This window comes from Kitasatospora sp. NPDC114501, assembly GCF_055633695.1.
On record NZ_JBVKDS010000017.1, the window covers coordinates 167,202 to 224,056 of the forward strand.

Genomic DNA, 56,855 nt, shown 5'->3' on the forward strand with positions numbered 1-56,855 from the left:
GTCCGGCTCACCTCTCGGACCCGTCGGCGCGGCGCGGGCAGCGACAACCTGGTGGTCCCTCCGTGGCGGTCTTCCTCCTCGCTCTCAGTGCGGCCTGCTGTCTGGGGCTCGGCTTCGTCCTCCAGCAGCACGCGGCGCAGCAAGCCCCGCGCTCCGATCTGCTGCGCTGGCGGCTGCTGCTGGACCTGTTGCGGATGCCGCAGTGGCTGCTCGGCACCGGGTTCATGGTCAGCGGGCTGATCCTCTCCGCGTTCGCGCTCAACCAGGGCGAGGTGTCGCTGGTCGAGCCGCTGCTGGCCACCAATCTGCTCTTCGCCATGGCCCTGGCCCGGGTGTTGACCCGTCAGACCCTGGGCCGCTCCGGCTGGGCCGGGGTGCTGCTGCTGGCCCTCGGGGTGACGGCCTTCATCGTGGCCGGGCAGCCGACCGGCGGCGGGCCGCCCGCCGGGGAGTTCCGGCACTGGCTGGTGGTCGGCACCGTGATGGGGCTGGTCGTGCTGCTGGTCTCGCTGGCCCGGCGGCTGCCGCTGTTCGAGGAGGCGACCCTGCTGGCGCTCGCCGCCGGACTGCTCTACGGCCTCCAGGACGCACTGACCCGGACCACCACCCAGCGCCTCGACCACGACGGGCTGGCGGCGGTGTTGCGCAGCTGGCAGCCGTACGCGGTGGTGGTGGCGGGTGTGGTCGGGCTGCTGCTGGTGCAGAGCGCCTTCGAGGCCGCACCGCTGCGGATGTCCCTGCCGGCGCTGACCGCCGCCCAGCCGCTGTCCGGGATCGCCTGCGCGGTGGGCTTCCTCGGCGACCGGCTGCGGGTGACCCCGGGGGCGTTGGCCTGGCAGTCGGCCGGGCTGTTGGCGATCGTGATCGGGGTGATCGTGATCGGACGCCATCCGGCGATGCCGGGGACCGTCGGCGACACCCTGGAGAGCATCGGGGCGTCGCCCGAGGACGGAGCGGAGGAGAAGTCCGAGGATGAGTCCGAGGACGAGCCGGAGGAGAAGCCGCCGGGCGGGTCCGCGGAGAACGACCGCCCCGGGAGCACCGGTTAGGTCGCGATGTGCTGGAGCACGCAGGCGGACGCCGTGGCCGGTGGACTGGTCGCGGGCGTCGGGGTGGCGTGCCTGGTCCGCGCCCGTCGGGCCGGCCGGCCCGAGCGCCTGCCGCTCGCCTCGCTCCCCGTGGTGCTGGGCGCGCACCAGTTGATCGAGGCGCTGGTCTGGCTCGGTACGGACGGCGGGCTGCCGGACGGCCTCGCCGGGGCGGCCCGCACCGCCTGGGCGGTGGTCGCCCTGCCGTTGCTGCCCGTTATGGTGCCGGCCGCCGTGTGGTGCGCGACCAGCGGGCCACGCCGACGGGTTCTCACCGCGCTCGCCCTGCTCGGGGCGGTGGTCGCCGTTCCCCTGGCCGTGGCCGTCGGGTCCCACCCGGTGACGGCCACCGTGCGCGGTCACACCCTCCACTACGCCATCGGGATCCCGTACCCGGCGCTCCTACTGGCCGGCTATCTCCTTGCCACCGTCGGCTCCCTCCTGGTGAGCGGCGACCGCCTGCTCCGCCGTCTCGGTTTCCTCATCGGCGCCGGCGCCGTCGCCTGCGCCCTGCTCTGGGGCCTCGCCTTCGTCTCCACCTGGTGCGCGCTCGCCGCCCTGGCCAGCCTGCTGCTGCTCCGCTGGGCGGGCCGGCGGCAGGTGGGCGCGCCTGCCCCTGCCGCCGGTCGGGCCCGCTAGCCGACCCGAGGGCCTGCCGACCCGCCGTGCGCCTGATCCGGATCGACGGCCGTGCCGCCCGTACGGCCCGCGCGCCCCCGGAGGCGGTCCATCTCGCGCCACTCGGGGCGCAGCCCGGCCAGGCTCGTGGTGGCGAAGTACAGGGCTCCGGCCGCGATCAGGCTGGGTATCAGCCCGACCAGGGCGACCGCCGCACCGGCGACCAGCCCGCCGAGCGGGATGCCGGCCCAGGCGAGGGAGTCGCTCAGGGCGTGGACGCGGCCCAGCAGATGGCGGGGCACCCGCTCGAAGAGGACCGCGCCGAGGATCGGGTTGAGGAAGCCGGAGCCGAAACCGCCGATCGCGAAGACCGTCAGCACCAGCCACATCGGCGCGCCCAGGGCGAGCACCAGGAAGCGCGGTGCGCCGCACAGGAGGAAGCCGGTGAAGAAGACCGTCCGCCGGGGCAGGCGGGCGGCGACGGCCGCCGCTATCAGACTGCCGACGACGGCGGTGGCGCCCATGACGGCGGCGGTCAGGCCGATGGCGGCCGGGCCGTTGCCGGACTCCCGTGCCCAGACCGGGACGAGGACGGTGATGAACCCGGCGTCGATCAGGTTGGTGATGCCGACCATCACGATCACGGTGAGCAGCAGCGGCTCCGAGCGCAGGAAGGTGAAGCCCTCCCGGAACATCCGCCAGTAGCCCGCGGGCTGCTCCCCCTCGGACGGACCGGCGGGCGTGGCGGGCACCGCCGAGCGCCCCATGCCGCGTGGGAGCGCGGCAGCGATGATCAGCGACCCGAGCGCGAAGGTGCCCGCGTTGACCGCGAGGCCGGCCAGCGGCCCCATCGCGGCGACCAGCCCTCCACCGACCGCCGGGCCGACGGTGGAGGCCAGCCGCTCGGTGACGCCGGACAGGCCGGTGGCGCGCTCCATCGGCACCCGCGCGTGGTCGGCCGCCTCGGGGACCATGACGGACTTGGCCAAGTCCCCCGGGCCGCGCATCGCCCCGATCACCGCGACCATCACCAGCAGCACCCAGAAGGGCAGCAGCCCCCGCGCGTGCAGCAGCGGGACCAGCCCGGCCGCTACGGCGCTGACCGCGTCCGTCGTCCAGGACACCGTCCGTGGCCCGAGCCGGTCCACCACCGGCCCGGTCAGCGCCTTGACCGCCACGTAGGGCGCCATCTCGGCGAAGGCGACCAGGCCCGTCATGGTGGCGCTGCCGGTGGTGGCCAGGACGAACCAGGGCAGGGCGATGGCCGAGACGCGGGTGCCGGTCACCGAGACGGCCGTGGCGGTCAGCACGCCGGCCAGCGGCCGGTAGCTGCGCCCGGGTTCGTCGACGGCGGCTCCCGCGGTGGTCCCCCCGGCGGTTCTCGTGCTGGTGGTCGTGCTGCCGGTCATGTGGCTCCCCCCTCGTCGGTGTCGTCGCGCAGGTCCGGCAGGACGTGGACGACGACGGACACCTGCTCCGATCCCTCCGGGACCGGTCCCTCGGCGCCCACCCAGCGGTAGCGCCGGATCACCTCGCCCAGTTCCTCGGACAGCCGCTCGGCCTCACCGGGCGTCAACTGGAGTACGAGGTCGCTCAGGTTCACCGCCTTGCGCCAGTCCCTCGGCATCGCCTCGAAGGCGTCCAGCGAGCGCTGGGCCGCCAGGGTGTGCGAGGCGAGGACGGACCGCAGGTAGCCGGCGGCGTCCCCCAGCTGGTCGTCGGCCATGTCGTCCACCGTCCAGACCGTGACCCGGTGGGCCGAACGCCACCAGCGCTCGCGGGCGTTGCCGCGCGCCTCGTCCTCCTCGACGAAGCCCGCGGCGGCGAGCTGGCGCAGGTGGTAGCTGGTCGCGCCGGAGTTGATCCCCAGCTCCGCGGCGAGCCGCGTCGCCGTGGAGGGGCCATGCTTGCGCAGCAGCCCCACCACCTGCAGACGCACCGGGTGGGCCATCGCCCGCATGCTCTCGGCGGTGAGGGCGATGGCGCGCCGGTCGTCACTGTGCTTCCAGCCGTGCTCTTCGGTCATGGCACGAGGCTAGACCGCAAAGGGTTCTTTGCAAAGGGATTTTTGCGAAGAAGCCTTTGCGGTTCATCGCCAGGGACTACGCCGCGGCTCCCCGGCCCCGCCGCTCGGCGGGGGCCCGGACGGCCGCTCGGCGGGGGCCCCGGAACGGACCGCGGCCCGGAGCGGGATTGTCACCCGGGCGGCCGAGGCGCAGGCTGTCAGAGAGGGCCCGGAAGTCGGCCCGCCACGGTCGGCCGCGGATTCGATGACGGCCGCCGGGGAGCACGAGGGGCAGGCGATGGCACACCGGAGGCTCTGGGGCTACGTCGCGTCGGGGGCCCGGGCGCTCGGCGCGCTCAGCGCGTACGGCGGCGCGGGCGGCGCCGGACGCCGGAGCGGGTCGGCGCACCGGAGCGGGTCCGGGCGCACGGCCACGTCGGCGACCGCCGAGCCCGAGGAGGGTACCGGCCCGTTCTCGCCCGGCGCGATGGCCGCGCCCAGGGCGCTCACCCGCACGGAGCTGGAGCGCCTGCGGTGGACCGGCCGGCAGGCCGGCTGCGAGCCGACGGCCCGGCACGTCCAGGTGGCCGACGTGGTCCGCCGGGTGGTCCGCGGCGGCGGCCGGGCGGCGGCCGTCACGGTCCGGGTGGCGCCCGGGCTCCCGGTGGTGGCCGGGGACGCCCGACGGCTGGAGGCCGCCCTCGCCGGGCTGGTCGACCACGCGATCCGACGCAGCCCGCTCGGCGGCCGGGTGCTGGTCCGGGCCGACGTGGCGGGCGGAACGTCCGCACTGCGGGCGTCCGTCCGGGCGCCCGGACGGACGGTGGCGGCCCGCGGCCGGGTGGAGATCCGGGTCTCCGACCAGGGCTCCCAGGAGCTGCCCGAAGCACGCGAGTGGCTGGTCGCGGGCGCGCGGGCGGACGGCCCGGCAGGGCCCGCCCTGCACAGCCTGGTGGTGGCCGCGGGCGGTCGGCTCGCGGTGGAGACCACCCCCGGCGGCGGCCTGACCGTGGTCCTGCTGCTGACCGTCGCGTCCGACTGAGCGCCTACGGGTGACGTACGGCTAGAACGCGCACGACTGACCGCATACGACGGTAGGAGTACCCCCGGCTCCGGGCGCACACCCGGCGGCCCCGCCCCGGCGAACCTAGACTTGCCCCATGCCCCGGCTCAACGACCAGGTCAGGGAACTGCTCCAGGAGTACGCCGACCTGATCAACATCACCGGCGGGGACGCCTTCCGGGCCCGCGCCTACGAGAAGGCCGCCCGCGCGGTCGGCGGCCACCCCGAGGACCTGGCCGGCCTGGACGTCAAGGGTCTCCAGCAGATCCCCGGCGTCGGCAGGTCCACCGCCGAGAAGATCGCCGAGTACCTCGCCACCGGGACCGTCCCGGCCCTGGAGGCGCTGCGCGCCGAGATCCCGTCCGGCGTGCGGGAGATGATGGCCGTCCCCAGCGTCGGCCCCAAGCGCGCCCTGGCCCTCTACCGGGACCTCGGGATCTCCTCGGTGGAGGAACTCGCCGCGGCCGCCCGTGCCGAGAAGCTCACCGACCTGCCCGGCTTCGGCGAGCGCAGCGGCGAGAAGATCCTGCACGGCATCGAGCTGATGCGGCAGTCCGGCGGCCGCACCCTGCTGGACACCGCCACCGAGCTGGCCGAGCAGCTGGTCGCCGCGCTCTCCGCCGTCCCCGGCTGCACCCGCTGCGCGTACGCGGGCTCGCTGCGCCGGATGCGCGAGACGGTGGGCGACATCGACGTGCTCGCGACCGCCGACGACTCCGCCCCGCTGATGGCCGCGCTCACCGAACTCCCCTACGTCGCCGAGGTGATCGGCAGTGGGAGCACCAAGACCTCGGTCCGTACCACCCAGGGCGTACAGGTGGATCTGCGGGTCCTACCGGAGGAGGACTGGGGAGCGGCGCTGGTCTACTTCACCGGTTCGAAGGCGCACAACATCAAGCTGCGCACGATGGCCGTCCGGGCCGGGCTGAAGCTCTCCGAGTACGGGCTGTTCGAGGTCGACGGCGGCGCCAAGGTGGTCTCGGAGACCGAGGAGGAGGTGTACGCGGCGCTCGGCCTGCCGTGGATCCCGCCGCCGCTGCGCGAGGACCGGGGCGAGATCGAGGCCGCGCTGGACGGCGGGCTCCCCGACCTGGTCCAGGAGTCCGACCTGCGCGGCGACCTGCACACCCACACCGACCTGACCGACGGGCTGGCCACCCTGGAGGAGATGATCGACACCGCCGCCGCCCGCGGCTACTCCTACTTCGCCGTCACCGACCACGCCCCGGACCTGGTGATGCAGCGGATGACGGACGAGAAGATGCTCGCCCAGCGCGAGCAGCTGCGCCGACTCGCCGACCGGCACAAGCGGTTGCGCCTGCTGCACGGCACCGAGCTGAACATCGGCCCGGACGGCGGGGTGGACTGGCCGCCCGAGTTCCTGGCCGGCTTCGACGTCTGCGTGGCCTCCGTGCACTCGCACTTCGCCCTGGACCGGGCCGCCCAGACCCGTCGGCTGATCCGCGCCTGCGAGAACCCGTACGTGCACGTCATCGGCCACCTCACCACCCGCCGGATCGGCCGGCGCGGGCCGATCGACGTCGACCTGGACGCGGTGTTCGAGGCCGCCGCGCGCACCGGCACCGCGATCGAGATCAACAGCTCCCCGCAGCGGCTCGACCTGCGCGACGAGGACGTCCTGCGGGCCAGGCGGCACGGCGTGCGCTTCGCGATCGACAGCGACGCGCACGCCACCGGCCACCTCGCCTACCCGCGCTACGGCATCGGCACGGCGCAGCGCGGCTGGCTCACCGCCGAGGACGTGGTCAACACCTGGACCTGGCAGAAGCTGAAGCGCTTCCTCCGCAAGGACGCGGTGCCGAAGTAGGCCCGGGCCCTCAGTGCCGCCGGTACCCGCCGAAACGTCACTCCCCGTGGCAGGACGCCCCGGGCGAGGCCAGCACCCGGGCCGCAGTGCGGTGCCCCACCCCGGCCGCGTGCCGGAGGTCCCCGGTGTCCAGGAACCCGGCCAGGAAGCCCGCCGCGAAGGCGTCCCCGGCCCCGGTGAGGTCGCGCACCTCGGCCACCGGCGGCACCGGCACCATGACCAGCGGCTCACCCGGCACGTCGACGGCGGTCGCCTCGGCACCCGCCTTGGTGACCACCGTGGTGGCCGCCAGCCGGGCCCGTTCCGGCCCGGGCAGGCCGGCCACCAGCAGCCCGAGGTACTCCGACTCGGAGCGGTTGGCGAACACGAACGTCGGCGCCAACCCGGCCAGCAGGGCGAGGAAGCGCTCCCGGCCGAACCTCTCCAGCATGCCGGTCGAGGAGGCGTCCACCGAGGTGGTGCCGCCCGCCCGCCGCACCCGGGCGAGCGCGTCCACCGCCGTGCTGCCGACCGGCTCGCCGTCGAAGGAGTAGGCCGGGACGTGCAGATGGGTCAGTCCGGTCAGCCACGCGTCCGGCACGCGCTCCAGCAGCGTGGCGGCGCCCCGGTCGGGCAGCATGCTCCGCTCGCCGTCCTGGTCGATCAGCACCACCACGCTGCCGGTGCGGCCGCGCCGGGAGACCCGTACGTCGACGCCGTGGCCGGTCAGTTCGGCGACCACGCCGTCCCCCACCGCGTCCTCGCCGACGCAGCCGAGGAAGCGGGCCGGGTGCTGCCCCGCGGCGAAGCAGGCGACGTTGGCCGCGCTGCCGCCGCGCCGCCGGAACACCCGGGCGCCGGAGTCGGTGCCGTGCCGCAGCGGGCCGTCGGCCCAGACCACGATGTCCTCGACGAGGTCGCCGAGCACCCCCAGCACGGGTCAGGCCCCGGTCTCGGCGGCGACGGCCGGGGCCGCGCCGGAGGCACCCGCCGAGGCCCCCGACGCGACGTCCGAGACCGCCCCCGCGGCCCTCGCAGCCAGTGCGGTCGCGATCTCCCCGCCCAGCCGGACGTTCCCCCGGTACACCTCGACGTTGACCTCCAGGCTGCGCCCGCCGGTGTCCCGCTGGATGAAGTCGAGCAGGAACGGCGTCGAGGCGTTGCCGGTGACGCCCTGGCGCTCGGCCTCGGCCCGGGCGCGGGCCAGGATGCCGTCCAGCTCCTCCGGCGGCAGTTGCTTGGCCGGGTCGACCGGGTTGGCGATCAGTACGGCCTGCGGCAGCGCGAGCCGGTCACGGGACTCGATGACCCTGGCGGCCTGCTCGGGCGACTCGACGCTGAAGTTGATCTCGTGGCCGGAGTCGGTGACGTAGAAGCCGGGGTACTTGCGCGTGCGGTAGCCGATGACCGGGACGTTGTACGTCTCGAAGCGCTCCAGGGTGGCCCGGATGTCGAGGATGGACTTCACGCCCGCGCTGATCACGGTGACCGGGGTGGCGGCCAGGGCGGTCAGGTCGGCCGACTCGTCGAAGCTCTCCGAGGCGCCGAAGTGCACCCCGCCGAGGCCGCCGGTGGAGAAGACCCGGATGCCCGCGCGGTGGGCGAGGAAGGCGGTGGCGGCGACGGTGGTACCGCCGTGCCGGCCGAACGCGGCGACCACCGGCAGGTCGCGCAGGCTCACCTTGTCCAGGCCGTCGGTGGTGGACAGTTCGGCGATCTGCCCGGTGCTCAGCCCGACCGTGGGCACCCCGGCGTGCACCCCGATCGTGGCCGGGACGACGCCCGCCGCCCGCAGCCGCTGTTCCGCCTCCAGCGCGACGTCCAGGTTGCGGGGCCGCGGCAGTCCGTGGGTGAAGATGGTCGACTCCAGGGCGACCACCGGCCGGCCGTCGGCGACGGCCCGGGCGACCTCCTCGGAGACCTGGACGGCGGGAGCGGTGCTGGGCTGAAGTCCGGTCATGATGCGAACTCTCTGTGAGGGTGCCACTGCGGAGGGGCAACGGGCTCAGCGTAGGGAGGGTTCACACCGGAATCCAGAGGCCGACGAGCTGACCCCGGAATCCTTGACGCCAACATGCCACCCCCGGAAGGATTCCCGGATCATCCGCCCGGCCCGCGGCACCGTCCGCGGGCCGCCCGACCCCGGGAACCCGCCTTGGCCCTGCGCCCGTTGCTCCGCCGCGCCGCCGGTCTGATCGGCGCCGCCGTCCTCACCCTGGCCGGCACCCTCACCGCCGCCGGCCCGGCCCGTGCCGACTACGGCACCGACTACCACGACCCGGTCACCGCCACCAAGCCGCTAACCCGCCCCGACACCCGCTCCTGCACCGTCGAGGTGATGCACGAGCGCGCGTTCCGCAACGGGTACGGCAACCCGCCGGACACCCCGTACAACGCCACCCTCACCCCGCCCGCCGACTGCGCCGGGGCCTGGTCGGCGGTGGTCCTGGACCTCCACGGACAGGTCGCCGGGCGGCAGTTCGACCGGATCTTCAGCGTCCGCGTCGGCGGCGTCCAGGTGCTCCTGTCCTCCACCCCGGAGCCGTCCAAGGACGGCATCGCCTGGAGCGTCGAGCACGACGTGACCCGCTACGCCCCGCTGTTCGCGGGCGGCCCGCAGGAGTTCTCCTTCGACCTCGCCAACGTCACCGACGCCACCTACACCGGCGTCTTCACGATCAGCGCGAGCCTGACCTTCTACACCGCGGACGACCACTGGCCGGCCGCCCGCACCGCCGACCGGCTGCTCACCACCGGACCCTTCGGGCTCACCCAGGCCGCCCCCGCCGCCGGGCGCGAACTCACCTTCCCGCAGAACCTCGAACGCCTCACCGCCGAGGTCTACGCCCGGGGCGGCGGCGCCTGCGAGGAGTTCGCGTACGCCTCCGCACCGGACGCCTTCGCCGCCGCCAACCCGGGCAGCGGCATCTGCGGCAAGGGCCCGTTCCGCGAGCTCCGGCTGACCGTCGACGGCCGGGTGGCCGGCGCGGTCTGGCCGTACCCGGTGATCTACACCGGCGGCTGGGACCCGCTGCTCTGGCGACCCGTACCCGGCGTATTCGCCTTCGACCTGCCCGCCTACCGGCTCGACCTCACGCCGTACGTCGGGCTGCTGCTGGACGGCCGGCCGCACACCGTGGGCGTCGTCGTGAACACCGCCGAGGCGCAGAGCAACGACGTCTGGACCGGCCAGGTCAACCTGTTCGCCGAGACCGACCACGGCGCCGCCCGCACCACCGGACAGCTCACCGAGCACCGGGTCGCCCCGGAGGCCGCCGTCGCCACCGACCTCGCCGACCACGGCGGCGGCAGCGGCGACTGGACGGTCACCGCCGCCCGGAACGACCTCGCCCGGGGCTGGGTGCAGACCTCGCACGGCCGGATCACCACCGAGGTCCGCGACGAACTGGCCTTCCGCTCCGGCCAGCAACTGCGCGACGGCGGCAACGACGTGACCCTGCACAACGGCACCGACCTCACCCGCACCACCGCCACCTGGGGCGACGGCCCGCACCGCACCACCACCGTGCACGAGGGCGAACCGCTGGACGTCAGCTACCGGGTGAGCCGCGACGCGGCCGGCAACACCGACCAGACCACCGCCATGGTCCTCGGCTACCACCGCCAGGCCACCGCGGCGACCGGCGGCCACGTCACCGAGAGCTCCACCGTCGACCACACCCTGCGCCCCACCGCGCGGCGGCACGACGGAGACCGCACCGTACGGACCGGCAGCAGCACCGAGGAGTACCGCAGCACCGGTCCCGAGGGGCCGTACCAGCGGACGCTGAGCTTCGTGGACGGCTGGCCGAGCCCCTGACGGCGAGCGCCATGACAGCACCATGGCCCGAGTTGCGAAAATTGTTCCGATTCGTGCCGCTCACCTCTGGTGCACGACCCGTAGGAGGCGCATCATGGGAGATGGACCTGCGAGGTAGCTGAAGGAAGTTCGACCGCAGGAGGCAGTGGCGACGGATCGAGACGGATCAGGGTCTGCCGCTGGAACTACCTCGGTCGACGATCGAACTACCGGCCGGAGGACGTCACGTCCGGAGGCCACCCCCACCTCGCAGGTTCCGCGCGTCCACGGAGCATCCCCTCGGCCCCGTGGGCGCGCGCTTCCGCGTCCGCGCCCCGGCACCGCCGGGCTAGCGCGCCCCCGCCCAGCCCATCTCCCAGGCGTGCACCGCGATCCCGACCCGGTTCGCCACCCCGAGCTTGCGCTGGATGCTGGCGACGTGGGTCTTCACCGTCCCCGGCGAGATGAACAGTTCCGCGGCGATGTCCGCGTTGGTGCGGCCCGCCGCGACGTGCCCGGCGATCTCCACCTCCCGCTCGGTCAGCGGTACCACCGGCGCCGGCCGCCGGCGCTCCGGGCGGCGCGGCGCCGTCACGTGCCGCAGCAGCCTGACGGTGACCGACGGGCTGATCAGGCTCTCCCCGTCCGCCGCCGCCCGCACCGCCTCGGCCAGCAGGGACGGGCCGGAACGCTTCAGCAGGAAGCCGGACGCCCCGTGCCGCAGCGCCGGGTACACGTACTCGTCCAGGTCGAAGGTGGTCAGCACCACCACCCGCACCGGCTCCGCCACCTCCGGCCCGGCCAGCCGCCGGGTCAGCTCCAGCCCGTCCATCCGCGGCATCCGGATGTCCACCAGCGCGACGTCCGGCCGCAGTCGGGCCGCCAGCTCCAGCGCGGCCAGCCCGTCCGCCGCCTCCCCCACCACCTCGATGTCCGGCTGGGCCGTCAGGATCCGCCGCACACCGCGCCGGACGGCCTCCTGGTCGTCCGCGATCAGGGTGCGGATCACCCGCGGGACCTCGCCGTTCGTACTCGTCACGCCCAGCAGTGTCGCGCACGGCCGCCGGACGGGAAAGTTCACGCCGCGGAACCGGCGCGGTTCACCTTCGTCCGGTGGGCTGGCCGCCATGAACGATTCCAGTGGACGTCCCTCCGTCAGCCGGCGAGGCCTCCTGGCCGGCGCGACCGGCGTCGGCCTCGGCGGTGCCGTGTCCCTCTCCGGCATCCCGGCCACCCCCGCCGCCGCCTCCCCGGTGCTCTGGCAGCGGCCGGGCCGCTCCGGCGCGCCGCGAGTGGCCGGCCTGCACCTCCAGTTCGGCTCGGACGCCTCGCGCGAGGTGGTGGTCTCCTGGCACACCACCACGTCCGTCGGCAACCCGCGTGTGACGTACGGGACTTCGAACAGCGGCTTCGGCCGGACGGTCCAGGCCGCGACCCGCACCTACCGGGACGCCGCCTCCGGCACCGAGGTCCAGGTGCACCACGCCCGGCTGACCGGCCTGCACGCCGACACGGACTACGTCTACGCCGCCGTCCACGACGGCACCACCCCCGAGCTCGGCACCGTCCGCACCGCCCCGCGCGGGCGGTCCGCCTTCACCTTCACCAGCTTCGGCGACCAGGGCACCCCCACCCTCGGCCGGAAGACCGCCAACGGCTACGTCAACGACAACCTCGGCAGCCCCGCCGCCGGCGACACCACCGCCGGGGTCGAGCGGATCGCCCCGCTGTTCCACCTGCTCAACGGCGACCTCTGCTACGCGAACATCGCCACCGACCGGGTCCGCACCTGGTCCGACTGGTTCGAGAACAACAGCCGCTCGGCCCGCCACCGCCCCTGGATGCCCGCGGCGGGCAACCACGAGAACGAGAAGGGCAACGGGCCGATCGGCTTCGGCGCCTACCAGGCGTACTTCGAGCTGCCGGACGCCCGCTCGGACGCCGAGACGCGCGGCCTGTGGTACTCGTTCACGGCCGGCTCGGTGCGGGTGATCAGCCTCAACAACGACGACGTGGCCTACCAGGACGGCGGCAACAGCTACGTCCACGGCTACTCCGGCGGCGCCCAGCAGCGCTGGCTGGAGCAGGAGTTGATCGCGGCCAACGCGGATCCCGGGATCGACTGGATCGTGGTCTGCATGCACCAGGTGGTGATCTCCACCGCCGACAGGTTCAACGGCGCCGACCTCGGGATCCGCGAGACCTGGGTGCCGCTGTTCGACAGGTACGGCGTGGACCTGGTGGTCTGCGGCCACGAGCACCACTACGAGCGCTCGCACCCGATCCGCGGCCAGCAGCCGACCGACACCCGTACGCCGATCCCGGTCTCCACCGGCACCGGGACCATCGACACCACCAAGGGCACCGTCCACATGGTCATCGGCGGCGGCGGCACCTCGGCCCCGTCCAACCAGCTCTTCTTCAGCCCCGCCAAGGCCCGGGTGATCACCGGCGTCGGCGCCGCCGACCCGGCCACCGGCAAGCGCCCGCCGGTGTACGTGATCGAGGACGCCCCCTGGTCCGCCTTCCGGGACGCCGACAACCCCTACGGCTTCGCGTCCTTCGACGTCGACCCGGGCGGCCGCAACGGGCAGACCACCATCGGCGTCACCTACTACTCCGTCAGCGGCCCATACGGGGACCTCGTCCCGGTCGACCGCTTCACCCTGACCCGCCCGCGCGGCACCCGCGGCGGCGGCCGGGGGCACTGACCCCGAGGTACCCGGAAGCGGCGGCGGCCGGGCCCCGAGCGGCGCCTCAGCGGCCCGGCAGTCCCGGCAGTCCCGGCAGGGAGCAGTCGACCCGCCAGCCCTCGGGCGTGCCCGGGCCGGCGGTCAGCGAACCCCCGTGGGCGGCGACGCGGGCGGCGAGCCCGGCCAGGCCCGTGCCGCCGGCGCCGGGGCGGCGCAGCAGCGGCCTGCGGGCGGGGCCGCCGCCGTCGGTGACGGTCAGCTCGACGGCGCCGTCCTCGCCGGGGGCCACCCGGACGGTGACCTCGGTGGCCTGCGGGGCGTGCCGGCGGATGTTGGTGAGGGACTCCAGGACGACGGCGTAGGCGGTCGCCTCGGCCTCGGCGGAGAGCCGGCCGGCGGCGCCGGGCGCCAGCTCGGCGGTGGCGCGCAGGGCGCCGCCGCCGGTGGCACCGAAGCGGGCGACCAGCTCGGGGAGGTCGGCCACGCCCAGGCGGCGCGTGGTCGCGCCGTCGGCCCGCTCGGCCGGCCCGCCGTCCCGGCCACCCTCGCCGTCCCGGCCGTCGCCGCCGTCGCCTCCATCGCCGCTCCGGCCGCCCTGGCCGCCCGGCTCGCGGAGGGCGCCGACCATCTCGTCCATCGAGTCCAGGGCCCGTAGCCCGGCCTCCTCCAGCCTGCGCAGCAGTGCGGTGGTCTCCTCCGGCTCCTGGCCCGGGAGTTGGCCGGCCTGGGCCTCCAGCACGATGCCGGTGATCTCGTGCGCCACGAAGTCGTGCAGCCCCCGGGCCACCTCCAGCCGCTGCTCGCGCCGGGCCCGGGCGACCGCCCGCTCCCGGCGGGCGTCCAGGACGCGCAGGTAGAGGGCCGCGCCCGCGACACCGAGCAGCGGCAGCAGCGAGACCAGCACCCCGCCCACCGGCCCGGCGGCGCCGCCCTGCGGCATCCTCAGGGCGAAGCGCAGCGGCAGCAGCAGGGCCGCGAGCCCGACCAGCCCGCCGACCACCGCGACCGAGCGGTCGGGCAGCCGGCGGACGGCCCGGAAGAGCAGCCCGAGCAGGGCGAGCCACTCGAAGGGCAGCCAAAGCGCGGGAAGCCGGTACGGCCCCGGGTAGACCAGGTCGACCAGCAGCGAGACCCCGGCCACCGCACCGGCGGCCGCACCGAGCGTGATCCGCCCGGCGGGCCACGGCAGCAGCGCCACCACCGCGGTGAACACCGCCGTCAGCGCGAGCAGCACGGCCGCCCATCGGGCGTCCGGCTGCGCCAGCACGACGGGCACCAGCAGCGCGAACGCGGAGCCGGCGGCCAGGCGCCGGCGGAGCCGGGCCGACCGCGACCGCTGCCGCGGCCGCGAGGAGTCGGGGCTGACGAGGGGAAGCTCGGTACGCACCCGGCCGAGCCTACGGGGCGGCTCCCGCCGGCCGGTCCGACGGGCAGCTCTCCCGGGGGAGGCGGTCTCCTCCTCCGGAAGGAACGGCCCGTCCCTCGACTCCCCTCCGCAGCGGGAGGTCCGCGCGGCCGGGCCGGAGCATGCTCGGTGACGTCGGAAAACCGCGCCGAAGGAGACACGAACCGCCATGAACCGCCGCCTTGCCACCGCCGCAGTCTCGCTCCTCCTGCTGGGGGCGACGGCCGCCACCACCGCGCCGGCCGCCGTCGCCGCACCGGCGGGCACCGCACCGGCGTCCAGCGCCGAACCGGCCGCCGCGGCCGACGACTTCGGACCGGTGAGCGTGCGCGGCACCGGCAACACCGTCCTCACCGCAGCCTTCCAGGGCTTCGACGGCGACCCGGTGAAGATCTCGGTGGACGCCCGCGCCACCACCAACACCGATCCGCGCAGCACCACGGGCCACTTCCACGTCCGGCACGTGCACACCGACGGCCGGCTGGTCGCCGACTTCGAGGGCGACATCAGCTGCCTGGCCGTCGGCGGCCGGGAGGCGGTCGCCACCGGGGTGATCACCAAGGGCGAGGCGCCCTGGTTCCCGGGCCTGGAGCTGGTCGGCCAGAAGGTCGCGCTCTCGATGGAGGACAACGGGCGGCGCGGGGACCGGATGGGCTGGGTCTGGGGCGCGTTCGGCCAGCCGGTGTCGGACTGCCAGGGCACGGTACCGTTCATCCGCACGACCAGTGGTGACTTCTCCGTGCGCGGCTGACACCCGGCCGACCGGGCCTGCCAGGGTCCTCTCCGGCATCGAGCAGGACGACGGACGGGACGACGGGCGAGGCGACGGGCGGGAGCCGTCCACCACCGCCCGAGCGCCCGCAGAACCGGAGGCCCCGTTGTCCCTCGACCGCCAGACCGTCCCGCCACCGGCAGCGGGGTCCGACGACCGCACAGGGGACGGCCGTTGAACCCCGCACCGGACCGGCGGACGCCGGACTTCGCCCGACTCGCCGCCGTCGGACCGTACTTCACGCTGGACACCTCCCCGGCCGCACGACCGCCCGAGGGCTTCCGGCCGCTGACCGAGCTGTACGGCACCGGGCCGGACGCGCCGCTGGCGGCCCGGCTGCGGGTGGTGGCGCAGCGGCTCGGCACCGCCGAACTGCGGGTCGCCGCCTCGATCCTGCATCTGGGGCTGGCGGCCCGCTTCTGGTCGGTGGGGCTGGGCTCGGCCGTCCTGCTGGGTACGGTCCCGACCCTGGAGCGGGCCTGGGTCCGGATCCCGGATCAGGGCCCGCTCGATCTGTGGACCCCGGCGGAGCCCGCCCACCCGGCCGCCGGAACGCTCGCCGACCAGCTCCACCAGCGCGTCCTGTCGGGCCAGTTGGAGCCGCTGGCGGCCGCCGTCCGGGCCGCCGCCCCGCTCTCGCCGCGGCTGCTGCTCGGCAACGCCGCTTCAGCGCTGGCCGGGACGCTGCGGGTGCTGGACGTCCATGCGCCGGGCGCCGCACGGGCGTTGGTCGCGGAGCTGCTGGACCGTCCGCCGCTGGCCGGATCGGGAACCCTGCACACCGGGCCGCGTGGCACGGCGTTCCGGCGGACCAGCTGCTGCCTCTACTACCGGGTGGGTCCGGGTGCCGGGCTCTGCGGGGACTGCTGCTTCAGCACGCCGCCCGGCCGCGCCAAGCGGAAGGACTAATACCTTCACAAACGAAGGTCATATCGGCACGCCGTCGCGGTCCCAGCCGCGCACCACGGCCCGGCCCCGCGCACCACGGCGAGTTCGGCGGCAACGGGCCGTCGCGTCACCGGCCGCCCGGGTCCAGCAGCCGGCCGCGGCTGCCCGGAGGCCGTCCAGTTCGTTGGGCAGCGCGTCGACGGCGACGGGAAGTGCGGGGCGGGAGCGGGGCGGGCGGAACGGTGGGACGGCCCCGGATCAGCCGTCGTCCGCCAACTCCAGGTGCCGCCGCACGAGATGGCGCACGCAGGCCACCGCATGGGCCTCGGCGGCGGCCCGGGCGCCGGCCGCGTCTCCGGCCAGCACGGCGACCAGGATCTCCCGGTGCTGCTCGGCGAAGCACGACTGGTCCGGCCCGTACGGGGCGGGCAGCCAGAGCAGCGGGCCGAGTTCGGCCTGGAGCCGGACGGCGAGCTGGGTGAGCCGCACCGACTGGGCGGCGACGGCGAGTTCGATGTGGAAGCGGGCGTCGGCGCGGCGCCGCTCGGCGGGCCCGGCGGCGTCGCGCAGGTCGTGCACCAGTCGGGTGAGCCTGGGGCCCAGGTCGGCCGGGGCCCGTTCGGCGGCGAGCCGGGCGGCGGTGCCGAAGACGGCCAGCTCCTCGTCGCCGAGGTCGCGCAGGTCCACGGTGGCGAGGTCGCGCAGCCGGGCGAGTTGGAGGTGTTCGGAGCCCCCGGTGGAGGTGCGGACGAAGCTGCCGCCGTTGCGGCCGCGCCGGGTCTCGATCAGACCGGCCTCGCGGAGCAGCGCGAGGGCCTCGCGGACGGTGCCGTTGGCGACGCCGAGCTGGTCGGCCAGGTCGTTCTCGCTGGGCAGCTGGTCCCCGTCGGCGACCAGCCCGAGGGCGATCGCCTCGGTGATCCGGCGGGCCACCGCGTCGGCGCGCCCGAGGTCGGCGAGCGGTGCGAGGACGGCGCTGAGCAGCGGGGTCGCACTGCCGATGGTCGTCACACGCACCCCTCCTCGCGGGCGCGCCGGATCGCCGTCACCGCCGTCGCCGTCACCGCCGTCTCCATCGCCGTCTCACCGTCTCGCCGTCCGCGCGCGGACGTTTCCCGCAGGGTACCCCCGGTCGAGCACGCACTCTTGCCGCTGGAAACTCAATCTCCTATGTTTTCCCGCAGCCTTCGCCCGAGCATCACCCCGTAGCGCTCCCCCGCATCACGACACGTTCCCAGGAGCTGGTCATGACCGATGCCAGTGCACGTGCCACCGTCCGCTCCCCCGACCCGGACGCCGAACGGCTCGCCGCCCTCGGCTACACCTCCGAGTTCAAACGCGACATGAGCCTCTGGGCGAACTTCTCGCTCGGCTTCACCTATCTGTCCCCCGTCGTCGGCGTGTACACACTCTTCGCCTCCTCGCTCCGGACCGCCGGGCCGCCGATGCTCTGGAGCTTCGTGATCGCGGGCCTCGGCCAGCTGCTGGTGGCCCTGGTGTTCAGCGAGGTGGTCGCCCAGTTCCCGGTGGCCGGCGGGGTGTACCCCTGGGCGCGCCGGCTCTGGGGCCGCACCTGGGGCTGGCTGACCGGCTGGGTCTACCTGCTGGCGCTGATGTCCACCATCGCGGCGGTCTCCTACGGCGCCGGCCCGTACGTGGCCGCCCTGCTGGGCGTCGAGCCGAGCACCGCGACGACCGTCTGGTGCGCGCTCGGCCTGCTGGCGCTCGCCACCGTGATCAACCTGGGCGGCACCCGGGTGCTGTCGGCGGCGGCCGTGTTCGGGTTCGCCGCCGAGCTGGTCGGCGCCCTGGCGGTCGGCGCCTGGCTGCTGCTGACGCACCGCTACCACGGGCTCGGCGTGGTCCTCGACCGCTTCGGCGCGGGCGGCGACGGCGACTACACCGACGCCTTCCTGGCCGCCGGGCTGATCGCGGTCTTCCTGTTCTTCGGCTTCGAGGCCTGCGGCGACGTCGCCGAGGAGGTGCCCGACCCGGGTCGACAGATTCCCAAGTCGATGCGGCGCACCATCTACGTCGGCGGTGCGGCGGCGATCGGCGTCAGCCTGGCCCTGGTGATGTCGATCCGGGACATCGGCGCGGTGGTCTCCGGCGACGACGCGGACCCGGTGGCCGGGGTGCTGCACGACGCCTTCGGCGCGACCGGCGCCCGGGTGGTGATCGCCGTGGTGCTGATCTCCTTCCTCTCCTGCGTGCTGAGCCTCCAGGCGGCGGCCAGCCGGCTCACGTACTCCTTCGCCCGGGACCGGATGATCGCGGGCAGCCGGCTGCTGGCCACCGTCTCGGACCGGCTGCGGGTGCCGCCGTACGCGCTGCTGCTCGCGGCGGCACTGCCCGGTGTGATCATCGTGGGCGCCTCGGCACTCTCCGAGGGCGCCCTCACGAAGATCATCTCCTTCTCCAGCATCGGCATCTACCTGGCCTTCCAGATGGTGGTGCTGGCCGCCCTGCGGGCCCGGCTGCGCGGCTGGCGCCCGAGCGGGGACTTCCGGCTCGGCCGCTGGGGCCTGGCGGTGAACATCGGCGCGCTGGTCTACGGCGTCGCCGCGATCGTCAACATCTGCTGGGGCCGGACCCCGGACGCCGCCTGGTACGACAACTACCTGGTGCTGCTCTCGGCGGTGGTCGTGCTCGCGGCCGGCGGCCTCTACCTGCTGCTGGCCCGCCCGCACCTGCGTGGCGACGCCCCCTCGGGCGACGCCACGGCCGCGGCCGGGACGACGGGCACGGAGACGACCGGAGCCGGGGCGACCGCGGCCGGGGCGACCGGGGAGCGGGCATGACCGGCCTCCCGCTGGACGGCGTCCTGGTCGCCGACTTCGGCCGGGTCCTGGCCGCGCCCTACCTCACCATGCTGCTGGCCGACCTCGGCGCCGACGTCATCAAGGTCGAGCAGCCCGGCACCGGCGACGACACCCGCGCCTGGGGCCCGCCGCACGCCCAGGGCGAGGCCACCTACTTCCTCTCCGTCAACCGCAACAAGCGCTCCCTCGCCCTGGACCTGCGCGACCCGGCCGACCACGCCCGCGCCGTCGAACTCGTCCGCCGCGCCGACGTGCTGGTGGAGAACTTCCGCCCCGGCACGATGGCCCGCCACGGCCTCGGCCCGGACCGCGCCCAGGCCCTCAACCCTCGGCTGGTCTACTGCTCGATCACCGGCTTCGGCTCCGGCAAGGGGGCCGAACTGCCCGGCTACGACCTGCTGGTGCAGGCCGTCGGCGGACTGATGTCGGTGACCGGCCCGGGCCCCGGCGAGCCGGTGAAGGCCGGCGTCGCGCTGGTGGACGTGCTGACCGGGCTGCACGCGGCGGTCGGCGTACTGGCCGCGCTGCGCGAGCGCGAGAGCACCGGCCGGGGCCAGCTGGTGGAGCTGAACCTGCTCTCCACACTGCTCTCCGGCCTGGTCAACCAGTCCGCCGGCTACACCCTGGCCGGCGTCGTGCCGGGCATCCTCGGCAACCGCCACCCGTCCGTCGCCCCGTACGAGGTGTTCACCACCGCCGACCGCCCGCTGGTCGTCGCGGTCGGCAACGACCGGCAGTTCGCGGCGCTCTGCCGGGGCCTCGGCGCCCCCGAACTGGCCGGCGACCCGCGCTTCGCCACCAACGCCGACCGGGTCGCCCACGTGGCCGTACTGGCCCGCGAGCTCACCGCCCGACTCGAACGCCGCACCGCCGCCGAGTGGTTCGCGGTGCTCACGCCGCTCGGCGTGCCCTGCGGCCCGGTCAACGACCTGGCGGAGGCCTTCAGCCTCGCCGACTCGCTCGGCCTGCACCCCCGGGCGCCGCTGCCGGGCCCCGACGGCCGCCCGCTGGACCTGGTCGCCAACCCGATCGGCCTCTCCCGCACCCCGCCCCGCTACCAGCTGCCCCCGCCCCGGCTCGGCGAGCACACCGCCGAACTGACCGCCTGGCTGGACACTCCGTCCGACCGGCACCCGATCGACCAGCCCGCGATCGACCGGCACCCGCCCGACCGGCACCCGCGCCAAGGACCTTGAGCACCGCCAGGTCCGTCCCGGCACGCGCCGCGGCCCGCGTCCGGCTTGTCCAGAGCCGGCCGCGGGCCGCCGATCCCACCCGGTGCCGATGCCCGTGGCGCCGGGTGAAGCCCTTCCGAGGATGAAGCCCTTCCCAGGCGTGCGGTCAGACCGCGACCGCCTCCTCCATCTCCTCCTCGGCCTCCTCCGCCGTCTCCACCGGACGGCGCCCGCGGCCCTCGTACATCGCGGCGGCCACCAGGGCGGCCCCGCCGAGCAGCAGCCAGACCAGCAGGGTCACGACGTGCCCGCCGAGGCCCGCCCCACCGTCGAAGTACATGACGCTGCGCGCGCCCTCCATGAACCCGGCGCCCGTCCAGAAGCCGTGCAGGCCGCCGAAGAACCCGTTCTGCAGCTCGGGCCGGTAGATGCCGCCGGAGGAGGTGAAGTTCAGCATCACGAACAGCACCATCAGGGCCAGCGTGGTCCACTTCTTCAGGAAGCTGTGCAGGCCGATGCCGATCAGCACGATGCCCGCCGAGTAGAGCCAGCCGAGCGCCCAGATCGCGGCGTAGTCGTGGTCGACGACGTGGAAGACCGGACCGGCGGTGACGATGCCGATCACGCTGACCACCAGCGAGACCGCCACCCCGACCAGCGCCCGGACCCTCATGGCCAGCCCCGCGCCGGCCGCGCCGATCACCGCGACGCTGGCGTAGGAGCCGATGCTCAGTGCGACCAGCAGGAAGAACAGGCCCTGTCCGGTCGGGTCGCCCTTCGCCGGGGTGGTCAGGTCGGTGACGTGCAGCGGCACGCCCTGCTGGTCGGTGACGTTGGTGAACACGGCCGTGGCGGCCACCACCGAGGTGTCCGAGTTCCCCTTGGCGACGATCAGCTCGGGGCTCCTGGCGTCCGGGACGAAGGCGCCCACCAGGTCCCGGTCGCGCAACTGCTGCTCGGCGGCCGCCCGGTCGGCCACGGTGCGGACGTCGAGCACGTCGCCGGCCTTGCCCTGGATCGCCTGGGCCAGGCCCTGCGCCTGCGGCGTGGTGCCGACCACGGCCACCTTGAGGTGGTGCGGCTCGGGCTGGTGGAAGGCGCCCTGGTAGGCCAGCGCCATGCCCAGGCACATCAGCAGCGGGGTGATCAGGTGGACGGCCAGGTGTTTGAGCGAGTGCCCCAGGGTGGGCGCTGCGGCGGGGTTCCGGGGTGTGCTCATGGGGTTCGTACCGTCCTCCGGTGGTGTCTCTCAGCCTGATTGTGAAGGTGGCAAATACAACCAATGAGGATGGTAAATGCAACCAACTCGATGCAGCTTACAACCATCCGACGTCAAGCGGAAGCCGGGCCCCCACCAGTCGCCCCCACCGGCGGGGCCCGGGCTTCGACCGGCTCGCCCGTCAGTCCAGCTCGAACACCCCGTACGAGAACCCGTCCGCCCGCAGCTGCCCGTCCCCCACCCGGACGCCCTGCACCTCCAGCGGCCGTACGCCCGGCACCCGCCGGACGCCCTCCGGCAGACCCGCCGACGGTACGGACGCCAGCGGTACGGACGCCGGCTCGCGGCGCGGGTTGACCGCCACCAGGTACCGCCCGGCCCGGGTGTACACCAGCGGGTAGGCGGCGTGCCGGACCTCCACCCCGCCGCCCGCGCCCAGCCCGGGGTGCGCCCGGCGCAGCGCGATCAGCCGCCGGACGGTGTGCAGCAGCGAGGTCGGGTCGGCCCGCTGGGAGAGCACGTCCGGGCGGTGCGGGTCCGGGTCGACCGGCAGGTACAGCCGCTCGGGCGGCGCGCTGGAGAAGCCGGCGGTGGGCCCTGGCGTCCACTGCATCGGGGTGCGCGAGCCGGCCCGGTTGAAGCGCGGGCCGAGCACGCTGCCCTCGGTGTCGGGCAGGCCCGGCAGGAAGCGCATGCCGATCTCGTCGCCGTAGTAGACCGCCGGGAGGGTGGGCCAGGTGAACAGGAAGGCGAAGGCGGGGGCGAGTTGCTCGGCGGTGCGCGGGCCGGCGGCCAGGCGGGAGAAGTCGTGGTTGGAGGTGGGCAGCACGATGTGCCCGCTGCCCTCGGCGAGTTCGGCGGCGGAGCGCCAGGCGTCCAGGAAGGGCTGCGCGGTGCCCCGGCCCTCGGCGTCGAAGTAGCAGGAGTCCTGCCGCCAGAACTCCTCGACCGTCCCGCCGTTGTTGTTCCAGAGCGAGCGCAACGGCAGGCCGTGGTCCTCGCCGCCGAAGTGCAGGAAGAAGTCGGCGTGGAAGCCGGCCCCGACGGCGGCGGCCGGGTCGCCCCACTCGGCGAGCAGGGCGGCGTCGGGGTGGTTGCGGTCCAGCCAGTCGCGCAGCTCGGTCCAGAGCTTGGCGGTCTCCACCTTCCCCGGGTCGTCCTTGACCAGCGAGTACGCCATGTCCACCCGGAAGCCGGACACCCCGAGGCCGAGCCAGTGCGCCATGATCGCGCGCAGCTCCGCCCGGTTGGCGCGCGGGCCGTCCGCGTCCACCGCCTGCCGCCAGGGCTCCTCCGAACTGCTGCGCGCGTAGCCGAAGTTGAGCGCCGGCTGACAGTCAAAGAAGTTCGGCAGGTACCAGCCGGGGCGGCTGCCGGGCGAGGCGACGAAGCCGTCCACCGGGCGGTCGGCCCAGATGTACCGGTGGTCGGACGGGTCCTCGGCGGAGGCCAGGAACCAGGGGTGGCGGTCGGAGGTGTGCCCGGCCACCAGGTCCAGCAGGACCCGGACGCCCCTGCGGCGGGCGGCCTCGACCAGGGCCGCCAGGTCCTCGGTGCTGCCGTAGCGCGGGGCGGGGGTGAGGTAGTCGGAGACGTCGTACCCGGCGTCGCGGAACGGCGAGGCGAAGCAGGGGTTCAGCCAGACGGTGTCGACGCCGAGCCAGGCGAGGTGGTCCAGGTGTTCCGTGATGCCGGCGAAGTCGCCGATGCCGTCGCCGTCGGAGTCGGCGAAGCTCTGCGGGTAGATCTGGTACAGCACGGCGTCGGCGAGCCAGTCGGGGCCGGGGCGGGTCGAGGTCATGGGCGGTTCCTCCTGCCGGGGTCCGGGTGCCCCCGATTCTCGTCCGATCCCGGCCGTCCCGACAGCCCGCCTCGCCCCGCCGACGCCTCTTTCACGAGACCCGCACCGCCGCTACGGGCCCGGTGCGAGGCCGCACCGCCGCGCCCGCTACGAGACAACCCCCGCGCAGGCCGCCGTGAACGCCCGGGCCCGGCGGGTGATCTCCGCCCAGTCCCCCGCCGCGACCACGTCCGGCGGCACCACGTCCGTCCCCGCGCAGACCGCGAGCGCGCCGTGCGCCAGGAACTCGGCGGCGTTGCCCGCGTTCACCCCGCCGGAGGCCACCAGCGGCACGCGGGGGTACGGGCCGCGCAGGTCCTTGAAGTAGCCGGGGCCGAACGCCCGGGCCGGGAAGACCTTGACGGCGGCGGCGCCGAGGTCCACCGCGTGCGCCACCTCGGTCGGGGTGAGCGCCCCGAGCACCACCGGCACCCCGGCGACGGCCGCCGCCTCGGCGACCTCGGCCCGGCAGCCGGGAGTGACCAGGAAGGACGCCCCCGCCGCGACTCCGCGCCGGGCCTGCTCGGCGGTCAGCACCGTCCCCACGCCGACCCGCCAGCCCGCCTTCGAGGCCCGCATCAGATGGTCCGTCACATCCGGTGTGGTGTAGGTGAATTCGGTCAGGTTGATGCCGCCCTCGGCGAGGGCGGCGCAGAGCGCGGCGGCGTCCGGGATCCGGGGTGCGCGGACCACCGCGATCACCTGTTCGTCACGCAGGACGGCGAGATCCGCCGGTGCGGGCAGCTCGACGGGGGCGGGGAGATCGGCAGGGGCGGGCAGGTCGTTCGGAGCGGAGAGCTCGGTCATATGGCCAGGGTTCCTCGGTCGGTGCGACGCAGGGCGCGCCCGTGGCGGGCGCCGGTGGTGCGACCCTGCCGGACGACGGCGGTGCCGTTGACGTACACGTACTCGATGCCCTCGGCGGGCAGCCGGGGGTGCTCGAAGGTGGCGGCGTCCCGGACCCTCCCGGGGTCGAGGAGCACCAGGTCGGCGTGGTGGCCGGGGGCGATCCGGCCGCGCCGGTCCAGTCCCAGCCGGGCGGCGGGGCGGCCGGTCATCCGGGCGATCGTCTCCTCCAGCGTCAGCACGCCCAACTCCCGGCTGTAGTGGCCGAGGTAGCGCGGGAAGGTGCCCCAGGCGCGCGGGTGCGGCCGGGCGCCGACCAGCAGCCCGTCGCTGCCGACGGTGTGCGCCCGGTGGCGCATGATCGCCCGGACGTTCTCCTCGTGGCCGACGTGCTGGAGGATCGTGGTGCCCAGCTCGTCCCGGCGCAGCAGGTCCAGGAACACCTCGGTGCCGGTCCGCCGTTCCTCGGCGGCCAGTTCGGCGACGGTACGGCCGACCGTGCCGGCGAGCGAGGCCGAGCGGACTCCGGAGATCTGGATCGTCGCCCAGTCGGTGACCACGCCGTGGCAGCCGTCGCTGCCCTTCTCCTCCACCTCGTACCGGATCCTCGCGCACTGCGCGGGGTCGACGAGCCGCGCCAGCGTCGCGGCGGGGCCGCCCTCGGTGGCCCAACTCGGCAGCAGGGCGGCCAGGGTGGTGGAGCCGGGCAGGTAGGGGTAGCTGTCCAGGGTGAGGTCGACGCCGTCGGCGAGTGCCCGGTCGAGGAGTTCCAGCAGCTCGCCGGCCCGGCCCCGGTTGACCCCGAAGTTCATCGTGGCGTGGGTCAGGTGCAGTGCGCAGCCGCTCCGCCGGGCGATCTCCACCATCTCCGCGTAGCCCTCCAGCGCCCCTTCTCCGTACGAGCGTTGGTGCGGAGCGTGGAAGCCGCCGTAGGCCGCGACGACGGTGCACAGCTCGACCAGCTCGGCGGTGTCCGCGTACGTCCCGGGGGTGTAGCTGAGACCGCTGGACATGCCGACCGCACCGTCCAGCAGGCTCTTCGCCAAAGCCTGCCGCATCCGGTCGAGTTCGCCCGGGGTGGGCGGACGGTCGGCCCAGCCCATGGCGAGCATCCGCAGCGTGCCGTGCGGGACGAGGTAGCAGGCGTTGACGGCGACCCCGGTGCGGTCGATCCGGTCCAGGTAGCCGGCGACGTCCCGCCAGTCCCAGTCGAAGCCGTCCGGATCGCCGTTCCAGCCCGCGAGTTGGCGGCGCAGCGCGGGCAGCGTGGCGTCGTCGACCGGGGCGTAGGACAGGCCGTCCTGGCCGAGGACCTCGCAGGTGACGCCCTGGGTGACCTTGGCCGGGTGCTCGGGTTCGAGCAGCAGGGCCAGGTCGGAGTGGGCGTGCATGTCGATGAAGCCGGGGGCCAGGACCAGTCCGTCGGCGTCCACCGTCTCGGGCGCGTCGAGGCCCTCGCCGATCTCGGCGATCAGACCGTCGGCGATCCGGACGTCCGCCCGGTAGCGCTCCGCGCCGGTGCCGTCCACCACGGTGGCGCCCCGGAACACCGTGGCGCCCCTGCCGCCCCGGAAGACCGTCGCCTCCCTGCCACCCCGGGCGGCCGCTCTCTCCCCGGGCATCAGAAGAACGTCCTGACCAGGCCGGTGACCTTCGGCTCGGCCGCGTCCGCGGAGTCCAGCACCGGGATCGCCGTCCACTTGTCGAAGGCCGTGCACGGGTGCGAGACGCCCAGCCGCAGCACCGCGCCGATCGGCGCGAGGTCGCCCGCGTCCCGCAGGAAGGCGTGCTGGTCGTTGAGCGCGGTGATCCGGGCCGTCGTACCGGTCAACTCGGCGCCGCCGCGCACTCGTTGCGGCTCGGGCAGGCCCTCGTCGAAGGGCAGGTCGCGCTTGCCGGCGTCCAGCAGCGCGAGCTGCGGCTCGGGCCGGGAGACCACCCGGGCCCAGCCGTGCAGCGCGCCGCGGAACGGCGCCTGGCCGCCGTCCCGGGCGAGCGGCGAGATGCCCCGGTAGAAACCGTCGTCGTGGGCGATGTACGCGCCCGAGCGCAGCACCACGAACGCCTCCGGCAGATCCGCCAGTTCCTCGACCACCAGGTCGAAGTAGGCACTGCCGCCGGCCGAGACCACCGGCGGGGCGCCGTCCGGGTAGGCACTCGCCAGCCGGCCGTGCAGGTCGCCGAGGTCCCGCAGGTAGCCGCGGACGGCGGCCAGCGCCTCGGCCGAGGCGTCGTGGGCGAGCGCGCCCTCGTACCCGCCGACGCCCGCCAGGCGCAGGGTGGGGGCGCGCAGGACGGCGGCGGCGACCTCGACGGCGGCGTCCACCCCGCGGGTGCCGGTCCGCCCGCCGGGGCCGCCGAGTTCGACCAGTACCTCGACCGGCCGCTCGGCTCCGGCGGCGCGCAGCGCCTCGTCCATCAGCCGGACGCTCTCGACGTCGTCGACCCAGGAGAGGAGGGCGAAGTCCGGGTCGGCGGCGAGTTCGTCGGCGAGCCAGGCCAGTCCGGCCGGTTCGAGCAGGGTGTTGGCGAGCAGGACGCGCTGGACCCCGAAGGCCCGGGCGATCCGCACCTGGGGCAGGTTGGCGAGGGTGATGCCGTGGCTGCCTGCGTCCAGCTGCGCCTGCCAGAGGGCGGGCGCCATGGTGGTCTTGCCGTGCGGGGCGAGCGCGACGCCCGCCTTGGCGCACCAGTCGGCCATGGTGCGGACGTTGTGGTCGAGGGCGGCGCCGTCGAGGGTGAGCAGCGGGGTGCCGAGCGAGGAGAGGGTGGGGCCGGTGGCGAGCCACTCCCGGGTGGTGCGGCCCCACGACTGCGGCGGGGCGGCTTTGAACCGCCAGTCGAGCGGCTCGTCGGCCAGGGCGGCCACCGCGCCGCGGGCGATACCCGGCCCGGTGACACTGCTTGCGAAGGTCTGCTCCACCGTGTTCCTCCATCCGCACAGGTTGCAACATGCGCAACGAGGGTTGCACATGCTGGCAGCACGGTTCTAGCATCGGCGCCGGATCACGGTCAACGGACCTGACTCCCGGTCAACGGGGTCGGCTCACGTGCGGCGCCCACGGACAACGCGGCGCTCCGCACCACGGAGCCGACCCGGTGGGCCCGCTCTCGACGGAACGGCCGCAGACGAGGAGCCCCGCACATGCCGCGACAGGACACCCAGGGCCCGACCCGCCCCGGTCCTCCCCCGACGGCCGTGTGCGTGGGCGAGTCGATGGCCGTCCTGCTGCCGGACCGCCCGGGCCCGCTGGAGTCGGTGGAGAACTTCCGGCTCTCGGTCGGCGGTGCGGAGTCCAACGTGGCAGGCGCACTGGCCGCGCACGGCGTGCCGACCGCCTGGATCAGCCGGGTCGGCGACGACGGCTTCGGCCGGAGACTGCTCACCGAGGTCGCCGCGCGCGGCGTGGACGTCTCGGCGGTCGCGGTCGACCCGCACCGCCCGACCGGCGTCTACGTCAAGGAGGTCGGCGGCACCACCGGCCACCGCCACGACCTCGGCCCCGGCCGCAGCCGGCTGCACTACCACCGGCGCGGCTCCGCGGCCGCCGCGCTCTCCCCGGACCTGCTCGCCGACCCGGCCGCCGCCGCGCTGCTGGCCGGCGCCCGGCTGCTGCACCTGTCCGGCATCACCGCCGCGCTCTCCGACGGCTGCCTGGCCCTGCTCCGCGCCCTGCTCGCCGATCGCCGCCCGGGCCGCCTGGTCAGCTTCGACCTCAACTGGCGCCCCTCGCTCTGGCGCGACCGCGACCCGGCCGTGCTGCCGCCCCTGCTGGACGCCGCCGACCTGCTGCTGCTCGGCGCCGACGAGGCCGAGGCCGCTTTCGGCACCGGCGACCCGGCCGCCCTGCGCCGCCGCTTCACCGCCCCGGCCACCGTGGTGGTCAAGGACGCCGCGCGGCAGGTGACCGCCCTGGAGCGGGACGGTACGGCGGTCACCGAGCCGGCCCTCGCGGTCGAGGTCGTCGAGGCCACCGGCGCGGGCGACGCCTTCGCGGCCGGCTACCTGGCCGGCACCGTCCGGGGCCTGGACCAGCGGCGCCGGCTGCGGCTCGGCCACCTGAGCGCCGCCTGCGCGCTGACCGCCCACGGCGACCAGGCCGAGCTGCCGGACACCGCCGTGGTCGCCGCTCTGCTCGACGCCTCCCCCGCCGCCTGGGCGGCCACCCGGGTCACCGCGGAGGGCATCACCGGCCCGGCCCTGCCCACCGGCCGCGGACGCCCGGCCGACCGGCCCCGCCCGGCCGCCCCGTCCCCGCCCACCGACCAGGCGCCGTCCACCGACCGCGCGCCGTCCGCCGACCGGGCCCGGGCACAATGAGCGGGAACCCCAGCCCTCGAAGCGGAGCACGATGAGCCAGACCGTCACCCGCGCGCTGCGCATCCTCGCCGAACTCGGCGAGGGCGAGCGCTCCCTCGACCAGCTCGCCGAGGTGCTCGGCGTCCACAAGACGACCGTGCTCCGACTGCTCCAGAGCCTCGAAGAGGAACGATTCGTCTATCGCGACGCGGCCTACCGCTACCACCTGGGCGCCGGCCTCTTCGCACTCTCCGGTCTCGCCCTGGAGCAGCGCGGCGTACGCCGGATCGCCGCCCCGCACCTGGCCGAACTGAACGCCACCACCGGCCAGACCGTGCACCTGGCGGCGTACGAGGGCGGCGAGGTGGTCTACATCGACAAGTTCGACTCCCGCCACCCGGTGCGGATGTACTCCCGGATCGGTCTGCGCGCCGCCCTGCACAGCGCCGCCGTCTCCAAGGTGCTGCTGGCCGACCTGCCGCTGCCCGAGCGGCGCCGGGTGGTGGCCGGGATCGACTTCACCCCCCACACCGAGCGCACCCTGACGACCCCCGAGGCACTGCTCGCCGAGCTGGAGAAGGTCGCCGCCCAGGGCTGGGCGCAGGACCACGCCGAGCACGAGGCCTTCATCAACTGCGTGGCGGCGCCCGTCCGGGACGCCAGCGGCCGGGTGGTCGCCGCCGCCTCGATCTCCGTCCCGGACGTGGTCCTGCCGTACGAGCAGGTGCTGGACCTGCTCCCCCAGCTGCTCGCCACCACCCGCGCGATCTCGGCCGACTGCGGCCGCCCCGACCACAACTGACGTCCAGTCAAACTAAGGAAGCCCATGTCCTCCGAGCACTCCCCGATCGGCGAGAAGACCGAGATCCGCACCGACGGCGCCCCCGCCCCCGCCTGGATGTTCTCCCAGGGCGTCCGCAAGGGCCCGATCCTCCAGGTCTCCGGCCAGGGCCCGCAGGACCCGGCCACCGGCGAGTACCTGTACCACGGCGACGTGAAGGCGCAGACCCGCCGCACCCTGGAGAACGTCAAGGCCATCGTCGAGGCCGGCGGCGCCACCATCGAGGACGTGGTGATGTTCCGCGTCTACCTCACCAAGCGCGCGGACTTCCCGCTGATGAACGAGGTCTACGCCGAGTTCATCGACGAGAACGTCAAGCCCGGCGGCGTGAAGCCGTGCCGCACCACCGTCTTCGTCGAGCTGCCGCAGGAGCCCATGCTGGTCGAGATCGACGCCCAGGCCGTCATCGGCTGACCCGCCACCGCGCCGAAGGGCCCGGACGCCGCCCGCGCGTCCGGGCCCTTCGACGGGCCCGGGGCCCTTCGACGTGCCCGGGGCCCTTCGACGTGCCCGAAACCCGCCCCCCGCCGCCCCGGACACCTGCTTGCCACACTCCCACCCGCACATTAGGTTAGGCTCACCTAACTAACTGGAGGTCCGTCCATGAGCCTGCCCACCGGCGACCCCGAGGTCCCCGAGCCCACCACCGCCGAACGGATCCACAGCCTGCTCGCCACGGCCTCCTCGCTCACCGTCCGCGCCCTGGGCGAGCACCACCACCTGGACACCCCGGTCTCCGTGCACGGCTCCCGGCTGCGACTGCGCACCGCCCTGGACGACCCGCTCACCACTGCCGCCGCCGGTGCCACCGACGGCCTCGCCGTCGTCCTCGACGTCACCGACGTCGCCCCCGTCGCGGTCCGCGACCGGGTCCGCGCCCGCCTCACCCTGGCCGGCCGGCTGCACCTGTCCCACCTCGCCGACGACGGCCTCAGCGTGCACCTGCGGGTGGACGTCGCCCACGCCGTCCTCGCCACCCCGTACGGCACCGGCGCGATCACCGCCGCCGACCTCGCCCTCGCCGCCCCGGACCCGCTGGCCCGCCACGAGGCCGCGCTGCTCACCCACTTCGCCGACGACCACGCCGAGGCACTCGACGTCCTCACCCGGCTGCTCGACCCGGCCGTGCTCGCCCGGCACCCGGAGGTCCGCCCGCTCGCCCTGGACCGCTACGGCCTGGTGCTGCGCCTGGACCACCCGCACGGCCACCGCGACGTCCGCCTGGTCTTCCCCGAACCCGCCCGTGACACCGACGACTTCGGCCACCGGATGCACGAGCTGCTGTCCGCCGCCCAGTACGGCCTGCCGGTGCACCGCGGCTGAGCGCCGGCCGAAGGCCGTCACCGCTCGACGGCGTCCTCCAGCACCACCCGCCCGATCCGCGCGTACAGCCGCGGCCGCCACCGGCGCACCGCGAGCGCCAGCCCCACCCCGCCCGCGAACACCCCGATCACCAGGTAGGGGATCAGCCGGAACACCAGCGTGTGCGCCGCCGCCCCGGCCGCGGCGTCCTTGTGGAGCACCAGCAGCACCACCACCCCGGCCATCGCCACCCCGCCCACCAGCGGCGCGACCAGCGTCCGGAACCAGTGCGCGGTCTCCGGGTGCCGTCCCCGCACGTGGAAGTACCCGACCACGGCGAAGGAGCAGAGCGTCTGCACGACCAGGATCGCCATCGTCCCGAGCAGCGCCAGCAGGGTGTACAGGTGCGCGTACGGGTCCATCCCGGCCGCCAGGAACCCCGCCACCAGCCCCACCGCGATCACCGACTGCACCACCGAGGCGACGTGCGGCGAGCCGTGCCGCGGATGGGTGCGGCCGAGTGCCGGGTGCAGCAGCCCCTCCCGCCCGATCGCGTACAGGTACCGGGCGGCGCACTGGTGGAAGGCCATCGCGCAGGCGAACGAGCCGGTGACGACCAGCCATTGGAACACCTTCACCGCCCAGGCGCCCAGGTGCACGCCGAGCGGGTCGAAGAACAGGCTGTTGCCGTCCTTGCCCGGCACCCCGCCGCTCGCCACCGCGACCGCCTGCTCGACCCCGTTGCCGGACACGATCATCCAGGACACGAAGACGTAGAGCAGTCCGACCCCGATCACCGACACCAGCGTCGCCCGCGGCACCACCCGCTTCGGATCCCGGGACTCCTCGCCGTACATCGCGGTGGACTCGAACCCCACCCAGGACCAGAACGCGAAGAACAGGCCGAGCCCGGCCGCCGCCGCACCCGAACTCCCCACCCCCTTCAGCGCGTTCAGCGGGTTCACGGCGTCGAGCACGATCCCGTCCGGCCCGCCGCCGGAGAACAGCACCGCGAACGAGACCGCCCCCAGCACCCCGATCTCCAGCACCAGCGCGACCCCGAGCACCCTGGCCGTCAGGTGCAGGTCGAACCAGGCCATCACCCCGATCGCCGCCACCCCGAACAGCGCGTACCAGCCCCAGCCCAGCTCCACCCCCAGCTGCGAACGGACCAGCCCGCGCAGCGAGTACGCGAAGAAGCCGAGGGCCGAGGCCTCGGTGACGACGTACGCGAGCACCGCGAGCAGGCCCGAGGCCATCCCGACCACCCGGCCCAGCCCGTGCGAGACGTAGCCGTAGAACGCGCCGACCGCGGTGATGTGGCGGGCCATCGCCACGTACCCGACCGAGAACACCGTCAGCACCACGGTCGCCACGATGTACGCGGCGGGCGCGCCGACACCGTTGCCCTGCCCGACGATGATCGGCAGGTTGCCGGTCATCGCGGTGATCGGGGCGGCGGTGGCGAGTGCCATGAACACCACACCGACCAGGCCGACCGAGTCCGCCTTCAACCGGTCGACCCCGCCCGACCCGGGCCGGTCCCTCCCGACCGTCTCCTCCGTCACGTCCCCGCTCCGGACCGCCATCCGGCCTCCTCGCCTCCCGGACCCGCCCGACCGACCGGACCGGCCGGGCGATGACCGTCCGCCAGCATGGCGCGCCGAAGGCACCCGCGGCGCCGACGACCACCCGGCGGAGCAGCGGAGTTGACGCCGTGTTCGACCGCTCGAACGGCATGGCGGGGCCGAACGGCGCGGAAACGGACCCAGCCCCGGAACGGACCCGGCCCCGGAAACGACAGCGGCCGGCCCGGCCGCACGAGGAGGTCCCCGTGCGGCCGGGCCGGCCTGGGCGTGTCCCGCGCCCATGTCCACTGTGCGGCGATCACCCGGTCGAGCGGTCACCCGACATGACCATCCCGGAGGATCGATTCGCCCCGCAGCAGCGGTGGTTCCTGAAACCCTGGAAGCTCAGCGGCTCCGGGTCAGAGCGCGACGCCGTGCGCGCGCAGGTAGGCGACCGGGTCGATGTCCGAGCCGTACTCCGAGCCGTTGCGGATCTCGAAGTGCAGGTGCGGGCCGGTCACGTTGCCGGTGGCGCCGGAGAGGCCGATCTGCTGGCCGACGGTGACGGTCTGACCAATCTTCACACCGATCGAGGAGAGGTGCGCGTACTCGGCGTAGTGGCCGTCGGCGAGCTTGATCTCGACCTCGTTGCCGTAGGCACCGCCGTTGCCGGCCTTGACCACGACACCGTTGGCGACGGCGCGCAGCGGGGTGCCGGTCGCGGCGACGAAGTCCTGGCCGGTGTGGTGGCCGGAGGCCCACATCGAGCCGGCCACGCCGTAGGCGGTGCCCAGCTTCGGGTTGGCCAGCGGGGCGACGTAGCCGGAGGTGGCGGCGGCGACCGGAGTGGCGGTCACGGCCGCGGCCGGAGCGGCGACCTGCGCCTGGGTCTGGAGCTGCGCGGACGGCTTGGCGGCCTCGGTCTTCACCTGGACCTGGGCCTGCGGCTTGGCGGCCTGGGTCGCCGGAGCGGCCGGCTTGGCCGGAGCGGCGGGCTTCGCCGGGGCGGCGGGCTTCGCCGGAGCGGCGGGCTTCGCCGGAGCGGCGTCGGCGGACGGCGCGGCGGCGTGGCCCTTCAGCGCGAGCTGCTGGCCCGGGAAGATCAGGTTCGGGTTGGCGCCGACGACCGAGCGGTTCTGCTCGTACAGGGCGTGCCAGCCGCCGTCGACGTTCTTGGCGTCGGCGATCTTGGACAGGGTGTCGCCGCTGACGACGCGGTAGCTCTCCTGCGCGGCCTGGGCAGCGGCCGGAGCGGCCTGGGCTGCCGGGGCGGCGGCCGGGGCGGCCGGCTTGGCCTCGGTGGAGGCGGCGGCCGGGGCGGCCGGAGCGGTGTGCGCCTGGGCGCTCACCGCGGTGACGAGCGGGAGGACGAAGGACACGCCGGTGACGGCGGTGGCGATGCCGATGCGGGCGGCGCGGGGCAGGGCGATACGACGAGCCTGAGCAGGCATGGAATTTTTCCTCTCCGACGCCTGCGAGGTGAGCTGTCGGGTTCGGGCTGGAGTTGCCCGGCCGCATGCGCGGCTTCACCCCTAGCCGGTCCTGGACGCCCGCGCCCTGAGGCGCGAACTCCGGTCCGGCGACTTACCTGTGGGTCCCCCGCTCCTGCCGTACAGAGTTCGTTTCGAACCACCGGGCGGCGGCAGGACTCGGCGTTCCACCCGGCGGATCCGTCCGGACTGGCCGGGCGGTCGCTGAACTAAAACCCATCCGTTCGGGTGAAGCAATGTCGATCTCTTGAAACGGCAACGATCCCCCCTGGACCGGTGACCCTCCGCAGGCCGGGCCGCACGGTGCGTACACAATCCATTCACCCCCCGCCACTGATCCGCGACCCTGCGCCGAGATCGGCCACGCTGCGCACCCACCCGCTCACCCACCGCCCAACCCCAACACACCCACCGGTGACCCTTGTCACGTGCGCCTCAGCAGCGCAGGATTCGCCCGTGGCCACCTCCGAGGCCGGCACCCTGCGCCTGGGCACCGCGCAGGGTCGCTGGGTACTACTGGCGACGGTGCTCGGCTCCAGCATGGCGATGCTCGACGGCACCGTGGTGAACGTCGCCCTGCCCCGGATCGGCACCGACCTCGGCGCCTCCCTGGCGTCCCTTCAGTGGACGCTGAACGCCTATCTGCTCACCCTGGCGGGCCTGATCCTGCTCGGTGGCGCGCTCGGCGATCGGTACGGGCGGCGCAAGGTCTTCCTGATCGGCGTGGTCTGGTTCGCCATCGCCTCCGCGGCCTGCGCCGCCGCGCCGAACATCCACGTGCTGATCGCCGCCCGCGCCGTCCAGGGCATCGGCGGCGCGCTGCTCACCCCCGGCTCGCTCGCCATGCTCCAGGCGGTCTTCCACCCTGACGACCGCTCGGCGGCGGTCGGCCTCTGGTCCGGCCTCGGCGGGGTGTCGGCCGCGGTCGGCCCCTTCCTCGGCGGCTGGCTGGTGGACGGCCCCGGCTGGCGCTGGATCTTCCTGCTGAACCTGCCGCTCGCCGCCGCCGTGATCGCGGTCACCACCCGCTCGGTGCCGGAGAGCCGGGACGAGGGAGCCGCCGGGCGCTTCGACGTGCTCGGCGCCGTGCTCGCCGCCGTCGCCCTCGGCGCGATCACCTACGCGCTGACCGCGGCCGGCGAGGGCCTGTCCCCCGCGGTCTGGGTCAGCGGGGCGATCGGGCTGGCGCTCGGCGTGGCCTTCGTGGCCGTCGAGCGCCGCACCCCCGACCCGATGCTGCCGCTCGGGCTGTTCTCCTCCCGGCTGTTCACCGCGGTGAACCTGGTCACCCTGTGCGTGTACGCGGCGTTCAGCGGCGTCTTCTTCCTGCTGGTGGTGCAGCTCCAGATCGTGTCCGGGTTCTCGCCGCTGGTCTCGGGCTTCGCCCTGGTGCCGATCACCGTCCTGATGCTGGCGCTGTCCGCCCGGGCCGGCCGCCTCGGCAAGCGCATCGGCCCGCGCGTCCCGCTGACCGTCGGCCCGATGGTGTGCGCCGCCGGGGTGCTGCTGATGCTGCGCACCGGCCCGGACTCCTCGTACTGGGTGGACGTGCTGCCCGCCGTCACGGTGATGGGCTGCGGGATGACGCTGCTGGTCGCGCCGCTCACGGCGACCGTGCTGGCGGCCGTCGAGGTCCGGCACGCGGGCATCGCCAGCGGGGTCAACAACGCCGCCGCCCGCGCGGCCGGCCTGCTCGCGGTGGCCGCCCTGCCGGCGCTGGCCGGGCTGAGCGGCGACGCCTACCGGGTGCCCGCCTCGGTCGACTCCGCCTTCCACACCGCGATGCTGATCTGCGCGGGCCTGCTGGCCGCCGGCGGGCTGATCGCCTTCGCGACCGTACGGGGCAACGTGCTGGCCCCCGAGGAGCAGCCGGTGGCCGAGCCGAACTGCGACTGGCCGTGCGGCACCACCACCCCGCCGTTCGACCCGGGCCACGTCCCCACGACGCGCGAGAACCCCGCCACCGGTCCGGCGGCGGGGCCCTCGGCCCGGAACTGATCAGACGTCAGAGGATGTCGCCCGGCGCGTACTTGGCGGCCTCCGGGTGGGCGGCCGCGACGGCCTCCACCTGGCGGACCACCTCGGCGACCTGCGCACCGGCCGCGCCGGTGAAGGACAGCCGGTCGGCCAGCAGCGCGTCCAGCGCCGCCCGGTCCAGCGGGATCCGCTCGTCGGCGGCCAGCCTGTCCAGCAGCTCGTTCTCCCGGGCGCCCGCGCGCATCGCCAGCGCGGAGGCGACGGCGTGCTCCTTGATGACCTCGTGCCCGGTCTCCCGGCCGACGCCCGCGCGCACCGCGCCCATCAGCACCTTGGTGGTGGCGAGGAACGGCAGGTAGCGGTCCAGCTCGGCCTCGACCACGGCGGGGAAGGCGCCGAACTCGTCGAGGACGGTCAGGAAGGTCTCCAGCAGGCCGTCGAAGGCGAAGAAGGCGTCCGGCAGCGCGACCCGGCGCACCACCGAGCAGGAGACGTCGCCCTCGTTCCACTGGTCACCGGCCAGCTCGCCGGTCATCGAGGCGTAGCCGCGCAGGATGACGGCCAGGCCGTTGACGCGCTCGCAGGAGCGGGTGTTCATCTTGTGGGGCATCGCGGAGGAGCCGACCTGGCCCTCCTTGAAGCCCTCCGTGACCAGCTCGTGGCCGGCCATCAGCCGGATGGTCTTGGCCAGGCTGGACGGCGCGGCGGCCAGCTGGACGAGGGCGGTGAGCACCTCGAAGTCCAGCGAGCGCGGGTACACCTGGCCGACGCTGGTCAGCACGTGGTCGAAGCCGAGGTGCCCGGCGACCCGGCGCTCCAGCTCGGCCAGCTTCTCGGTGTCGCCGCCGAGCAGGTCCAGCATGTCCTGGGCGGTGCCGACCGGGCCCTTGATCCCGCGCAGCGGGTAGCGGGCGATCAGCTCCTCCAGGCGGCGGAAGGCGACCAGCAGCTCGTCGGCGATCGACGCGAACCGCTTGCCCAGGGTGGTGGCCTGCGCGGCCACGTTGTGCGAGCGGCCGGCCATGACCAGCTCGGAGTGCTGGGCGGCCAGCTTGGCCAGGCGCACCAGCACGGCCACCGTACGGTCGCGCACGTGCTCCAGCGACTGGCGGATCTGGAGCTGCTCGACGTTCTCGGTCAGGTCCCGGGAGGTCATGCCCTTGTGGATCTGCTCGTGCCCGGCGAGGTCGCTGAACTCCTCGATGCGGGCCTTCACGTCGTGGCGGGTGACCCGCTCACGGGCGGCGATCGAGCCGAGGTCGACCTGGTCGATCACCCGCTCGTAGTCGGCGACGGCGTTCGGCGGAACCTCGACGCCGAGGTCCTGCTGGGCCTTCAGGACGGCGAGCCACAGGTGGCGCTCGAGGACCACCTTGTGCTCGGGGGACCACAGCTGGGCCAGGGTCGCCGAAGCGTACCGGGAGGCCAGGACATTGGGGATCTGGGGCTTCGCGCTCACGCTTCGCAAGCCTAACAGCCGAGGTCACGCCCCTCGCAGCCGCCAGGACGCTACGCCCGTAGAGCCCTGGCGCTACTGCGCGCCGCCCGTACGGCCGGCCAGCACCGGCAGCACCTGGGCGCAGATCGAGTGCAGGGCGATCCGCTGCTCGTCGGTCATCGCCTCGAAGGCCTGGTGGGTCCTGGCCATCTCGCCGCGGATCAGGTTCAGGATCTCCCGACCCTCGGCCGTGATCACCACGATCTTCACCCGGCGGTCACCGGCGGCCGCCTCCCGGTTGGCCAGGCCCAGCGACTCCAGCCGGTCCACGATCCCGGTGACGTTCGACGCGTCGCAGCCCAGCCGCCCGGCCAGCGCCCGCATCGGCACCGGTTCCTGCACCGCGCCCAGCGCCTTGGCCTGCGACGAGGAGAGCCCGTGCCGGGCCGCGGCCGCCGCGAAGTCCTGGAAGTACGCGGCACCGACGGAGGCCAACGCCTCCATCAACTCGGCGTTGGTCGGTACGGTCGTCGTCGCTGTCGAACCCATGGGGCCAGCGTACGACCAGGTGCTTCAGTAACTCAAGATTTGAGCACGGCAACCGTCGTCGAGCCGTCCCGCGGCCGCCCCGAGTTCAGAGCACCAGTTGGTCGAACAGCCGCCGCAGCTCCGCGTCCGGGTCCGCGGTCAGCCCGGTGTGCACCGGCCCCGGCTGGACGATCGCGCTGCGCGGCGCGGTCAGCCAGCGGAACCGCTGCCCGGGGCTGTCGCCCGCCGCCGGACCGGCCTGCGGGCCGCCGTGGCAGACCGCCTCGATCCCGTGCAGCGCCCGCCGCACACCCTGCACGTCCGCCACCGGGTCCAGCGCCAGCAACCGGGCCTGGTCCAGGTGCGTACGGGCGGCGAGGTGCGAACTCTGCCGGCAGTACAGCAGCACCCCGACGTTGACGCACTCGCCGCGCTCCACCCTCGGCACCGCGCGGATCACGGCGTACTCGTAGTCGTGCAGCTCGACGGTGACCGGCAGCGCGGACAGCACGGGCTCGGTCATGCGGACACCTCCGGCAGCCAGTCGCGCGGACCGGCCAGTCGCTCGGTCAGCTGGGAGCGGTACGCGGCGCGCACCTCGTCGGGCGAGCCGAAGCCGAACTCGTCCACCAGCCAGACCTCGGGGATCTGCGCCACCGCGCCCTCGATCGCCGCCTCGGCGAGCGGCGCGAGCGCCTTGTCGGCCGCCGCCAGGTCCGGCCGGGCCCGCAGCAGCGCGTGGTCGGAGGCGTCGTACGGACGGCGGATCCAGGAGGCGGCACCCGACCAGTTGTGGTGGAAGATCAGGCTCGCGCCGTGGTCGATCAGCCGCAGCCCGCCGGTCGCCACCAGCAGGTTCGGGTTGCGCCAGGAACGGTCGACGTTGCCGATCAGCGCGTCGAACCAGAGCACCTGCCCGGCGAGCTCCGGGTCCACCTCGAAGCAGAGCGGGTCGAAGTTGAGCGCGCCGCTGACGAAGGCCATCCCCAGGTTGGTCCCGCCGCTGGCCCGCATCTGGTCCTGGATCTGGTGGTCCGGTTCGCTGCGCGCGAGCACCGGGTCCAGGTCGATCGTCACCAGCTCCGGCACCGGCAGTCCGAGCCGCCGGCCGAGCTCCCCGGCCAGCACCTCCGCGACCAGCGCCTTGCGGCCCTGCGCCGCACCGACCCATTTCAGCGCGTACAGCCGCCGATCGTCGGCCTCGACCAGGCCCGGCATCGAGCCGCCTTCTCGCAGTGGCGTCACGTACCGGATCGCCGTCACCTCGGGTAGCACGGCCGACAGCCTATCGGTGTCCCCGCCCTTCCTCTCCCTTCCTCCCGCCGCCGCCCCGCACAACCCCTTCTCCCCGCCCCGCTCCCCACCCCCAAACCCACATCCGCCACACCCGCACGGCCCCGCCACATCCCTCCCTCATCCGCCCCTCCCCAGTGGCAGCCCCCGCTGCTCCGTGCGAGTGTGGCGGACAGTAATGGGGACCTTCACGGCAAAGGGATGAGCGATGGAACGACCTCGGATCCTGATCGTGGGCGGTGGCTTCGCCGGCCTGGAGTGCGCTCGCCGCCTCGAACGCAAGCTGTCACCGTCGGAGGCCGAGATCTCGCTGGTCACGCCGTTCAGCTACCAGCTCTACCTCCCCCTCCTCCCCCACGTCGCGGCCGGCGTCCTCACCCCGCAGTCCGTGGCCGTCTCCCTGCGCCGCTCGCTGCGCCGCACCCACATCGTCCCCGGCGGCGCCATCGGCGTGGACCCGGCGTCCAAGGTGTGCGTCGTCCGGAAGATCACCGACGAGGTGGTGGCGCAGCGGTACGACGTCCTGGTGCTCGCCCCCGGCAGCGTCACCCGCACCTTCGACATTCCCGGCCTCACCGACTACGCCCGCGGCATGAAGACGCTCGCCGAGGCGGCCTACGTCCGCGACCACGTGATCGCCCAACTCGACCTCGCCTCCGCCACCGTGGACCAGAAGGAGCGCGAGTCCCGGCTCCAGTTCGTGGTGGTCGGCGGCGGTTACGCGGGCACCGAGACCGCCGCCTGCCTCCAGCGGCTGACCACCGCCGCCGCCCACCGCTACCCGCGCCTGGACGCCCGGCAGATCAAGTGGCACCTGATCGACATCGCCCCGAAGCTGATGCCGGAGCTCGGCGACCCCCTCGGCGAGGCCGCCCTGGAGGTGCTGCGCGACCGCGGCATCGAGGTGTCGCTGGGCGTCTCGGTGGCCGAAGTCGGCGCCGAGACGGTCAAGTTCACCGACGGCCGGGTGCTGCCCTGCCGCACCCTGATCTGGACCGCCGGGGTGGCCGCGAGCCCGCTGATCGGCACCCTGGACGCCGAGACGGTCCGCGGCCGGCTGGCCGTGACGGCGGAGATGCGGGTGCCGCAGTTCGAGGGCGTGTTCGCGATCGGCGACGCCGCCGCCGTCCCCGACCTCGCCAAGGGCGACGGCGCGGTCTGCCCGCCGACCGCCCAGCACTCCGCCCGCCAGGGCCGCGCGGTCGCGGACAACGTGATCGCCTCGCTCCACAACCAGCCCCTGGAGCCCTACTACCACAAGGACTTGGGCCTGGTGGTCGACCTCGGGGGCAAGGACGCGGTGTCCAAGCCGCTCGGTGTGGAGCTGCGCGGGGTGCCCGCCCAGGTGGTGGCGCGCGGCTACCACCTGATGGCGATGCGCACCAACGCGGCCAAGTTCCGGGTGGGCGCCAACTGGCTGCTCAACGCGACCGCCGGCGACGACTTCGTCCGCACCGGCTTCCTCGCCCGCCAGCCCGCCCGACTCCAGGACTTCGAGTACACCGACGCGTATTTGACGAAGGATCAGGTCCGCGCGCACGCCCAGTCGCTGCTCGCGAAGGGCTGAGCACCGGACGCCGCACGGTCCGGCGTCCCCGCCGCCCTGGCCGCGGGGGCGCCGGACCGTGTGGTCACCGTGCGGTCAGGTACATCCCGTTCGCGTCCTGCCCGGCCGTGTTGCGGCACGCGTAGTCACCGCTCGGACGCGCCCACAGCAGCGTCAGGCAGCGCCCGACCGCCTGCTGGCCGTAGTAGTTGGGGTGCATCGACTCCTGCAGCACGCCCTGCGTGGAGTTGAGCCCGCCGTCCAGGAAGCGCGCCCACTCGCTGGTGGTCGCGGACGGGCCGGAGGCCGCGGTCGGCTGCCTGGTGGCCGTCGAGCAGACCTCGCGGCCCTGGAGCATGTCCGACAGGTCCAGGAACTGCGCGCCCTTGGCGGCGGCGACGCCCGCCAGCGACCGGGAGATCTGCGGCACCATCGAGTCGCGGGCCCAGTCGGCGTCCCCGTCCCAGAACGGGCAGCCGCCGGTGTCGGAGCGGGTCCAGCCGCTCTCCGGGTAGCGCATCTCGGCGCTGCGCGGGATCGGCGACGGGTAGGACTGCAGCACCAGGCGGTAGTCCGACCGCGCGTAGCCGGCGTCGGCCATCACCGCACGGACCTCGTCGATCGCCTTGCCGACCCCGGCCATCGCCGCGGGCATCCTCGCGTCGATCTGGGACTGCGCGGAGCCGTGGCAGTACGAGTACCAGATCAGGTAGTCCTGCACGCAGGTGGAGATGATGTCGGCGAAGCCCAGGTCGTTGCCGCCGATCGACAGGGTGATCAATTTGACGTTGTTCTGCCGCGCCACGGTGGCGAGTTGGTCGGCCTGCGGGGCCTCGCCCTTGTACGACTGGCCGCCGTTGGAGGCGCGGAAGAGGTTCGCGGTGACGGCGCCGGAGCAGGCCAGGTCGATCTCGTTCTGGGCGCCGGTGGAGGCGCTGAGCACCTCGGCGACGTCCGAGCGGTCGCACCCGCTCGTGGCGGTGGCGCCGTAGATCTGCGACGGGTCGTACGAACTGCCGGTCCAGGCCCGGTCGGTGCCGTTGCGGCTGCCGCTGGTGCCGGCCGAGTTGCCCTTCCAGCGGCCGGCCTCGCCGGAGATGTAGCTGTCGCCGAGCGTGACGCTGGCGGTGGGCCCGGACGGCACGACGGCCACGGCGGACGGGGTGGCGGAGGCCGGCGAGGCGACGGCCAGGCCCGCGACGGCGAGCGGGAGGGCGAGCGCTGCGGTGAGCAGCCGCCGGGCGGGGCGAGGGGCGCTGCGGGTGATGTTCGAACGGTTCTCGGGCACTGCGGAACTCCTGCGGCTCGGTCTTCCCGTGGCATGGGGAACGGGAGGAGGCCTGGGTGAGGGTGAGCCGCCGGCCGGTGGCGCGATGAAGATGACATGCCCGCGCTGGTTACCGCTAGGTAGCTGCACGAGGTTTCCGCTTTGTTACCGCCGGGTTCAGACCAAGCCCGCGGCCGACGACCGGACGCCGCCCGCGGTTCACACCCGCCACACCCGCCCCACCTGCCCTACCCACCCCCGGCCCCGAGGCTCCGAGCTCGGGGACTCGGGGACTCGGGGGCTCGGGGGCTCACACCAGCCGCGACCCGCCCCCGCCCGTCCCCAGCACCGCCGCCAGGTCCTCCGCCAGGTCCCGCGCCTGCGCCGCCTCCAGCCGCGCCGTGGTGAACCGCAGCCCGGGCGGCGACTGGATCCGGTACCGCGCGCCGGGCGCCGCGACCCAGCCGCGCTGCACCAGTGCCGCCAGCACCGAGGTCTCGTCCGGCACCGGCACCCAGACGTTCAGCCCGCTGCGCCCGTGCGCCGCGATCCCCCGGACTGCCAGCTCGCCCAGCAGCGCGTCCCGCCGGGCCCGGTACGCGGCGGCCACCCGGTCCGCCGGTGCGGCGTCACCGCGCCACAGCTCCGCGACGGTGCGCTGCAACAGGTGGCTGACCCAGCCGGCGCCCAGCCGCAGCCGGCCCGCCACCCGCCCGATCGTCTCCTCGTCGCCGACCGCCACCGAGACCCGCAGGTCCGGCCCGTACGCCTTGGCCGCCGAGCGCACCACCGCCCAGTGCCGGGTGTCGGCGCCGACCAGTGAGTGGTACGTCTGGTCGACCATGCCGTGCCCGTGGTCGTCCTCGATCAGCAGCACCCCGGGGTGCTCGGCCAGGACGGCCCTCAGCGCTTCGGCCCGCCGCGCGGTGAGCGCCGCTCCGGTCGGGTTCTGCGCCCGGCTGGTGACCACCACGGCGCGGACGCCCTCGGCCAGCGCCTCGGCCAGCGCGCCCGGCAGCGGGCCCTCGTCGTCCAGCCGGACGGGCACCTGCCGCAGCCCCAGCGCGGGCAGCAGGTCGAGCAGGCTGCCCCAGCCCGGGTCCTCGACGGCCACCGCGTCGCCGGGGCGCAGCCGGGCGCCGAGGATCCGTTCGATGGTGTCCAGCGAGCCGGAGGCCACCGCGATCGGGCCGCCGGGCAGGCCGTCGGACTCGAAGGAGGCTCGGGCGAGCGCGAGCAGCAGCGGGTCGACGGCGGCGTGCCCGTACAGCACCGGGTCGGTGCGCGCGGCCTCGGCGGCGGCCGCCAGCGCCGGGGTGAGGTCGGGCAGCAGGGCCGGGTCGGGGTTGCCGGTGGACAGGTCGCGGGCGTGCGGCGGGACGGGGATGCGGATCTGGTCGCGGGGGGTGAGCGCGGGCCTCGGCAGGATGCGGCTGCCCTTGCGGCCGGCGGTCTCGATCACGCCGCGGTCGCGCAGCAGCCGGTAGCCGGCGGCGACGGTGTTGGGGTTGACGCCGAGTTCGGCGGCGAGGTCGCGCAGCGGGGGCAGCGCGGTCCCGGGGGCGAGCCGGCCGCTGGTCACGCCCTGTTCGATGTGGGCCGCGATTTCGCTGGCGCGTCGCCCTTTCAGCGGATAGTCTCCTAGCACAAAGTCAATTATGCACTAGTACATAGAGGATGTCATGTCAGCCACCCCGGAAGGTTCGCCCAGCTACTCCCGCACGCCCAGGACCACCCCCACCCGCTACCGGGACCGGGCCACCTGGGAGCAGGAGGCGATCCACGCCATCCTCGACAGCGCCTACATCTGCCACCTCGGGTTCGTCGTCGACGGCGCCCCCGTGGTCCTGCCGACGATCTACGCCCGGGTCGGCGGCCGGCTCTACGTCCACGGTTCCACCGGCAGCCGCCCGCTGCGCAACGCCTCCGGCGAGCAGGGCATGCCGGTCTGCGTCACCGTCACCCAGGTCGACGCGCTGGTGCTGACCAAGTCCGCGTTCAACCACTCGGTGAACTTCCGCTCGGTGGTCGCCCACGGCACCGCCTACCAGGTCACCGACCCGCAGGAGCTGGACGTCGCGCTCGCCGCCCTGGTCGACCACGCGGTGCCGGGGCGCTCCGCCGAGGTCCGTCCGGCCAACGCCAAGGAGCTCGCCGCCACCGCCGTCATCCGGCTGGAGCTGGACGAGGTCTCGGCCAAGACCCGCGAGGACGGCGCCGACGACGACCCGGAGGACGTCGGCCTGCCGCACTGGTCCGGCCTGATCCCGGTCACCACCGTGCACGGCACCCCCCAGCCGCACCCCGGCACCACCGTCCCGCTCCCCGCGCACCTGCGCGGCTACCCCCGCTGACGGGAGGCCCACCCGTGCTGATCCGATCCTGGGACCGCGGTGACGAGGCCGAGTGGCGCGCCTGGCTGGCCGAGGGCCGGGACTTCGGCGTGCTCGCCGCCAACGGCCTGCCCGGCGAGGGCCCGGTGCTCGTCCCCACCCACTTCCTGCTGGACGCCGACCGCGGCGAGATCCTGCTCCACCTCGCCGCCCCCAACCCGCTGCTCGCCGCCGTCCGGGCCGATCCGCAGGTCACCCTCGCGGTCACCGACGGCTACGCCTTCGCCCCGGGCCACTGGCGGGGCGCCCCGGGCACGCCCACCAGCTACTACGCCTCGGTCCACTTCCACGGCACCGCCGAGGTGGTGGAGTCGGCGGCCGGCAAGGCGGAGATCCTCAACCGTCAGCTGGCGCACTTCCAGCCGGAGACGCCGGAGGTCCGGGTGGTGCCCGGCGAGGGCGAGTTGGCCCGGCAGCTGCCCGGCCTGCGCGCGCTGCGGTTGACGGTGAACGAGGTGCGGGCCAAGTTCAAGTACGACGACAAGAAGCCCGCCGAGGCGCAGTACGCGATCGCCGACCGGCTCGCCGAGCGCGCCGACGGCGGCGGGCGCGGCCGCGACCAGTACGCCGCGGCCCGTACCCAGTTGCTCCGCCGTCACCGGCGGCGCACGGCCGAGCCGCCCACCGCGCCGAAGGGCACCACCGGCCCCCTGGACGACGCCGGGCGCACCGACCACGCGCGCGGCACCGACCCGCGCACCGAGCGGCCGCGCGCCGCCGGCTGACCCCGGATCACCCGGTCGGCCGCCAGCTCGGGCAGGTCGGCCGCGGCGCTGCTCGAATGTGAGACGAGCCCTGCCCACTCGGCGCCAGAGCGGGCCCGTCCACCCCGGGAGCGCGTGTGTCCTCAGTCAACAGCCAACGGGCGGCCGGTGAGGCCCACCTCGGTCACGTGGTGTTCATCTCGGCGGCCGCCGCCATGGGCGGTTTCCTGTTCGGCTACGACAGCGCGGTGATCAACGGCGCCGTGACGGGCATCCAGAAGCACTTCGCGGTCGGCCACGGCACGACCGCGTTCGTGGTGGCGATCGCGCTGCTGGGTTCGGCGGCCGGCGCGGTGATGGCCGGCCGGCTCGCCGACCACCTCGGCCGGGTGCGCACGATGCTGCTGGCCGCCGCACTGTTCGCGGCCAGCGGCATCGGCTCGATGTTCCCGCCGAACATCGAGGTCCTCGCCACCTGGCGCGTGGTCGGAGGCATCGCGATCGGCATCGCCTCGGTGATCGCGCCGACCTACATCGCCGAGGTCGCCCCGACCGCGTACCGCGGCCGGCTCGCCTCCTTCCAGCAGATGGCGATCGTGCTCGGCATCACCGTCTCCCAGCTCGCCAACTGGGCGCTCAACCAGGCGGCCGGCGGCGAGTCCACCAGCCACCTCGGCGGCGTCCAGGCCTGGCAGTGGATGCTCGGCGTCGAGGCCATCCCGGCCCTGGTCTACGGGTTGATGGCGCTCGCCATCCCGGAGTCGCCGCGCTTCCTGATCGCCGACCACCGCGAGGCGCAGGCCCGCAAGGTGCTGGTCGAGGTCGAGGGCGAGGGGGTGGACCTGGACGCCCGGGTGGCGGAGATCCGCGCGGTGCTGGAATCCGCCCGCAAGCCCCGGCTCAGCGACCTGCTCGGCGGCCCCTTCGGCCTGCTGCCGATCGTCTGGGTCGGCATCGGCGCCTCGGTGTTCCAGCAGTTCGTCGGCATCAACGTGATCTTCTACTACTCGTCCTTCCTCTGGCAGTCGGTCGGCATCAACGAGTCCAACTCGCTGCTGATCAGCCTCTCCACCTCGATCATCAACGTGATCGGCACCGTGATCGCGATGGCCCTGGTGGACCGGATCGGACGCAAGCCGCTCGCCCTGGCCGGCTCGATCGGCATGGCGGCCGCGCTGGGCACCGCCGCCTGGGCGTTCTCCTACCGGCACGGCACCGGCGACGCCGCCACCCTGGACGACACCCACGCCACCGTCGCGCTGATCGCCGCGCACGTCTTCGTGCTCTGCTTCGCCTTCTCCTGGGGCGTGGTGGTCTGGGTGCTGCTCGGCGAGATGTTCCCCAACCGGATCCGCGCCCTGGCGCTGTCCGTCGCCGCCTCGGCGCAGTGGATCGCCAACTGGGCGATCACCGTCAGCTTCCCGGACCTCGCCGACTGGAACCTCTCCGCGACGTACGTCATCTACGCGGCCTTCGCCCTGCTCTCCATCCCGTTCGTGGCCTTCTGCATCAAGGAGACCAAGGGCCGCGCCCTGGAGGAGATGGGCTAGCACCCCCGGGGCCCGTCCCACCGAACCCCCGCCGTACCCGGCCCGACCCACCGAGAGGAAGCCATGCCTGACCAGGGCGGCTCCCGGCAGAACGTCACCTTCCCGAGCAACGGCCGCACCGCGCACGGCTACCTGGCCCGTCCGCCGCAGGGCGTCGGGCCGGGCCTGGTGGTGGTCCAGGAGTGGTGGGGGCTCACCTCGCACATCGCCGACATGGCCGACCGCTTCGCCGCCGAGGGCTTCACCGTCCTCGCCCCCGACCTGTTCGGCGGCGCCACCACCCACGACGGCGCCGAGGCGGCCCGGTTCGAGCGCGAGCTCCCGGTCGACCGGGCGGTGGAGGACCTGGCCGGGGCGGTCGACCACCTGCTCGCGCTGGACGGCGTGGTCGGCGACGCGGTCGGCATGGTCGGCTTCTGCATGGGCGGCGGCTTCGCCCTGCTGCTGGCCGCCCGGGCTGGCGACAAGGTGGCCGCCGTGGTCCCGTTCTACGGCCTGCCACCCGACCCGGACTTCGACTACCGCGGCCTGACCGCCCATGTGCTGGGCCACTTCGGCGAGTCGGACGGCTCGATCCCGATGGACGCCGTGGACGAGGCGGCGATCCGGATCGGCGAGGCCACCGACGTCCGCCCGGAGGTCCACTTCTACCCGGCCGGGCACGCCTTCATGAACGACGAGAACCTGCTCGGCACCTACGACCCGCTCCAGGCCCGGATCGCCTGGCGCCGGACCCTCACCTTCCTCTGGGGCCACCTCGGCTGAAACCCCACCCCTCCGGGCGTCCCGGTAGGAAAAGCGGATGGACACCCGTACGGCCCCACGGCATAGTCACCGGGTGCCGACCCCACCCCCGCCCCCACGCCGCTTCGCCTGGGCGAGCCGCAACTTCCGCATCCAGACCGCCGCCACCGTGATCAGCGGCCTCGGCAACGCCGGCGCCCCCATCGCCACCGCCTTCGCCGTGCTCGGCACCGGCGGCGGCACCACCGAGGTCGGCTACGTCACCGCCGCCCGGCTGGTTCCCACCGTGCTGCTCATGGTCGTGGGCGGCACCCTCGCCGACCGGCTGCCACGCCACCTGATCATGGTCGCCGCCAACGTGTTCAGCGGGGTCTCCCAGGCCGTCCTGGCCGCCCTGGTGCTGACCGGGGACGTCCGGCTCTGGCAGATGCTGGCCCTCTCCGCGGCCGGCGGGGCCGGCTACGCCCTCTACTCCCCCGCCTCCGGCGGCATGATCATGCAGGCCGTCCCCCAGGAGCACGCCGCCCGCGCCTTCGCGGTCTTCCGGATGGGCCTCAACGCCTCCCAGATCGGCGGCGCCGCCCTCGGCGGCGCGCTCACCGCCGCCGTCGGCCCCGGCTGGGTGCTCGCCCTGGACGCCCTGTGCTTCCTGGTCGCCGCCGCCCTCCGCTTCTTCCTGGAGCCGGAGAAGGGCCCCGCCCCCTCCGGCAGCAGCATGCTGCGCGACCTGCGCGAGGGCTGGCGGGAGTTCGCCTCCCGCCGCTGGCTCTGGGTGATCGTGCTCCAGTTCTCCGTCCTGGTCGCCTGCATCAACGCGGTCGAGTCGGTGTACGGGCCGACGGCCGCCAAGGAGCGGCTCGGCGGGGCGGGCGCCTGGGGCCTGGCGATGTCCGCCTACGGTGTCGGCCTGGTGGCCGCCGGGCTGCTGATGACCCGCTGGCGGCCCCGCCGGATCCTGCTGGTCGGCAACTGGGGGGTCTTCCTGTTCGGTGTGCCCGCCCTCGCCCTCGCCGCCGAGGTGCCGTTGCCGCTGCTGGTCGTCGCGATGTTCCTGTCCGGCCTCGGCGTCACCGTCTTCAGCGTCAACTGGATGGTCGCGCTCCAGCAGGAGATACCCGAGGAGATGTTCTCCCGGGTCAGCGCGTACGACGAGCTGGGCTCCTACTCGCTCGCCCCGGTCGGCACCGCGCTGGCCGGCCCCGCCGCCGTGGCGCTCGGCCTGTCCGGCGCGCTGTGGGCGTGCGCCGTCGCCTGTCTGGTGCTCAGCGCGGTCGTCCTGCTGGACCCGCAGGTGCGTCGGCTGAGCCGCCGGAGCACGGCGGACGCACCGGTGCGCGTCGACGAGCCCGCGCCCGCCCCCTGAGCGCCCGCGCGCCCCGCGTGCGCCCGCCCGTGGGCAACCGGAGGTGCGCGAGGGGCGTCCGACCGGTCAGGAAACACCACCGTCTCTGGGGGCCACCGGTGCCGAAGCCACTGCTGTTCCTGGACGTCGACGGCGTCCTGAACCCGGTCTGCCCGCACCCGGACGCCGGATTCGACGCCCACACCCTGTTCGGCTACACCGTCCTGCTGTCCGCCCGGCACGGCGCCTGGCTGCGCGAGCTCACCGGAACGTACGACCTGGTCTGGGCAACCACTTGGGAGGAGCACGCCAACACCCACATCGCCCCGGCGATCGGCCTGGACCCGCTCCCGGTGGTCACCCTCACCGGCTACGTCCCGCGGCCCGGCGACCCGCGCGTGCCCCTGATGGAGCTGTTCTCCGCCGCCAAGTGGGCCCCGCTGCTGCGCTACGCCGATGGCCGGCCGTTCGCCTGGGTGGACGACGTCATCCCGCCACGGCTGGTCCGCCGCTCCCACTGGCGCCGGGACCGCCTGCTGCTGCCCGTCGACCCCGGCCAGGGCCTGGAGCGCCGGCACGTCGACCGGCTGCTCGCCCGGCCGCCGCGCGGCCAGGCGCAGGCGCTCAGGGGGTCGGCAGCCAGCTGACGTGCCCGGCCAGCAGCGCGTACCCGACGAAGGCCACCGTGTCGATCAGCGCGTGCGCCGCCACCAGCGGCATCACCCGCCCCCAGCGCCGGTACAGCAGGCAGAACACCGCGCCCATCACCATGTTGCCGACCATCCCGCCGACCCCCTGGTACAGGTGGTACGAGCCGCGCAGCACCGAACTCGCCACCACCGCCGCCGGCCAGGACCACCCCAACTGCCCGGCCCGGCGCAGCAGGTAGCCGAGGACGACGACCTCCTCCAGGATCGCGTTCTGCCAGGCCGACAGCACCAGCACCGGCACCCGCCACCACACGTCCGGCAGCCCGGACGGCGCCACCGTCAGGTTGTACCCGGCCGCCTGCGAGGCCAGGTAGAGCGCCAGCCCCGACCCGCCGATCGCGGCCGCGACGGCGGCGCCCCGCCCCAGGTCGCGCAGCTTCTGCCCGAGGTCGAAGCCCAGCACCCGCAGCGCGACGCCCTCGCGCACCAGCAGGTAGCCGACCAGCACCACCGGCATCAGCCCGCGCCCGACGTAGTACAGCTGCCACACCAGGTCCAACCAGGGCCGCCCGGGCGCCCGCGAGCCGTTCAGCGTGGCGACCTGCTGGCCGAGCTTGAGCGGTTCGGTGAGCGAGCCGGCGAAGCTGATCAGCGCGCTGACCCCGCTGGCCCCGAGGGAGAGGCCGAGGACGATCAGCAGCTCCACGCCGAACAGCCGACGGGTGGGCTTCGCGGTCTCCGGCGCGGTCGGGACGGTGGTCACGGGGGCTCCAGCGGACGGGCGGTCGCTCCGGCCGTCGGCCGACCGCCGGAGCGATCATCCTGACACAGCCGCCGGACCGCCCCGGCGGCGAGGTCTCAGCCCACCGGCCAGGTGTGCACCGGCTCGCCGCCGCGCATGTGCTCGGCGTAGCGCCTGGTCATCGCCGCGAGCGCGGCCGGCCGGTCCATCCCGTACTTCTCGCGCAGCCGGTGGAAGGTCGCGGCCTGCCAGGACGCGCCGTTGGTGCGGCGCAGGCAGCGCTGCTCGATGATGCCCAGGTAGCGGTCCCGGTCGGCGGGCTCCACGCCCCACTCGTCGAGGCCCTGGTAGGCCATCGGCAGCAGCTCGTTCAGCACCAGGTCGACGGCGGACACGGTCTGCAGCCCGCCGCTGCGCCCGGCCCGTCCGGGGCGCGGCCACTGGAACACCGCGTCGATGCCGTACCGGGCGCCCTGCTGGAAGTTCTCGTCCGCCCGCCCGAACGGCAGCCGGGTCCAGATCGGCCGGGGCTGCTCGGCGAGCACCCGCACCAGCCCGTAGTAGAACGCGGCGTTGGCCAGCGTGTCGGCGACCGTCGGCCCGGCCGGCAGCGCCCGGTTCTCCACCCGCAGGTGCGCCACCCCGCCCGCGACGTCGTACACCGGGCGGTTCCAGCGGTAGATGGTGCCGTTGTGCAGCCGCATCTCGGCGAGCCTGGGCGCGCCGCCGGAGGCCAGCACCTTCAGCGGGTCCTCGTCGTCGCAGATCGGCAGCAGCGCGGGGAAGTACCGCAGGTTCTCCTCGAACAGGTCGTACGCCGAGTCCACCCAGCGCTCGCCGAACCAGGTGATCGGCCGCACGCCCTGCGCCTTGAGCTCCGCCGTACGGGTGTCGCAGGCCTGCTGGAAGAGCACCGGACGGGTCTCCCGCCACAGCTCCCGGCCGAACAGGAAGGGCGAGTTGGCGCCGAGCGCGAGCTGCGGCCCGCAGATCGCCTGGGCCGCGTTCCAGACCGAGGAGAACCGCTCCGGGGTCACCTGGAGGTGCAGCTGGAGCGAGGTGGCGGCGGCCTCGGCCACCATGCTGATCGACTCCAGCTGGAGGTGCTCGACCCCCTCGATGTCCAGTGCGATGTCCTCCCCGCGGGCGGCCAGGACCTGGTCGCTGAGCAGGCTGTACCGCTGGTTGTGGCTCATCGCGTCCAGCCCGGTGTGGGCGTGTTCCAGGGTCGGCAGGATGCCCACCATCACGATCCGGGCGCCCACCTCGGCCGCCCGCCGGTCGGCGTAGCGCAGCCCGGTGTCCATCTCCTCGCGCAGGTCCTCGAAGACGTGCCCGCAGAGCCGGTGCGGCGTGATGTTGACCTCGATGTTGAACCGGCCCAGCTCGGTCTGGAAGTCGCTGGAGCCGATGGCGCTCAGCACCTGCGCGTTGTTCATGACCGGCAGGCCCTGCTCGTCGGCCAGGTTGAGCTCGATCTCCAGGCCCACCACGGCCCGCGGCCGGTCGAACCGGCCCTCCTGGAGCATCCGTCCGAGCGCTTCGAGACAGGCGTGGAGCTTGCGCCGGTACTGCTGCCGGTCCGCCAGTTCCGCCCGAGTCGCCACGACCTTCTCGCCCACCGGTCCCCTCCTCCAGAGCCACCCCGTCGAGCACCCGGTCGACCGACCGTGCAAGCATCATGCCCACCTCGAAGATCGATACCCGAACGCGCGTACTGGCTTGCATTGCAAGGCATCTGACGGAGAATCAGGCGAACTGTGGACTTGCCCGGCGCCACTGCCTGTGATAAACAGATCACCCTGCGCACCTGTTCGAATTCGCACAGCGCTCCGGCCGGCCCGCCCGCTCCGAACCCCTCGTCGACGGCGGCGACCGTGCCGAGCACCGCGATCCTGCACAACCGGACACCGCCGGGCCCCGTCACCGAGGACGCGTCCCCCGCCACGCCGGTATGCCGCACTCGCACGCCGATCTCGCTTGGAGAGGCGGACCCCGCCATGACTCTGCAAACCCCCCAGCCCCCACCGAGCGCCCTGCGCGCGGTCCTGGGCGCGCTCGACTCGGAGACCGCACTGCGCCAGCCCGCCGCCGCAGCCCTGCGCCATCCGACCGGTCCACTGCTCCCCGCCCACCCGCTCGCGGTGCACGTCCTGAACGGCCCGCGTCCGGAACTGCCGGCCGCCCGCCGCACCGGCTGGCGCTTCCTGATCAAGGACGGCGCCGAGGTGGCCGCCGCCGCCGAGGTGGTGCAGAGCGCCGAGGGCCACAGCTTCTCCCACTTCACCGCCGGCCCCTACCTCGACTCGACGGTCCGGGCTCTGCGCGAGGCCTGGCAGCTCGCGCAGAGCTCCCGGACCCGCCGGCAGCCCCGGCTGCTGACCTTCCCCGGCCAGTACGCCACGGCGCTGTGGCTGCACAGCCCCGACGCCGACCCGGCCGCCGACCTGCTGATCCCACTGGCCCCGGCCCCCCTCGGCGTCACGGCCCACCGCGCCTACCCGGCCGCCGAGTTGCTGCCGCTGCTCGTCCGTGCCCCACTCGCCCGGCCGCTGCTGCTCGGCTCCTCCTGACACCCACCGACGACCCCGGGGGCCGCCGGGCCCACCCGCCCGGCGGTCCTCGACCGCGCCCGCCCGGCGGCCCTTCGCACCCGCGCAGCCGCCCGGCCCGCCCCGAAGACCCTCACCCGAACGGCGACCACCCGATGGGGCCATCCCGCATGGCCCCACCGGGCCATGCCCCGGCTGACCCACCGGTGCGTCTTTTCCCGTCGGCCCCACCTGAACGGGTGATCTCTGCCCGGGAGTTGTGGCGCATGTCACGAAATCCCTGCGCGCGGGTCCCAGGATGCCGACACTGGGAACCAGCGTGGAAGGACCACCTGTCCTACCCACTTGAACGCCGGTCCACACCTGGCCGGCGTGCGGACAGGATCCGACCACCGCGGCGGTTCCGGACGGTACGACCTCCGGCGACCGCACCACGGGGAGGATCGCAGAGCGAAGCGAGGGTACGCGTATGTGCCAGCACCGTCCTGAGTGCCCGTCGGCCGAGTCCGAGGACCGCGAGGCGGCCGCGTCGGTGGCCCGCCACCCGGAGCAGGGCTGGAGCCTGCTCTGCAACGGCGTCGTCCTGTTCGAGGACACCGGAGAACTGCTGCCCGACGGCCGGGTGATCGCCCCGCGCCGCCCCGTCGCCCACGCGGCCTGACCACCCGGTCCGTCCGTACGGCGGGGCAGCCGCCGACTCGACCGGCGCAACGGGCAGGGCCCCGGCGGAAACTCCGCCGGGGCCCTGCCGTCCGACCCGGCCCCTCGTGGGCCGGTCCGGTCAGACGCCGTACTCGTCCAGCGGCGGGCAGGAGCAGACCAGGTTGCGGTCGCCGTACGCGCCGTCGATCCGGCTCACCGGCGGCCAGTACTTGTCGGCCGGGTTCACACCCGCCGGGAAGACCGCCTCCTGCCGCGAGTAGCCGTGCGCCCAGTCGCCGGCCAGCGCGGCGGCGGTGTGCGGGGCGTTGCGCAGCGGGTTGTCGTCGGCCACCCACTCGCCCGAGCCGACCTTGTCGATCTCGGCCCGGATGGTGATCATCGCGTCGCAGAACCGGTCGATCTCGTGCAGGTCCTCGGACTCCGTCGGCTCGATCATCAGCGTGCCGGCCACCGGGAACGACATCGTCGGCGCGTGGAAGCCGTAGTCGATCAGGCGCTTGGCGATGTCGTCCACCGTCACGCCCGTCTCCTTGGTCAGCGGGCGCAGGTCGATGATGCACTCGTGCGCGACCAGCCCGCCCGGGCCGGTGTAGAGCACCGGGAAGTGCGGCGCCAGCCGCTTGGCGATGTAGTTGGCGTTCAGCACCGCGACCTGGGTCGCGCGCTTGAGGCCCTCGCCGCCCATCAGCCGGACGTACGCCCAGGAGATCGGCAGGATGGCCGCCGAACCCCACGGCGCGGCCGAGATCGGGCCGACGCCGGTGGCCGGGCCGGCCTCCTCCTGCAGCGGGTGGTTCGGCAGGTACGGCGCCAGGTGGGCGCGCACCGCGACCGGGCCGACGCCCGGGCCGCCACCGCCGTGCGGGATGCAGAAGGTCTTGTGCAGGTTCAGGTGCGAGACGTCCGCGCCGAACTTGCCCGGCTTGGCGAGGCCGACCAGGGCGTTCAGGTTGGCGCCGTCCACGTACACCTGGCCGCCGGCCTCGTGCACCAGGGCGCAGATGTCGGTGATCTGGGTCTCGTACACGCCGTGGGTGGACGGGTAGGTGACCATCAGCACGGCGAGGTTGTCGCGGTGCTGCTCGATCTTGGCCTTCAGGTCGTCGACGTCCACGTCGCCGTCGACCAGGGTCTTCACCACGACCACGCGCATGCCGGCCATCACCGCGGAGGCCGCGTTGGTGCCGTGCGCCGAGGACGGGATCAGGCAGACGTCGCGCTGGGTGTCGCCGTTGGCGTGGTGGTAGGCGCGCACGGCCAGCAGACCGGCCAGCTCGCCCTGCGAGCCCGCGTTCGGCTGGATCGACACGGCGTCGTAGCCGGTCACCTCGACCAGCTGCTGCTCCAGCTGGCGGATCAGGGTCAGGTAGCCCTGGGCCTGGTCGATCGGCGCGAAGGGGTGCAGCTGGCCGAACTCCGGCCAGGTCACCGCCTCCATCTCGGTGGTCGCGTTGAGCTTCATGGTGCAGGAGCCCAGCGGGATCATGCCGCGGTCCAGCGCGTAGTCCCGGTCCGACAGGCGGCGCAGGTAGCGCAGCATGGCGGTCTCCGAGCGGTGGCTGTGGAAGACCGGGTGGGTCAGGTACTCGTCCTCGCGCAGCAGCGCGGCGGGCAGCGCGTCGGCCGCCTCGGCGACCTCGACGGCGGGGACGCCGAACGCGGCCCAGACACCGGCCAGGTGCTCGCGGGTGGTGGTCTCGTCGGTGGAGACGGAGATCCGGTCCTCGCCGTCCTGGTACAGGTTGATGCCGTTGGCGCGGGCGGCGGCGGCGATCTCGGCGGCACGGCCCGGGACGACGGCGGTGACGGTGTCGAAGAACTCGCCGTGCAGCAGCTCGACACCGCCGGCCCGCAGGCCCTCGGCGAGGGCGGCGGCGTAGCGGTGGGTGCGGCGGGCGATGTCGGCCAGGCCGTCCGGGCCGTGGTAGACGGCGTACATCGAGGCCATCACGGCGAGCAGCACCTGGGCGGTGCAGATGTTGCTGGTGGCCTTCTCGCGGCGGATGTGCTGCTCGCGGGTCTGCAGCGCCAGGCGGTAGGCGCGGTTGCCGTCGGCGTCGACGGAGACGCCGACCAGGCGGCCGGGCAGCGAGCGGGCGTACTCGGCGCGCACCGACAGGTAGCCGGCGTGCGGGCCGCCGAAGCCCATCGGCACGCCGAAGCGCTGCGAGGTGCCGCAGGCGATGTCGGCGCCCAGCGAGCCCGGGGACTTGAGCAGGGTCAGCGCGAGCAGGTCGGCGGCGACCGCGACGACCGCGCCCAGGCCGTGCGCCTGCTCGATCACCGGGGTGAGGTCGCGGACCACACCGGTGGCGCCGGGGTACTGGAGCAGCACGCCGAAGACGCCGCGCTCGGCGATCTCGGCCGGGATGCCCTCGGACAGGTCGGCGACGACGACCTCGACGCCGGTCGGCACCGCGCGGGTGTTGATCACCGCGACGGTCTGCGGCAGGGTCTCGGCGTCGACCAGGAAGACACCGCCCTTGACCTTGGTGACGCGGCGGGCCAGCGACATCGCCTCGGCGGCCGCGGTGCCCTCGTCCAGCAGCGAGGAGCCGGAGGTCGGCAGACCGGTCAGGTCGGAGACCACGGTCTGGAAGTTGAGCAGCGCCTCCAGCCGGCCCTGCGAGATCTCCGGCTGGTACGGGGTGTAGGCGGTGTACCAGGCCGGGTTCTCCATGACGTTGCGCAGGATCACCGGCGGGGTGAAGGTGCCGTAGTAGCCCAGGCCGATCATCGGCTGGAGCACCTGGTTGCGGCCGGCCAGCTCGCGCAGCTCGGCGAGGACCTGGGCCTCGGTCCGGCCCGCGGGCAGGTCCAGGGCGGTGATGGAACGGATCGCCTCGGGCACCGCGGTGGCCGCGAGCTCGTCCAGCGAGCCGTAGCCGACGGACGCCAGCATCTTCTCCTGCGCGGCGGCGTCGGGGCCGATGTGGCGGTTCTCGAAGGGGCTGGCCAGCTCAAGCTCGGTGAGGGTCGAGGCGCTGGTGGGGCGTCCCGCGTTCGGCTGGGCGTTCATGGTGGTCGAGGCCTCCTGGTCACGGACCGGCGGGGGTACGCACGCCGGCCGGTCGACACCACTGCGCACAGCGGACGAACCGGGGCGGGCGGACCCGACAGGCCTCCCCCTCTGTCATCGGGACCTGAGAGCTTCACCCGCACGGAGCGCTGTGGGCGCCCCGCCGGCTTGCACCGTCGGTGAGGGAGGTGATCGCCGGCTCCCATGCCGACGCTCCTGCCCTGCTTTCCAGAGTGACCTACCCCACACGGTACGGATGCCTGAGAGATTCCGGGGAGGAGTTGCTCCTTCGGCGCCCCGACCAGCGGTTTTCGTGTCGGAGACTCTCCCGAGCGGGCTCTGCGGTCGCCGCCCAGGGTACCAGCGGGAGGGCCCCCGATCACGGGTGCGTCAGGTCACTCGAGGTCTACGCGCGTCCCCCGGACGGTCCAGCGCGCCGCCCGTCCGGGCGCACCCCGGTCGCGACCGTCCGATTCATGGCTTTTGGTGTGAAGTGGCGACCGGAACGGGTGCTCCGGCCGCCTTTCTGCGGGACTTCCGCAGGCTCAGCGCACGGGAGGAAAGAGTGCAGACCGACATCGACCCACGGGACCTCATCGGTCACAAGGCCGTCGACCGCAACGGAGACAAGATCGGCACGGTCGACGAGGTCTACCTGGACGACGCCACCGGCCGGCCGGAGTGGGCCGCGGTCCGGACCGGCATCTTCGGCCGGGACGCCTTCGTCCCGCTGACCACGAGCGAGTTCTCCGGCGAGGAACTCCGGGTGCCGTACGACAAGTCGTTGGTGAAGGAGTCGCCGGACTTCGGCGTCGGCCAGCACCTGTCCCCCGCCCAGGAGCTCCAGCTCTACCGCTACTACGGGCTCGACACCCCGATGGACGGCCGTCCGAACGGCGAGAACGG

Annotated in this window: 48 protein-coding genes and 3 riboswitches (1 of these 51 only partly in view); of the genes, 25 read left to right on the forward strand and 23 right to left on the reverse strand. The window is 74.2% G+C overall.

The window, feature by feature from the left end:
• Positions 1–62: 62 nt before the first annotated feature.
• Positions 63–1,049, forward strand: a complete 987-nt coding sequence (locus ACZ7RU_RS29415; RefSeq protein ID WP_470343992.1) for a DMT family transporter — start codon at positions 63–65, stop codon at positions 1,047–1,049.
• Positions 1,050–1,055: 6 nt separating this feature from the next.
• Entirely contained in the window at positions 1,056–1,727 is a 672-nt protein-coding gene (locus ACZ7RU_RS29420; RefSeq protein ID WP_470343993.1) for a DUF6629 family protein, read from the forward strand.
• Here the strand turns inward: ACZ7RU_RS29420 and ACZ7RU_RS29425 are convergent.
• Both ACZ7RU_RS29425 and ACZ7RU_RS29430 read right to left on the reverse strand, forming a co-directional pair.
• Complete coding sequence (locus ACZ7RU_RS29425) at positions 1,724–3,115, reverse strand: MFS transporter (RefSeq protein ID WP_470343994.1); 1,392 nt, start codon at positions 3,113–3,115, stop codon at positions 1,724–1,726. The two genes, ACZ7RU_RS29420 and ACZ7RU_RS29425, sit on opposite strands and share 4 nt — an antisense overlap.
• Positions 3,112–3,732 (reverse strand): helix-turn-helix domain-containing protein, encoded by a 621-nt coding sequence (locus tag ACZ7RU_RS29430; protein WP_470343995.1) that lies wholly within the window; start codon positions 3,730–3,732, stop codon positions 3,112–3,114. The genes ACZ7RU_RS29425 and ACZ7RU_RS29430 overlap by 4 nt, the downstream gene beginning before the upstream one ends.
• A 277-nt stretch (positions 3,733–4,009) precedes the next feature.
• On the opposite strand from ACZ7RU_RS29430, the gene ACZ7RU_RS29435 reads away from it, so the two are divergent.
• Positions 4,010–4,753 carry a histidine kinase gene (locus tag ACZ7RU_RS29435; RefSeq protein WP_470343996.1) on the forward strand — a complete coding sequence of 248 codons (744 nt, stop codon included), beginning with the start codon at positions 4,010–4,012 and terminating at the stop codon, positions 4,751–4,753.
• 118 nt (positions 4,754–4,871) lie between these two features.
• The gene (gene polX, locus ACZ7RU_RS29440) at positions 4,872–6,602 is read left to right on the forward strand and encodes a DNA polymerase/3'-5' exonuclease PolX (RefSeq protein ID WP_470343997.1); all 1,731 of its coding nucleotides are present in this window, start codon (positions 4,872–4,874) and stop codon (positions 6,600–6,602) included.
• Positions 6,603–6,639: 37 nt separating this feature from the next.
• On the opposite strand, the gene ACZ7RU_RS29445 is transcribed toward polX, so the two are convergent.
• Together ACZ7RU_RS29445 and ACZ7RU_RS29450 are read right to left on the reverse strand one after the other, a co-directional pair.
• Positions 6,640–7,518, reverse strand: a complete 879-nt coding sequence (locus tag ACZ7RU_RS29445) for a carbohydrate kinase family protein (RefSeq protein WP_470343998.1) — start codon at positions 7,516–7,518, stop codon at positions 6,640–6,642.
• Positions 7,519–7,521: 3 nt separating this feature from the next.
• Positions 7,522–8,541: a pseudouridine-5'-phosphate glycosidase gene (locus ACZ7RU_RS29450; protein ID WP_470343999.1), complete on the reverse strand. Its 1,020-nt coding sequence runs from the start codon at positions 8,539–8,541 to the stop codon at positions 7,522–7,524.
• 195 nt (positions 8,542–8,736) lie between these two features.
• Between ACZ7RU_RS29450 and ACZ7RU_RS29455 the strand changes: the two genes are divergently transcribed.
• On the forward strand, positions 8,737–10,401 hold the full coding sequence (locus ACZ7RU_RS29455) for a peptide-N4-asparagine amidase (RefSeq protein WP_470344000.1): 1,665 nt from the start codon (positions 8,737–8,739) through the stop codon (positions 10,399–10,401).
• 328 nt (positions 10,402–10,729) lie between these two features.
• Here ACZ7RU_RS29455 and ACZ7RU_RS29460 read toward each other — a convergent pair whose 3' ends face one another.
• The gene (locus ACZ7RU_RS29460; RefSeq protein ID WP_470344001.1) at positions 10,730–11,419 is read right to left on the reverse strand and encodes a response regulator transcription factor; all 690 of its coding nucleotides are present in this window, start codon (positions 11,417–11,419) and stop codon (positions 10,730–10,732) included.
• An 88-nt stretch (positions 11,420–11,507) separates the two neighbouring features.
• On the opposite strand from ACZ7RU_RS29460, the gene ACZ7RU_RS29465 reads away from it, so the two are divergent.
• A complete protein-coding gene (locus tag ACZ7RU_RS29465; protein ID WP_470344002.1) occupies positions 11,508–13,091 on the forward strand; it encodes a purple acid phosphatase family protein in 1,584 nt (527 codons plus the stop codon).
• 46 nt (positions 13,092–13,137) lie between these two features.
• Here the strand turns inward: ACZ7RU_RS29465 and ACZ7RU_RS29470 are convergent, their stop codons facing one another.
• Positions 13,138–14,460: a sensor histidine kinase gene (locus ACZ7RU_RS29470; protein WP_470344003.1), complete on the reverse strand. Its 1,323-nt coding sequence runs from the start codon at positions 14,458–14,460 to the stop codon at positions 13,138–13,140.
• Positions 14,461–14,647: 187 nt separating this feature from the next.
• Here ACZ7RU_RS29470 and ACZ7RU_RS29475 point away from each other — a divergent pair, with 187 nt between their 5' ends.
• Together ACZ7RU_RS29475 and ACZ7RU_RS29480 are read left to right on the forward strand one after the other, a co-directional pair.
• Positions 14,648–15,229 carry a hypothetical protein gene (locus tag ACZ7RU_RS29475; protein WP_470344004.1) on the forward strand — a complete coding sequence of 194 codons (582 nt, stop codon included), beginning with the start codon at positions 14,648–14,650 and terminating at the stop codon, positions 15,227–15,229.
• 195 nt (positions 15,230–15,424) lie between these two features.
• The gene (locus ACZ7RU_RS29480; protein WP_470344005.1) at positions 15,425–16,159 is read left to right on the forward strand and encodes a (2Fe-2S)-binding protein; all 735 of its coding nucleotides are present in this window, start codon (positions 15,425–15,427) and stop codon (positions 16,157–16,159) included.
• 237 nt (positions 16,160–16,396) lie between these two features.
• On the opposite strand, the gene ACZ7RU_RS29485 is transcribed toward ACZ7RU_RS29480, so the two are convergent.
• Positions 16,397–17,149, reverse strand: a complete 753-nt coding sequence (locus tag ACZ7RU_RS29485) for a FadR/GntR family transcriptional regulator (RefSeq protein WP_470344006.1) — start codon at positions 17,147–17,149, stop codon at positions 16,397–16,399.
• Between the two features lie 236 nt (positions 17,150–17,385).
• On the opposite strand from ACZ7RU_RS29485, the gene ACZ7RU_RS29490 reads away from it, so the two are divergent.
• Together ACZ7RU_RS29490 and ACZ7RU_RS29495 are read left to right on the forward strand one after the other, a co-directional pair.
• Complete coding sequence (locus tag ACZ7RU_RS29490) at positions 17,386–18,939, forward strand: APC family permease (protein WP_470344007.1); 1,554 nt, start codon at positions 17,386–17,388, stop codon at positions 18,937–18,939.
• Complete coding sequence (locus tag ACZ7RU_RS29495; protein ID WP_470344008.1) at positions 18,936–20,156, forward strand: CaiB/BaiF CoA transferase family protein; 1,221 nt, start codon at positions 18,936–18,938, stop codon at positions 20,154–20,156. The genes ACZ7RU_RS29490 and ACZ7RU_RS29495 overlap by 4 nt, the downstream gene beginning before the upstream one ends.
• Before the next feature lie 145 nt (positions 20,157–20,301).
• On the opposite strand, the gene ACZ7RU_RS29500 is transcribed toward ACZ7RU_RS29495, so the two are convergent.
• The 5 genes from ACZ7RU_RS29500 to ACZ7RU_RS29520 form a co-directional block, all read right to left on the reverse strand.
• Positions 20,302–21,354, reverse strand: a complete 1,053-nt coding sequence (locus ACZ7RU_RS29500; protein ID WP_470344009.1) for an ABC transporter permease — start codon at positions 21,352–21,354, stop codon at positions 20,302–20,304.
• Between the two features lie 181 nt (positions 21,355–21,535).
• Positions 21,536–23,155 carry an alpha-amylase family glycosyl hydrolase gene (locus ACZ7RU_RS29505; RefSeq protein ID WP_470344010.1) on the reverse strand — a complete coding sequence of 540 codons (1,620 nt, stop codon included), beginning with the start codon at positions 23,153–23,155 and terminating at the stop codon, positions 21,536–21,538.
• A gap of 147 nt (positions 23,156–23,302) precedes the next feature.
• Positions 23,303–24,001: a bifunctional 4-hydroxy-2-oxoglutarate aldolase/2-dehydro-3-deoxy-phosphogluconate aldolase gene (locus tag ACZ7RU_RS29510; protein WP_470344011.1), complete on the reverse strand. Its 699-nt coding sequence runs from the start codon at positions 23,999–24,001 to the stop codon at positions 23,303–23,305.
• Entirely contained in the window at positions 23,998–25,662 is a 1,665-nt protein-coding gene (locus ACZ7RU_RS29515; protein WP_470344012.1) for an N-acyl-D-amino-acid deacylase family protein, read from the reverse strand. The genes ACZ7RU_RS29510 and ACZ7RU_RS29515 overlap by 4 nt, the downstream gene beginning before the upstream one ends.
• Positions 25,662–26,963, reverse strand: a complete 1,302-nt coding sequence (locus ACZ7RU_RS29520) for a type III PLP-dependent enzyme domain-containing protein (RefSeq protein WP_470344013.1) — start codon at positions 26,961–26,963, stop codon at positions 25,662–25,664. Before ACZ7RU_RS29520 ends, ACZ7RU_RS29515 begins: the two co-directional genes overlap by 1 nt.
• Positions 26,964–27,185: 222 nt before the next feature.
• Here ACZ7RU_RS29520 and ACZ7RU_RS29525 point away from each other — a divergent pair, with 222 nt between their 5' ends.
• From ACZ7RU_RS29525 to ACZ7RU_RS29540, 4 genes are all read left to right on the forward strand, one after another.
• On the forward strand, positions 27,186–28,361 hold the full coding sequence (locus ACZ7RU_RS29525; protein ID WP_470344014.1) for a sugar kinase: 1,176 nt from the start codon (positions 27,186–27,188) through the stop codon (positions 28,359–28,361).
• Between the two features lie 31 nt (positions 28,362–28,392).
• On the forward strand, positions 28,393–29,142 hold the full coding sequence (locus ACZ7RU_RS29530; RefSeq protein WP_470344015.1) for an IclR family transcriptional regulator: 750 nt from the start codon (positions 28,393–28,395) through the stop codon (positions 29,140–29,142).
• A gap of 24 nt (positions 29,143–29,166) precedes the next feature.
• A complete protein-coding gene (locus tag ACZ7RU_RS29535; RefSeq protein ID WP_470344016.1) occupies positions 29,167–29,595 on the forward strand; it encodes a RidA family protein in 429 nt (142 codons plus the stop codon).
• Between the two features lie 189 nt (positions 29,596–29,784).
• Positions 29,785–30,504 (forward strand): DUF2470 domain-containing protein, encoded by a 720-nt coding sequence (locus ACZ7RU_RS29540; RefSeq protein ID WP_470344017.1) that lies wholly within the window; start codon positions 29,785–29,787, stop codon positions 30,502–30,504.
• A 17-nt stretch (positions 30,505–30,521) separates the two neighbouring features.
• On the opposite strand, the gene ACZ7RU_RS29545 is transcribed toward ACZ7RU_RS29540, so the two are convergent.
• Together ACZ7RU_RS29545 and ACZ7RU_RS29550 are read right to left on the reverse strand one after the other, a co-directional pair.
• Positions 30,522–32,072, reverse strand: coding sequence for an APC family permease (locus tag ACZ7RU_RS29545; protein WP_470344018.1), 1,551 nt, complete (start codon positions 32,070–32,072; stop codon positions 30,522–30,524).
• 398 nt (positions 32,073–32,470) lie between these two features.
• Positions 32,471–33,502 carry a M23 family metallopeptidase gene (locus tag ACZ7RU_RS29550; RefSeq protein ID WP_470344019.1) on the reverse strand — a complete coding sequence of 344 codons (1,032 nt, stop codon included), beginning with the start codon at positions 33,500–33,502 and terminating at the stop codon, positions 32,471–32,473.
• Between the two features lie 3 nt (positions 33,503–33,505).
• A riboswitch (cyclic di-AMP (ydaO/yuaA leader) is annotated at positions 33,506–33,643 on the reverse strand.
• 354 nt (positions 33,644–33,997) lie between these two features.
• Between ACZ7RU_RS29550 and ACZ7RU_RS29555 the strand changes: the two genes are divergently transcribed.
• Positions 33,998–35,539, forward strand: a complete 1,542-nt coding sequence (locus tag ACZ7RU_RS29555; protein ID WP_470344020.1) for an MFS transporter — start codon at positions 33,998–34,000, stop codon at positions 35,537–35,539.
• Positions 35,540–35,546: 7 nt separating this feature from the next.
• On the opposite strand, the gene purB is transcribed toward ACZ7RU_RS29555, so the two are convergent.
• The 4 genes from purB to ACZ7RU_RS29575 form a co-directional block, all read right to left on the reverse strand.
• Positions 35,547–36,986, reverse strand: coding sequence for an adenylosuccinate lyase (purB, locus tag ACZ7RU_RS29560; RefSeq protein ID WP_470344021.1), 1,440 nt, complete (start codon positions 36,984–36,986; stop codon positions 35,547–35,549).
• 63 nt (positions 36,987–37,049) lie between these two features.
• Positions 37,050–37,505 (reverse strand): MarR family winged helix-turn-helix transcriptional regulator, encoded by a 456-nt coding sequence (locus ACZ7RU_RS29565; RefSeq protein ID WP_470344022.1) that lies wholly within the window; start codon positions 37,503–37,505, stop codon positions 37,050–37,052.
• A gap of 85 nt (positions 37,506–37,590) precedes the next feature.
• Complete coding sequence (locus tag ACZ7RU_RS29570) at positions 37,591–38,007, reverse strand: DUF3037 domain-containing protein (RefSeq protein WP_470344023.1); 417 nt, start codon at positions 38,005–38,007, stop codon at positions 37,591–37,593.
• Entirely contained in the window at positions 38,004–38,759 is a 756-nt protein-coding gene (locus ACZ7RU_RS29575; protein WP_470344024.1) for a HipA family kinase, read from the reverse strand. Before ACZ7RU_RS29575 ends, ACZ7RU_RS29570 begins: the two co-directional genes overlap by 4 nt.
• A gap of 226 nt (positions 38,760–38,985) precedes the next feature.
• Here ACZ7RU_RS29575 and ACZ7RU_RS29580 point away from each other — a divergent pair, with 226 nt between their 5' ends.
• Positions 38,986–40,344, forward strand: coding sequence for an NAD(P)/FAD-dependent oxidoreductase (locus tag ACZ7RU_RS29580; RefSeq protein ID WP_470344025.1), 1,359 nt, complete (start codon positions 38,986–38,988; stop codon positions 40,342–40,344).
• 64 nt (positions 40,345–40,408) lie between these two features.
• Here ACZ7RU_RS29580 and ACZ7RU_RS29585 read toward each other — a convergent pair whose 3' ends face one another.
• The gene (locus tag ACZ7RU_RS29585; protein WP_470344026.1) at positions 40,409–41,611 is read right to left on the reverse strand and encodes a GDSL-type esterase/lipase family protein; all 1,203 of its coding nucleotides are present in this window, start codon (positions 41,609–41,611) and stop codon (positions 40,409–40,411) included.
• Positions 41,612–41,900: 289 nt separating this feature from the next.
• The gene (locus ACZ7RU_RS29590; RefSeq protein WP_470344027.1) at positions 41,901–43,238 is read right to left on the reverse strand and encodes an aminotransferase class I/II-fold pyridoxal phosphate-dependent enzyme; all 1,338 of its coding nucleotides are present in this window, start codon (positions 43,236–43,238) and stop codon (positions 41,901–41,903) included.
• Between the two features lie 34 nt (positions 43,239–43,272).
• On the opposite strand from ACZ7RU_RS29590, the gene ACZ7RU_RS29595 reads away from it, so the two are divergent.
• The 6 genes from ACZ7RU_RS29595 (at position 43,273) to ACZ7RU_RS29620 (ending at position 48,970) form a co-directional block, all read left to right on the forward strand.
• A complete protein-coding gene (locus ACZ7RU_RS29595) occupies positions 43,273–43,944 on the forward strand; it encodes a pyridoxamine 5'-phosphate oxidase family protein (protein WP_470344028.1) in 672 nt (223 codons plus the stop codon).
• A 14-nt stretch (positions 43,945–43,958) separates the two neighbouring features.
• On the forward strand, positions 43,959–44,708 hold the full coding sequence (locus tag ACZ7RU_RS29600) for an FMN-binding negative transcriptional regulator (protein ID WP_470344029.1): 750 nt from the start codon (positions 43,959–43,961) through the stop codon (positions 44,706–44,708).
• A 116-nt stretch (positions 44,709–44,824) separates the two neighbouring features.
• Positions 44,825–46,237, forward strand: a complete 1,413-nt coding sequence (locus ACZ7RU_RS29605; protein ID WP_470344030.1) for a sugar porter family MFS transporter — start codon at positions 44,825–44,827, stop codon at positions 46,235–46,237.
• A 63-nt stretch (positions 46,238–46,300) separates the two neighbouring features.
• Complete coding sequence (locus ACZ7RU_RS29610) at positions 46,301–47,002, forward strand: dienelactone hydrolase family protein (protein ID WP_470344031.1); 702 nt, start codon at positions 46,301–46,303, stop codon at positions 47,000–47,002.
• A gap of 73 nt (positions 47,003–47,075) precedes the next feature.
• Positions 47,076–48,344: an MFS transporter gene (locus tag ACZ7RU_RS29615; protein ID WP_470344032.1), complete on the forward strand. Its 1,269-nt coding sequence runs from the start codon at positions 47,076–47,078 to the stop codon at positions 48,342–48,344.
• A gap of 98 nt (positions 48,345–48,442) precedes the next feature.
• Complete coding sequence (locus tag ACZ7RU_RS29620; RefSeq protein WP_470344033.1) at positions 48,443–48,970, forward strand: HAD domain-containing protein; 528 nt, start codon at positions 48,443–48,445, stop codon at positions 48,968–48,970.
• Here ACZ7RU_RS29620 and ACZ7RU_RS29625 read toward each other — a convergent pair.
• Entirely contained in the window at positions 48,948–49,736 is a 789-nt protein-coding gene (locus ACZ7RU_RS29625) for a CPBP family intramembrane glutamic endopeptidase (RefSeq protein ID WP_470344034.1), read from the reverse strand. The two genes, ACZ7RU_RS29620 and ACZ7RU_RS29625, sit on opposite strands and share 23 nt — an antisense overlap.
• Before the next feature lie 95 nt (positions 49,737–49,831).
• Positions 49,832–51,337: a glutamate-cysteine ligase family protein gene (locus ACZ7RU_RS29630; RefSeq protein WP_470344035.1), complete on the reverse strand. Its 1,506-nt coding sequence runs from the start codon at positions 51,335–51,337 to the stop codon at positions 49,832–49,834.
• A gap of 378 nt (positions 51,338–51,715) precedes the next feature.
• Between ACZ7RU_RS29630 and ACZ7RU_RS29635 the strand changes: the two genes are divergently transcribed.
• Together ACZ7RU_RS29635 and ACZ7RU_RS29640 are read left to right on the forward strand one after the other, a co-directional pair.
• Entirely contained in the window at positions 51,716–52,288 is a 573-nt protein-coding gene (locus tag ACZ7RU_RS29635) for a hypothetical protein (RefSeq protein ID WP_470344036.1), read from the forward strand.
• A gap of 448 nt (positions 52,289–52,736) precedes the next feature.
• Positions 52,737–52,928, forward strand: coding sequence for a DUF5999 family protein (locus tag ACZ7RU_RS29640; RefSeq protein ID WP_188300053.1), 192 nt, complete (start codon positions 52,737–52,739; stop codon positions 52,926–52,928).
• A 120-nt stretch (positions 52,929–53,048) separates the two neighbouring features.
• Here ACZ7RU_RS29640 and gcvP read toward each other — a convergent pair whose 3' ends face one another.
• Complete coding sequence (gene gcvP, locus ACZ7RU_RS29645) at positions 53,049–55,949, reverse strand: aminomethyl-transferring glycine dehydrogenase (RefSeq protein WP_470344037.1); 2,901 nt, start codon at positions 55,947–55,949, stop codon at positions 53,049–53,051.
• A 104-nt stretch (positions 55,950–56,053) separates the two neighbouring features.
• A riboswitch (glycine riboswitch) is annotated at positions 56,054–56,186 on the reverse strand.
• 1 nt (position 56,187) lies between these two features.
• Positions 56,188–56,290, reverse strand: a riboswitch (glycine riboswitch).
• A 224-nt stretch (positions 56,291–56,514) separates the two neighbouring features.
• On the opposite strand from gcvP, the gene ACZ7RU_RS29650 reads away from it, so the two are divergent.
• Positions 56,515–56,855 carry the beginning of a PRC and DUF2382 domain-containing protein gene (locus ACZ7RU_RS29650; protein WP_470344038.1) on the forward strand. 844 nt of this gene lie beyond the right edge of the window, so only the first 341 of its 1,185 coding nucleotides appear in the window; the start codon lies at positions 56,515–56,517; its stop codon lies beyond the right edge, outside the window.

What these genes read in the sequence shown, in the direction of transcription:
- ACZ7RU_RS29450 (WP_470343999.1), bottom strand. Translation starts at nt 8,541, where the DNA reads ATGACCGGACTTCAGCCCAGCACCGCTCCCGCCGTCCAGGTCTCCGAG.
- ACZ7RU_RS29475 (WP_470344004.1), top strand. Translation starts at nt 14,648, where the DNA reads ATGAACCGCCGCCTTGCCACCGCCGCAGTCTCGCTCCTCCTGCTGGGG.
- ACZ7RU_RS29435 (WP_470343996.1), top strand. Translation starts at nt 4,010, where the DNA reads ATGGCACACCGGAGGCTCTGGGGCTACGTCGCGTCGGGGGCCCGGGCG.
- ACZ7RU_RS29640 (WP_188300053.1), top strand. Translation starts at nt 52,737, where the DNA reads ATGTGCCAGCACCGTCCTGAGTGCCCGTCGGCCGAGTCCGAGGACCGC.
- ACZ7RU_RS29570 (WP_470344023.1), bottom strand. Translation starts at nt 38,007, where the DNA reads ATGACCGAGCCCGTGCTGTCCGCGCTGCCGGTCACCGTCGAGCTGCAC.
- ACZ7RU_RS29525 (WP_470344014.1), top strand. Translation starts at nt 27,186, where the DNA reads ATGCCGCGACAGGACACCCAGGGCCCGACCCGCCCCGGTCCTCCCCCG.
- ACZ7RU_RS29580 (WP_470344025.1), top strand. Translation starts at nt 38,986, where the DNA reads ATGGAACGACCTCGGATCCTGATCGTGGGCGGTGGCTTCGCCGGCCTG.
- ACZ7RU_RS29515 (WP_470344012.1), bottom strand. Translation starts at nt 25,662, where the DNA reads ATGCCCGGGGAGAGAGCGGCCGCCCGGGGTGGCAGGGAGGCGACGGTC.
- ACZ7RU_RS29635 (WP_470344036.1), top strand. Translation starts at nt 51,716, where the DNA reads ATGACTCTGCAAACCCCCCAGCCCCCACCGAGCGCCCTGCGCGCGGTC.
- ACZ7RU_RS29500 (WP_470344009.1), bottom strand. Translation starts at nt 21,354, where the DNA reads ATGAGCACACCCCGGAACCCCGCCGCAGCGCCCACCCTGGGGCACTCG.
- ACZ7RU_RS29530 (WP_470344015.1), top strand. Translation starts at nt 28,393, where the DNA reads ATGAGCCAGACCGTCACCCGCGCGCTGCGCATCCTCGCCGAACTCGGC.
- ACZ7RU_RS29465 (WP_470344002.1), top strand. Translation starts at nt 11,508, where the DNA reads ATGAACGATTCCAGTGGACGTCCCTCCGTCAGCCGGCGAGGCCTCCTG.
- ACZ7RU_RS29420 (WP_470343993.1), top strand. Translation starts at nt 1,056, where the DNA reads ATGTGCTGGAGCACGCAGGCGGACGCCGTGGCCGGTGGACTGGTCGCG.
- ACZ7RU_RS29430 (WP_470343995.1), bottom strand. Translation starts at nt 3,732, where the DNA reads ATGACCGAAGAGCACGGCTGGAAGCACAGTGACGACCGGCGCGCCATC.
- ACZ7RU_RS29425 (WP_470343994.1), bottom strand. Translation starts at nt 3,115, where the DNA reads ATGACCGGCAGCACGACCACCAGCACGAGAACCGCCGGGGGGACCACC.
- ACZ7RU_RS29595 (WP_470344028.1), top strand. Translation starts at nt 43,273, where the DNA reads ATGTCAGCCACCCCGGAAGGTTCGCCCAGCTACTCCCGCACGCCCAGG.
- ACZ7RU_RS29505 (WP_470344010.1), bottom strand. Translation starts at nt 23,155, where the DNA reads ATGACCTCGACCCGCCCCGGCCCCGACTGGCTCGCCGACGCCGTGCTG.
- ACZ7RU_RS29495 (WP_470344008.1), top strand. Translation starts at nt 18,936, where the DNA reads ATGACCGGCCTCCCGCTGGACGGCGTCCTGGTCGCCGACTTCGGCCGG.
- gcvP (WP_470344037.1), bottom strand. Translation starts at nt 55,949, where the DNA reads ATGAACGCCCAGCCGAACGCGGGACGCCCCACCAGCGCCTCGACCCTC.
- ACZ7RU_RS29565 (WP_470344022.1), bottom strand. Translation starts at nt 37,505, where the DNA reads ATGGGTTCGACAGCGACGACGACCGTACCGACCAACGCCGAGTTGATG.
- polX (WP_470343997.1), top strand. Translation starts at nt 4,872, where the DNA reads ATGCCCCGGCTCAACGACCAGGTCAGGGAACTGCTCCAGGAGTACGCC.
- ACZ7RU_RS29550 (WP_470344019.1), bottom strand. Translation starts at nt 33,502, where the DNA reads ATGCCTGCTCAGGCTCGTCGTATCGCCCTGCCCCGCGCCGCCCGCATC.
- ACZ7RU_RS29535 (WP_470344016.1), top strand. Translation starts at nt 29,167, where the DNA reads ATGTCCTCCGAGCACTCCCCGATCGGCGAGAAGACCGAGATCCGCACC.
- ACZ7RU_RS29510 (WP_470344011.1), bottom strand. Translation starts at nt 24,001, where the DNA reads ATGACCGAGCTCTCCGCTCCGAACGACCTGCCCGCCCCTGCCGATCTC.
- ACZ7RU_RS29540 (WP_470344017.1), top strand. Translation starts at nt 29,785, where the DNA reads ATGAGCCTGCCCACCGGCGACCCCGAGGTCCCCGAGCCCACCACCGCC.
- ACZ7RU_RS29490 (WP_470344007.1), top strand. Translation starts at nt 17,386, where the DNA reads ATGACCGATGCCAGTGCACGTGCCACCGTCCGCTCCCCCGACCCGGAC.
- ACZ7RU_RS29610 (WP_470344031.1), top strand. Translation starts at nt 46,301, where the DNA reads ATGCCTGACCAGGGCGGCTCCCGGCAGAACGTCACCTTCCCGAGCAAC.
- ACZ7RU_RS29545 (WP_470344018.1), bottom strand. Translation starts at nt 32,072, where the DNA reads ATGGCGGTCCGGAGCGGGGACGTGACGGAGGAGACGGTCGGGAGGGAC.